General features: G+C 40.6%; 52 protein-coding genes and 2 pseudogenes (1 of these 54 running past the window's edge). 27 read left to right on the top strand and 27 right to left on the bottom strand.

Features of this window, described 5'->3' with window-relative positions; all coding sequences use genetic code 11:
* Positions 1–593, top strand: the 3' portion of a protein-coding gene (locus tag H6A27_RS04500; protein WP_204507846.1) for a hypothetical protein. 469 nt of this gene lie to the left of the window's left edge; 593 of the gene's 1,062 nt are visible here — the last part of the coding sequence; the start codon falls outside the window, past its left edge; the stop codon is at positions 591–593.
* A gap of 163 nt (positions 594–756) precedes the next feature.
* Here the strand turns inward: H6A27_RS04500 and H6A27_RS15110 are convergent, their stop codons facing one another.
* Positions 757–1,530: a sensor histidine kinase gene (locus tag H6A27_RS15110; protein ID WP_239469567.1), complete on the bottom strand. Its 774-nt coding sequence runs from the start codon at positions 1,528–1,530 to the stop codon at positions 757–759.
* 876 nt (positions 1,531–2,406) lie between these two features.
* Here H6A27_RS15110 and H6A27_RS04490 point away from each other — a divergent pair.
* The 4 genes from H6A27_RS04490 to H6A27_RS04475 all read left to right on the top strand — a co-directional run bounded on the left by H6A27_RS04490 (position 2,407) and on the right by H6A27_RS04475 (position 3,411).
* Entirely contained in the window at positions 2,407–2,667 is a 261-nt protein-coding gene (locus H6A27_RS04490) for a DUF3836 domain-containing protein (protein ID WP_204402782.1), read from the top strand.
* 140 nt (positions 2,668–2,807) lie between these two features.
* A complete protein-coding gene (locus H6A27_RS04485) occupies positions 2,808–3,065 on the top strand; it encodes a DUF3791 domain-containing protein (RefSeq protein WP_204394732.1) in 258 nt (85 codons plus the stop codon).
* 1 nt (position 3,066) lies between these two features.
* Positions 3,067–3,186 (top strand): DUF3990 domain-containing protein, encoded by a 120-nt coding sequence (locus H6A27_RS04480; RefSeq protein WP_204507844.1) that lies wholly within the window; start codon positions 3,067–3,069, stop codon positions 3,184–3,186.
* 12 nt (positions 3,187–3,198) lie between these two features.
* Entirely contained in the window at positions 3,199–3,411 is a 213-nt protein-coding gene (locus tag H6A27_RS04475) for a DUF3791 domain-containing protein (protein WP_204394730.1), read from the top strand.
* A gap of 142 nt (positions 3,412–3,553) precedes the next feature.
* On the opposite strand, the gene H6A27_RS04470 is transcribed toward H6A27_RS04475, so the two are convergent.
* Positions 3,554–4,405, bottom strand: coding sequence for a sensor histidine kinase (locus H6A27_RS04470; RefSeq protein ID WP_204507843.1), 852 nt, complete (start codon positions 4,403–4,405; stop codon positions 3,554–3,556).
* 376 nt (positions 4,406–4,781) lie between these two features.
* Here H6A27_RS04470 and H6A27_RS04465 point away from each other — a divergent pair, with 376 nt between their 5' ends.
* The 8 genes from H6A27_RS04465 to tpx all read left to right on the top strand — a co-directional run bounded on the left by H6A27_RS04465 (position 4,782) and on the right by tpx (position 12,011).
* Complete coding sequence (locus tag H6A27_RS04465) at positions 4,782–5,666, top strand: TraB/GumN family protein (protein WP_204507842.1); 885 nt, start codon at positions 4,782–4,784, stop codon at positions 5,664–5,666.
* Positions 5,667–6,156: 490 nt separating this feature from the next.
* Complete coding sequence (locus H6A27_RS04460) at positions 6,157–6,762, top strand: DUF2975 domain-containing protein (protein WP_204507841.1); 606 nt, start codon at positions 6,157–6,159, stop codon at positions 6,760–6,762.
* A gap of 15 nt (positions 6,763–6,777) precedes the next feature.
* Entirely contained in the window at positions 6,778–7,218 is a 441-nt protein-coding gene (locus H6A27_RS04455) for a DUF2975 domain-containing protein (RefSeq protein ID WP_204507840.1), read from the top strand.
* A gap of 27 nt (positions 7,219–7,245) precedes the next feature.
* A complete protein-coding gene (locus H6A27_RS04450; RefSeq protein ID WP_204402771.1) occupies positions 7,246–7,698 on the top strand; it encodes a DUF2975 domain-containing protein in 453 nt (150 codons plus the stop codon).
* A 13-nt stretch (positions 7,699–7,711) separates the two neighbouring features.
* Complete coding sequence (locus tag H6A27_RS04445) at positions 7,712–8,167, top strand: DUF2975 domain-containing protein (RefSeq protein ID WP_204507839.1); 456 nt, start codon at positions 7,712–7,714, stop codon at positions 8,165–8,167.
* Between the two features lie 21 nt (positions 8,168–8,188).
* Positions 8,189–8,395, top strand: coding sequence for a helix-turn-helix domain-containing protein (locus H6A27_RS04440; RefSeq protein WP_204390448.1), 207 nt, complete (start codon positions 8,189–8,191; stop codon positions 8,393–8,395).
* A 100-nt stretch (positions 8,396–8,495) separates the two neighbouring features.
* Positions 8,496–11,315 (top strand): M16 family metallopeptidase, encoded by a 2,820-nt coding sequence (locus tag H6A27_RS04435; RefSeq protein ID WP_204507838.1) that lies wholly within the window; start codon positions 8,496–8,498, stop codon positions 11,313–11,315.
* A gap of 129 nt (positions 11,316–11,444) precedes the next feature.
* The gene (tpx, locus tag H6A27_RS04430) at positions 11,445–12,011 is read left to right on the top strand and encodes a thiol peroxidase (protein WP_204507837.1); all 567 of its coding nucleotides are present in this window, start codon (positions 11,445–11,447) and stop codon (positions 12,009–12,011) included.
* A gap of 93 nt (positions 12,012–12,104) precedes the next feature.
* On the opposite strand, the gene H6A27_RS04425 is transcribed toward tpx, so the two are convergent.
* Positions 12,105–13,247: an iron-containing alcohol dehydrogenase gene (locus H6A27_RS04425; protein ID WP_204507880.1), complete on the bottom strand. Its 1,143-nt coding sequence runs from the start codon at positions 13,245–13,247 to the stop codon at positions 12,105–12,107.
* Positions 13,248–13,461: 214 nt separating this feature from the next.
* On the opposite strand from H6A27_RS04425, the gene H6A27_RS04420 reads away from it, so the two are divergent.
* On the top strand, positions 13,462–14,964 hold the full coding sequence (locus tag H6A27_RS04420; protein WP_204507836.1) for a glycoside hydrolase family 10-like protein: 1,503 nt from the start codon (positions 13,462–13,464) through the stop codon (positions 14,962–14,964).
* Positions 14,965–15,068: 104 nt separating this feature from the next.
* Here H6A27_RS04420 and H6A27_RS04415 read toward each other — a convergent pair whose 3' ends face one another.
* Complete coding sequence (locus tag H6A27_RS04415; RefSeq protein WP_204507835.1) at positions 15,069–16,358, bottom strand: O-acetylhomoserine aminocarboxypropyltransferase/cysteine synthase family protein; 1,290 nt, start codon at positions 16,356–16,358, stop codon at positions 15,069–15,071.
* 161 nt (positions 16,359–16,519) lie between these two features.
* Between H6A27_RS04415 and H6A27_RS04410 the strand changes: the two genes are divergently transcribed.
* Positions 16,520–16,990 (top strand): Lrp/AsnC family transcriptional regulator, encoded by a 471-nt coding sequence (locus H6A27_RS04410; RefSeq protein ID WP_204507834.1) that lies wholly within the window; start codon positions 16,520–16,522, stop codon positions 16,988–16,990.
* A 62-nt stretch (positions 16,991–17,052) separates the two neighbouring features.
* On the opposite strand, the gene rpsA is transcribed toward H6A27_RS04410, so the two are convergent.
* The 6 genes from rpsA to H6A27_RS04380 form a co-directional block, all read right to left on the bottom strand.
* Complete coding sequence (gene rpsA / locus H6A27_RS04405) at positions 17,053–18,837, bottom strand: 30S ribosomal protein S1 (RefSeq protein WP_204402766.1); 1,785 nt, start codon at positions 18,835–18,837, stop codon at positions 17,053–17,055.
* Positions 18,838–19,030: 193 nt separating this feature from the next.
* Positions 19,031–19,732, bottom strand: a complete 702-nt coding sequence (locus H6A27_RS04400; protein WP_204507833.1) for an SIMPL domain-containing protein — start codon at positions 19,730–19,732, stop codon at positions 19,031–19,033.
* Between the two features lie 12 nt (positions 19,733–19,744).
* A complete protein-coding gene (locus H6A27_RS04395; protein WP_204507832.1) occupies positions 19,745–20,575 on the bottom strand; it encodes an ATPase in 831 nt (276 codons plus the stop codon).
* Between the two features lie 85 nt (positions 20,576–20,660).
* On the bottom strand, positions 20,661–21,971 hold the full coding sequence (locus tag H6A27_RS04390) for a histidine-type phosphatase (protein ID WP_204507831.1): 1,311 nt from the start codon (positions 21,969–21,971) through the stop codon (positions 20,661–20,663).
* Positions 21,972–22,169: 198 nt separating this feature from the next.
* Positions 22,170–25,082, bottom strand: coding sequence for a M16 family metallopeptidase (locus H6A27_RS04385; RefSeq protein ID WP_204507830.1), 2,913 nt, complete (start codon positions 25,080–25,082; stop codon positions 22,170–22,172).
* 185 nt (positions 25,083–25,267) lie between these two features.
* The gene (locus H6A27_RS04380) at positions 25,268–25,840 is read right to left on the bottom strand and encodes an FKBP-type peptidyl-prolyl cis-trans isomerase (protein ID WP_204402760.1); all 573 of its coding nucleotides are present in this window, start codon (positions 25,838–25,840) and stop codon (positions 25,268–25,270) included.
* A 207-nt stretch (positions 25,841–26,047) separates the two neighbouring features.
* Between H6A27_RS04380 and H6A27_RS04375 the strand changes: the two genes are divergently transcribed.
* Genes H6A27_RS04375 through H6A27_RS04360 form a run of 4 tightly spaced genes read left to right on the top strand, consistent with a single transcriptional unit; the run spans position 26,048 to position 27,990 of the window.
* The gene (locus H6A27_RS04375; protein ID WP_204507829.1) at positions 26,048–26,530 is read left to right on the top strand and encodes a DUF4252 domain-containing protein; all 483 of its coding nucleotides are present in this window, start codon (positions 26,048–26,050) and stop codon (positions 26,528–26,530) included.
* Positions 26,517–27,023 carry an RNA polymerase sigma factor gene (locus tag H6A27_RS04370; protein ID WP_204507828.1) on the top strand — a complete coding sequence of 169 codons (507 nt, stop codon included), beginning with the start codon at positions 26,517–26,519 and terminating at the stop codon, positions 27,021–27,023. Before H6A27_RS04375 ends, H6A27_RS04370 begins: the two co-directional genes overlap by 14 nt.
* Complete coding sequence (locus H6A27_RS04365; RefSeq protein WP_204507827.1) at positions 27,020–27,544, top strand: hypothetical protein; 525 nt, start codon at positions 27,020–27,022, stop codon at positions 27,542–27,544. Before H6A27_RS04370 ends, H6A27_RS04365 begins: the two co-directional genes overlap by 4 nt.
* Positions 27,541–27,990: a DUF4252 domain-containing protein gene (locus H6A27_RS04360; RefSeq protein WP_204507826.1), complete on the top strand. Its 450-nt coding sequence runs from the start codon at positions 27,541–27,543 to the stop codon at positions 27,988–27,990. The genes H6A27_RS04365 and H6A27_RS04360 overlap by 4 nt, the downstream gene beginning before the upstream one ends.
* Before the next feature lie 108 nt (positions 27,991–28,098).
* Here the strand turns inward: H6A27_RS04360 and H6A27_RS04355 are convergent, their stop codons facing one another.
* The gene (locus tag H6A27_RS04355) at positions 28,099–29,388 is read right to left on the bottom strand and encodes a cytidylate kinase family protein (protein WP_204507825.1); all 1,290 of its coding nucleotides are present in this window, start codon (positions 29,386–29,388) and stop codon (positions 28,099–28,101) included.
* Between the two features lie 126 nt (positions 29,389–29,514).
* On the opposite strand from H6A27_RS04355, the gene H6A27_RS04350 reads away from it, so the two are divergent.
* Positions 29,515–30,396 (top strand): helix-turn-helix domain-containing protein, encoded by an 882-nt coding sequence (locus H6A27_RS04350; RefSeq protein ID WP_204507824.1) that lies wholly within the window; start codon positions 29,515–29,517, stop codon positions 30,394–30,396.
* A gap of 7 nt (positions 30,397–30,403) precedes the next feature.
* Here H6A27_RS04350 and H6A27_RS04345 read toward each other — a convergent pair whose 3' ends face one another.
* Complete coding sequence (locus H6A27_RS04345; protein ID WP_204507823.1) at positions 30,404–30,946, bottom strand: cyclophilin-like fold protein; 543 nt, start codon at positions 30,944–30,946, stop codon at positions 30,404–30,406.
* A 145-nt stretch (positions 30,947–31,091) separates the two neighbouring features.
* On the opposite strand from H6A27_RS04345, the gene H6A27_RS04340 reads away from it, so the two are divergent.
* Entirely contained in the window at positions 31,092–31,547 is a 456-nt protein-coding gene (locus tag H6A27_RS04340) for a GNAT family N-acetyltransferase (RefSeq protein ID WP_204507822.1), read from the top strand.
* Positions 31,548–31,602: 55 nt separating this feature from the next.
* Here the strand turns inward: H6A27_RS04340 and H6A27_RS04335 are convergent, their stop codons facing one another.
* The 9 genes and pseudogenes from H6A27_RS04335 to H6A27_RS04300 all read right to left on the bottom strand — a co-directional run.
* Positions 31,603–32,085, bottom strand: a complete 483-nt coding sequence (locus H6A27_RS04335; protein WP_204507821.1) for a GNAT family N-acetyltransferase — start codon at positions 32,083–32,085, stop codon at positions 31,603–31,605.
* Between the two features lie 4 nt (positions 32,086–32,089).
* A complete protein-coding gene (locus tag H6A27_RS04330) occupies positions 32,090–32,623 on the bottom strand; it encodes a GNAT family N-acetyltransferase (protein ID WP_204507879.1) in 534 nt (177 codons plus the stop codon).
* 41 nt (positions 32,624–32,664) lie between these two features.
* Positions 32,665–33,183: a PH domain-containing protein gene (locus H6A27_RS04325; protein WP_204507820.1), complete on the bottom strand. Its 519-nt coding sequence runs from the start codon at positions 33,181–33,183 to the stop codon at positions 32,665–32,667.
* Between the two features lie 112 nt (positions 33,184–33,295).
* Complete coding sequence (locus H6A27_RS04320) at positions 33,296–33,964, bottom strand: nucleotidyltransferase domain-containing protein (protein WP_204507819.1); 669 nt, start codon at positions 33,962–33,964, stop codon at positions 33,296–33,298.
* Entirely contained in the window at positions 33,957–34,352 is a 396-nt protein-coding gene (locus H6A27_RS04315) for a hypothetical protein (protein ID WP_204404997.1), read from the bottom strand. The genes H6A27_RS04320 and H6A27_RS04315 overlap by 8 nt, the downstream gene beginning before the upstream one ends.
* A gap of 80 nt (positions 34,353–34,432) precedes the next feature.
* Positions 34,433–37,966: a DEAD/DEAH box helicase gene (locus H6A27_RS04310; protein ID WP_204507818.1), complete on the bottom strand. Its 3,534-nt coding sequence runs from the start codon at positions 37,964–37,966 to the stop codon at positions 34,433–34,435.
* 101 nt (positions 37,967–38,067) lie between these two features.
* Entirely contained in the window at positions 38,068–38,829 is a 762-nt protein-coding gene (locus H6A27_RS04305; RefSeq protein WP_204507817.1) for an SDR family NAD(P)-dependent oxidoreductase, read from the bottom strand.
* Between the two features lie 28 nt (positions 38,830–38,857).
* Positions 38,858–39,052: pseudogene (locus H6A27_RS15565) on the bottom strand (ion transporter); the annotation flags it as partial.
* Position 39,053: 1 nt separating this feature from the next.
* A pseudogene (locus tag H6A27_RS04300) lies at positions 39,054–39,182 on the bottom strand (ion transporter); the annotation flags it as partial.
* A 572-nt stretch (positions 39,183–39,754) separates the two neighbouring features.
* Here H6A27_RS04300 and ilvD point away from each other — a divergent pair.
* The 6 genes from ilvD (at position 39,755) to H6A27_RS04270 (ending at position 46,486) form a co-directional block, all read left to right on the top strand.
* Positions 39,755–41,557, top strand: coding sequence for a dihydroxy-acid dehydratase (gene ilvD / locus H6A27_RS04295; RefSeq protein ID WP_204507816.1), 1,803 nt, complete (start codon positions 39,755–39,757; stop codon positions 41,555–41,557).
* A 13-nt stretch (positions 41,558–41,570) separates the two neighbouring features.
* On the top strand, positions 41,571–43,271 hold the full coding sequence (gene ilvB, locus H6A27_RS04290) for a biosynthetic-type acetolactate synthase large subunit (RefSeq protein WP_204507815.1): 1,701 nt from the start codon (positions 41,571–41,573) through the stop codon (positions 43,269–43,271).
* A gap of 18 nt (positions 43,272–43,289) precedes the next feature.
* The gene (gene ilvN / locus H6A27_RS04285) at positions 43,290–43,841 is read left to right on the top strand and encodes an acetolactate synthase small subunit (RefSeq protein WP_204507814.1); all 552 of its coding nucleotides are present in this window, start codon (positions 43,290–43,292) and stop codon (positions 43,839–43,841) included.
* Positions 43,842–43,853: 12 nt separating this feature from the next.
* Positions 43,854–44,597, top strand: coding sequence for an acyl-[acyl-carrier-protein] thioesterase (locus H6A27_RS04280; RefSeq protein WP_204507813.1), 744 nt, complete (start codon positions 43,854–43,856; stop codon positions 44,595–44,597).
* A 155-nt stretch (positions 44,598–44,752) separates the two neighbouring features.
* Positions 44,753–45,796 (top strand): ketol-acid reductoisomerase, encoded by a 1,044-nt coding sequence (gene ilvC / locus H6A27_RS04275; protein ID WP_204405005.1) that lies wholly within the window; start codon positions 44,753–44,755, stop codon positions 45,794–45,796.
* 165 nt (positions 45,797–45,961) lie between these two features.
* On the top strand, positions 45,962–46,486 hold the full coding sequence (locus H6A27_RS04270; RefSeq protein WP_204507812.1) for a nitroreductase family protein: 525 nt from the start codon (positions 45,962–45,964) through the stop codon (positions 46,484–46,486).
* 266 nt (positions 46,487–46,752) lie between these two features.
* Here H6A27_RS04270 and H6A27_RS04265 read toward each other — a convergent pair whose 3' ends face one another.
* The 6 genes from H6A27_RS04265 to H6A27_RS04240 form a co-directional block, all read right to left on the bottom strand.
* Positions 46,753–49,626 (bottom strand): PD-(D/E)XK nuclease family protein, encoded by a 2,874-nt coding sequence (locus H6A27_RS04265; RefSeq protein ID WP_204507811.1) that lies wholly within the window; start codon positions 49,624–49,626, stop codon positions 46,753–46,755.
* An 18-nt stretch (positions 49,627–49,644) separates the two neighbouring features.
* Positions 49,645–52,896: a UvrD-helicase domain-containing protein gene (locus H6A27_RS04260; RefSeq protein ID WP_204507810.1), complete on the bottom strand. Its 3,252-nt coding sequence runs from the start codon at positions 52,894–52,896 to the stop codon at positions 49,645–49,647.
* A 12-nt stretch (positions 52,897–52,908) separates the two neighbouring features.
* Positions 52,909–54,048 (bottom strand): serine hydrolase domain-containing protein, encoded by a 1,140-nt coding sequence (locus H6A27_RS04255; protein WP_204507809.1) that lies wholly within the window; start codon positions 54,046–54,048, stop codon positions 52,909–52,911.
* Positions 54,049–54,227: 179 nt separating this feature from the next.
* Positions 54,228–54,869, bottom strand: coding sequence for a leucyl/phenylalanyl-tRNA--protein transferase (gene aat / locus H6A27_RS04250; RefSeq protein ID WP_204404942.1), 642 nt, complete (start codon positions 54,867–54,869; stop codon positions 54,228–54,230).
* On the bottom strand, positions 54,850–57,096 hold the full coding sequence (locus H6A27_RS04245) for an AAA family ATPase (protein WP_204507808.1): 2,247 nt from the start codon (positions 57,094–57,096) through the stop codon (positions 54,850–54,852). Before H6A27_RS04245 ends, aat begins: the two co-directional genes overlap by 20 nt.
* 15 nt (positions 57,097–57,111) lie before the next feature.
* A complete protein-coding gene (locus H6A27_RS04240) occupies positions 57,112–57,426 on the bottom strand; it encodes an ATP-dependent Clp protease adaptor ClpS (RefSeq protein ID WP_204507807.1) in 315 nt (104 codons plus the stop codon).
* Between the last annotated feature and the right edge of the window lie 245 nt (positions 57,427–57,671).

Genomic DNA, 57,671 nt, shown 5'->3' with positions numbered 1-57,671 from the left:
CGCTTATTGATAAGGACAAAGAAAGGGCAAACACTCTTGTGGATAAATACATTTATACTCCAAATCTGGACGGACTCACTTTAATGGAAACACTGAAAAAAGAAGGCTGGAAATATAATACTGATAGTATAAACAGCCGACTTCTGTTAAATGAAACAGTTGGAGGTGCAATAAGGATAGATACTATACAGAAAGTATTACGAGTGGAATATGATGTTCTTGCAACAAAAGGGAAAAAGCCTAAAACACTTTTTGGTTACACAACACGCCTCGAAAACTTTTATCAGACGGAGAATTACATCTATAATTCAGAATATCAGTCCTATATGGATTTAATAAACAGAAAGAGCTATAGAAAGTTATTCTTTAGCCACAAGAAAGATTCCAAAGAACAGATGATTGAAATCTTTGATGAACTGTATGTTCTGGAACACAATTATATTACAAAAGACGAAATGAAACAGTACAAAAAAGCATTGAAGTCAAAATCAAACAAACCTCTGGTTGAGTGGAATATGGATAATACAATAATAACACCATTAGCACCACAATTGGAGCGAATATTAAATGAAGATCTCTCTCAGGTTAAATAATCGAAGGAGGATATCAAGAGCCTTCAATTCTCTCTTAAAAGTTTAACTCTATAATCTCTGATATTCTGCATGGTTTGTACTGGATATCAGAGATTTTTATGGATATACATGGCACTTTTGATATATATGATATTATTGCCATAATAATAAGCAGCCTTGTGTTTTACCGATTATGTCTGTTATTTGGAGTATCAAGCGGCAGATAGATAGTAAATTCCGTAAATTCTCCTTCTGTGCTGTTGACGAATATTCGTCCCTCATGCGCCTTAATCACCTGGTCAACAAAGTTCAGGCCCAGACCGAAGCCTGAAGCTCCGTTCTTGCGGCTGCGCTTTGCTGCCGCTGCGCGTTCATACTTCTGGAAAATGACTTTCTGATCGGCTTCTGATATGCCCATCCCATTGTCGCGTACTTTCAGGATGGTGTAGCGTTCGCTCTCTTCAGCCGTGATATTTATTTCCACACTCTCCTTTGAGTATTTGATGGCATTGTCAATCAGATTGCTTAATACTTCACCCAGATAATCGTTGTCGGCATAAGCTGTTTTAGCCTGCAAGCTGATTATAAAGTTTACAGGTTTCTGTGCTTTGGCCTTGAATTTTTCTGTCAGTTTCTCTATTATTGGAGTAAGCTCAACTTCTGTTTTATTCATCTCCAGTTTATGGTTCTCCAGCTTTGAGATGGTAAGTATCTTGTTGGTGAGAGCAAACAGATGATCTGTCTCGCTTTTTGCTATGTTCATGTATTTGTTTTTTATTTCCGGTTTGCCTTCCAGTCTTCCGCTTTTCAGCATATCCTGCACCATCATAATAGTACTTAGAGGTGTTTTCATGTCATGTACCATAGCGTATGAGAAGTCTTCACGGATTTGGGAGATCTTATTGTTTTTTGATATTATTCTTACTTGGTACATAATACTTCCAATAACAAAAATCATAAAAAAGATAGTTGAAATAAGAAGGATATCCATTCGTTCAAAAATAGAGATTTGTGGATTTTCAAGAACAAGTTGTATTCCTTTTGATAAATCAGCTTTTATAGGAATGGCTTTGGATTCTATTGAAAACAAAGAACTTCTCAGATTGTATTTATTGTAACTATCGTAAATCTCTTTATTCTTAGGATTTATAATTCTAATATAAAAACTATTATTAATGTTTTTCTCTTTTAATAATATGTTCGTGATAGAATCTATTCTTTGGAGTGATAATTCATATCCTAATTTTGATATTCCTTCATAAAGATAAGTTGATTGTGGAATAGAATCAGTATTTGCGCCACCAATTATTCGTGTTCCTTCTGGAAGTTGTTTTGCAATAATACTTGTTTCTTTATTTAATGCTTCTTCTATTATATTATTGCATTCAATGAAAATATTATTTCTAATGAGAATATAGGTGTTGTGAAGCCATACATATTGTAAAGATAATATGGATATAATACCTAGGAGTGTAAAGTATAATATAAAATTATGGTATTTCATTTTTTAATGCAAAAATAATAAATAACATTTAGATAACATAGAAATAGCATCAAATGAATAGATCGAAATTAATAGCATGCAACAAAAAATATGACTATGAAATATATAAAATAGTAATAATGGAATGTGAGAGACTTATGATAAATGAATTTCCTCTAACTGTGAATGGATATATTCAGATGTAACATTATGGAAAGGAGATTGAATATTTTTTTTGAAGGTTGTATTAACCTAAAGATAACGTATTGATAACATAAACTCTTGTTCTTTGCGCATACCTTTGCAGCATAAGAAATAACAAATGAAGTCTAACTTAAAAATTAAATTATTATGATAACAGAATTAATCATTTCAGCAGTCGCGTCAGTGTCTTTGTCAACTCCTAAAGTAGTTTATAATGTAGCCTCAGAAGATAAGAAAGTTACAAATATTGAGGCCTATTCTGTAAGTGAAGGTAAATATCTTAAACGTATGTATAAGATAAACTTTATCTATAATGCAGATGGTGAAGTTACCGATAAGAATACTTATCAGTGGGATGAAAGAAATTCCGGTTATATATTGAAGGAGACTGAGAAGTTTACCAAATAAAATCCTTCAAATTCTCTCTTAAAAGTTTAACTTGATAATCCCTGATATTCTGTACGTGTGTTTGCAGGATGTCAGGGATTTTTGTTTTTGAATTTTATTTTTTATTTTTGTGTTGAATAGTTCCTAAAAGAGTTGTATTTATGAGTTTGAGAATTAGTTCGGATGAAGAATTGAAGACCATTTTTGTTTCTTCTTGTATTGAGACTGTAGCTAATCACTTGGAATGTTCTGCAAGTGATGTATATCTTCGTATGCAAAGAGTAGGGTTTATTGAAGGGTATATCTGGAAATATTATGATACATTGCATACCCAAAGTAGGGAGTATGTGCTTGATGATGTTCTTGAAGCTTTGAATAATTGGGAGAAAGTTAAAATCACTAATAATAAAGATACTTAATATGAAAGTATATCATGGCTCTGTATATACAATAGAACAGCCCTTGGCAAATATTGGTAGAAAGAATCTTGATTTCGGAGAGGGATTTTATGTTACAGATATAAAGTCTCGGAACCTATAATAGAATAATATTATGCTTTCACCTGTTTTAATGTGGAATAAAATTGGACGTATTGTGATTAAATTATCCAAACGCTTAAATGTTACACCTTTAAGGGCATTAAATATTTTTTATACATCTGAAGTGTGTGATAGAATGCATGATGAAAAAGAAGAATTATATACATTTAGTGATGACTACATTGTTGATGAAATTATGATTGAACTACATGGAAAGTATATATGATAGTTAAAGAAACATTTAAAAGTTTAACTCGATAATCTCTGATATTCTGTATGTTTTATACCGGATATCAGAGATTTTTATGGATATACATGGTGCATTAGACGTATATGATATCATCGCTGTGATAAAACAGCATTGTGCTTTACAGATTATGCTTGTCGTTTGGAGTTTCAAGCGGCAGATAGATGGTAAATTCTGTAAATTCTCCTTCTGTGCTGTTTACGAATATTCTTCCCTCATGCGCCTTTATCACCTGGTCAACAAAGTTCAGGCCCAGTCCGAATCCTGAAGCTCCGTTTCTGCGACTGCGCTTTGCCGCCGCTGCGCGTTCGTATTTATGGAAAATGATTTTCTGGTCGGCTTCGGATATACCCAGCCCATTGTCACGTACTTTCAGTATGGTGTAGCGTTCGCTTTCTTCAGCCGTGATGTTTATTTCCACACTCTCTTTTGAGTATTTAATGGCATTGTCAATCAGATTACTTATTACTTCACCCAGATAATCGTTGTCTGCATAAGCTGTTTTGGCCTGCAAGCTGATGATAAAGTTTACAGGTTTCTGTGCTTTGGCCTTGAATTTTTCAGTCAGTTTCTCTATTATCGGTGTAAGCTCGACTTCTGTTTTATTCATCTCCAGTTTATGGTTTTCCAGTTTGGAGATGGTAAGTATCTTGTTTGTGAGAGCAAACAAGTGGTCTGTTTCGCTTTCCGCTATGTTCATGTATTTGTTCTTTATCTCCGGTTTTCCTTCCAGTCTTCCGCTTCTCAGCATATCCTGCACCATCATAATAGTACTTAGAGGTGTTTTCATGTCATGTACCATAGCGTATGAGAAGTCCTCACGAATTTGGGAGATTTTGTTTAATTTGAAGATATATTTAATCTGATAGACAGTGCAGACTATTGTTAGAATAGTCATTATGATTGTTGTTATGAATATAATCCACATCTTATTGAATATATTCCAATATGGATTAATCAGAACTAGTTGCATGCCAATGGATTTATCTAATTTTATGGGAATAACCTCAGTCTTGATGATTCCTAGCTTGGGAATTGTTATCTTTTTACTTGTTTGTATAGTTTTGCTGGAATCAATTACGCAGACTATGAATTCAGAGTTGATATTTTTTTTACTTAGTTGCAGAAGATGGAGATTAACCCTAAAATTGTTATTATATGAATGTATTTCTGTTTAGACATTTTTTTATTTGCAGAGTTAATAACATTATGCAGATATATAACTAAGCTTTTGCAGAAAACATTTTAACCTAAAGATAACGTATTGATAACATAAACTTTTGTTCTTTACACATACATTTGCAACATAAGAAATAACAAATGAAGTATAACTTAAAAAAATGAACACAATGAAAAAGACACTATTATTCGCGTTGCTGTTCTGCATCACGCTTGGTGCTAAGGCGCAACTGTTATGGAAAATATCAGGTAACGGACTTGACAGACCATCATACGTTATAGGAACGCATCACCTTGCACCGCTCAGTATCAAGGACAGTATAGCCAGTCTGCAACAGGTTATTGACCAAACAGAACAGGTGTATGGTGAACTTGTGATGGAGGATGCTACAAATCCTGAATCTGTTATGAAGATGCAACAGGCTATGGTACTGCCGGCTGATACTACACTGAAAAGCTTTTACACAAAAGTACAATATGATACCATAGCAGCTGTGGTAAAGACTTATATAGGAGTAGATCTTGCCTTGTTCGACAAGCTGAAACCTGCAGCTGTGACTACACAACTGGCATTGGCTTTGGCTATGAAATCGCTGAAAGGATTTAATCCGCAGGAACAGCTTGACACTTGGTTCCAGACTCAGGCACGACAGGCTGGAAAGAAGGTAGGAAGTCTGGAAACCATTGATGAACAAGTAAATGTTCTTTACAATTCGCAAACTCTGGCACGTCAGGCACTTCTGCTGCACTGCGCCGCTACGCATATTGAGCAGGGTATTGACCAGACATTACGTATGACTAATGCTTACATGAAACAGGATTTGGATGGACTGCTTTCTATCATTGAAGAAAAGATGAACAATTCCTGCGACAGTACTCCAGAAGAGCAGGAAGCGCTGATATACGGACGTAACGCAAACTGGGCCCGTCTGTTACCGGACATTATGAAGCAGGCCCCAACTTTGTTCGTAGTTGGTGCCGGACATTTGCCTGGTCCGCAAGGTTTGCTAAAGTTGATTCAGGAACAGGGATATAGGGTAGAGGCTATGAAATAGACCATGAATATATAAATATAAGGAATCTGATTATATATTATTATGACTGTATTTCTGTTGGAATTTATAGTGCCGTTTAGGCGTACGCACATTCGAGTTTAAATGTGCGCACATTCGATCTTAAACGTGGGCACGTTTTACCTGAAATACGGGCACGTTTTTTCCGGAACACAAGGAAGGAAAAATCCGTACAAAAACGGTCAGTGAAGTTTACCAAATAGAATCCTTCAGATTTTCTCTCTTAAAAGTTTAACGATGTAATCCCTGATATTCTGTACGGCTGTTTGCAGAATGTCAGGGATTTTTTATTCTTCATAATAGCTTATTTATTGCATTAGATTAAAAATATATCGTTTTTCGATAAATTTTTCTTGTTTTTCTTTTGTATTTCAAAAATAGTATATACATTTGCATATCGAAAAACGATAAATAATTATTGAAAACAAGTAAGAGAATATAAGGATAATAGTAACAGATAAACATTGAGATTATGAAAACAGTACGTATTTTAGGATTTGTGGTAATAGCGATAATCGTATTTTTCGCTTTTACTGACGGGCTCAGAAAGTTTGGTGAAATAGATGATTCTATTCCTCGAACATATGTTGGAATGAATCCGGTATTGGTTTCTGTAATACAGGATAAAACATTGGTTCCGGATAGTCTGTATAATTCTGCAGAGAACAGGAAAGTGCCATATAAGCTGGATACTATATCTACGTATGTTACTTTTGATAGTTTTTATACTGATTATTTTATAATACTGACAGTCCCTTTTCTGTTATTTTTCTTATATGGCTTCGTGTCTCTTGTAGGTCTTCTGCTGGATATTTGCCGTAATAAGGTGCTTACTAAAAAGAATGTTCGCCGTATGCGTATGTTTGTTTATTCTTTTGTATTGTTTTCAGCAATAAAAGAATTAGGAGAATATATAGAGTATTCTCAGGTTGTGAACGAAATAACTTTACCGGCAGGTTATACGATTGACACTTTCGGACTGAAATATCCTTGGATATTGTTTATGTTGTTGGTATTGTTTGTCGAAATATTTGCCAAAGCGGAGAAAATTAAGGAAGAAAATGATTTGACCATTTAAAAATAGATAAAGATTATGAAAAACAAAGTTTCTCAGAAAAAACAATTGACAATGTTCTGTAGCCTTACGGTTGCATATACAAGTTTGCTTGTCGGAATACTGCGTTTCGGTCTTGAAATTGCTGATGTAATTTTTATGGATACAGTATTCAATTATGAGACCTGTACAAGATTGGTAATATATACATGTATAATCCTGTCGGCAATATCCATAGTGTGTTTTCTTAAAAACGTAGATAAAGGATTTGTTTTCGATAAAAAGAATATATATCCTTTGCGATTCTTTGCGTGGACTGTTACCTTGACAGGGATAATCCTGACAGTGATAAACTCAATCAATGACTCCGATAGTCAGACATATATGTTTTTCCTATTAATAGGAATCTTCATAAACATACTCTCAGAAGTGTTCAATCTGGGAGTGAAGATGAAAGAAGAACAGGAACTTACTATTTGAATCATAAAATAATGAAAGGGAATAACAATGAAGACGATATGGAAAATACTCAAACAGCGCTATAAAGATATGGGTAATCTTCTATTTGCTGTTCTGGTTGGAATGATAAGTGTAATGATGTATTTTGGTCCTACTATTGTAAGACTTTTGCTGGCTGGCACTTCTGAACGGATGCTGGGCGGAGTGTATGCATGTAATTTATTGGTCATTCTTGTGTTTTGCTTTTGTATAATCAGGATTGACTGCCGAAAACTGATTAGTAATAAGACTGCTGGTATTCTGGAGAGTATTGGCTCTTTTACGGTTCTTTTTATGTTGATTCGTAACTCTTTTGCAAAGAGAGCAGGTGATTTGGGGGATGAATTTTTATATTCATTGGATTGGTTCACTATTATGTTATTTGGAATTATGATGGCATTTATAGGAAAGATAGTGCGCCGTGCGGTAAAAATTAAGGAAGAAAATGATTTGACCATTTAATAGGAATAGAACTATGAGCGAGATTAAGCCTGATAAAAAACTTGTAAGATATTGCGAGGTTATTTCTGTGATAACAATAATAGCCGCAGCTATGTACGGATTTCCTAATATACTGGACCTTTGTTATGAAATGGGAAAGGATGATAGCGATACATTTATATGGTACGCCTTAGTAGTAGGCATAGAGAGTTACGCCATAATGTTTGTAGGAGTTCTGTCGTATGTGATGGTTCGTAATGTGAAGCGGGGAAATATCTTCAGCCGTGTGAACAAACGTATCCTGAATGCCATAGGTGTTTCAACTACTTTGTCCGGAATACTTATAAATTTGATAATTCGTTTAAGTCCTCTTGAAATGCCGACTGAGGTTTGTGTGTTATTTATAATCTTGGGAATGATGTTTGTATTGACTGCCTGTATTTTTGAGATAGGAATACGAATGAAAGAAGAACAGGATTTGACAATTTGATAGATTAAAAAACTGACATATATGCCTATAATAGTAAACTTGGACGTAATGATGGCGAAACGGAAAATTTCGCTTGGTGAACTGGCAGAACGCATAGACCTTACTCCAGCAAACCTTTCTATACTTAAAACGGGAAAGGCTAAAGCTATACGTTTCTCTACTTTGGAGGCTATCTGTAAGGAACTGGACTGCCAGCCGGGAGATATTCTGGAATATAGGGACGAATGATGTATTAACATAAAGATAACAAAGCGATAACATAAACTAATCTTCTTTGCGCATACCTTTGCGGCATAAGAACAACTAAACAATATAAAATATAAAAGTTATGAGAAGAATGATTAAACTGGCTTTTGTAGCCATAGCAGGTTTTGCCTGCATGCCGGTAGCTGTCAGGGCACAGCAGATGCCTCCGGTGCCTGTGGATAAGGAAGTGAGAATAGGTAAACTGGATAACGGACTTACATACTATATCCGTCATAATGAATACCCGAAGAACCAGGTGGACTTCTATATCGCCCAAAAAGTGGGTAGTATCCTTGAAGAAGACAATCAGCGTGGATTGGCTCATTTCCTTGAACACATGTGTTTCAACGGAACAAAAAACTTCCCGGGAAACTCAATGATAAAATGGCTGGAGTCTGTAGGTGTGAAGTACGGTTATAATCTTAATGCCTATACCAGCATTGATGAAACTGTTTATCGTATCTCCAGTGTACCTACTGAACGTATCGGGGTACAGGACTCATGTCTGATGATTCTGTCCGACTGGGCTGACGGCCTTTTGCTTGAAGGTAAGGAGATAGACGAGGAGCGTTCCGTTATACATGAGGAATGGAGAAGCCAGCTGCCTCCAAATATGAGAATAATGGAGAAACTGCTTCCGGTGATATATCCTGACAGCAGATACGGACACCGTCTTCCTATAGGAACCATGGAAGTGGTGGACAATTTCCCGCATCAGGCTTTGCGCGACTATTATGAAAAGTGGTACCGTCCTGACCTTCAGGGTATAGTAGTGGTGGGCGATATTGATGTGGACCGCATAGAAGGCAAGATAAAGGAATTGTTCTCAAAGATAGAGAAGCCAGTAAATCCGGCAGAAAGGGTTTACTACCCTGTGGCCGACAATGAAAAGCCTATTATCGCTTTCGGCTCGGATAAGGAACAGAGCAATTATGTGGCTCAGATTATGTTCAAGTATGATGCTCTGCCTGATTCGTTGAAAGGTACAATGGCTGATGTTACAACCGCTTATCTGCTCGATATGGCTCAGATGATGCTTCAGATAAGACTGAACGAACAGGGTCAGAAGGCGGATGCTCCGTTTGCACTTGCAGAAACAATTCATGGAGAGTTTCTTATGTCGAAGACAAAACAGGCTTTCCTATTGGCTATGATTCCAAAGGGCAACAGTTTCGACGAAGGACTGAAGGCTGTATATCGTGAGGCTCTCCGTGCCAAGAGGGGAGGATTTACCGCCACTGAATATGCGCGTTGCCGCACGGAATATCTTTCTCAGCTTGAAAAGGCTTACAACAACCGCAACCAGCAGGAAAACAAGACTCTTGCAGAATCGTATGTACGCAACTTTATCGACAAGAAGCCTATACCGGGTATAGAAACAGAATATCAGATGATGAGCATGATTGTGAACCAGATACCTGTGGAAGCCGTTAATCAGGTGTTCTCGCAGATTGTTTCGGACAAAAATCTGGTTGTTCTCGGTATGATGCCTGCACGCGAAGGGGAGTCATGTCCTAAGGATGAAGATATACTAGCATTGCTTTCTCAGGTGGAGGCCGAAAACATTGCTCCTTACGTGGACAATGTGAAGGATGAACCTCTGGTAAGCGAATTGCCTGCAGCCGGAAAGGTGGTGAAGGAAAACATGCTTTCTGATTTCGGTGCCAAGGAATGGATTCTTTCAAATGGTGCCAAAGTGGTATTGAAGAAGACTGACTTCAAGGCTGATGAGATTTATATGATGGCTGTGGCAAAAGGCGGTACTTCGGTTTATGGAAATGACAAGGCGGCGGACTTGATGTTCATGCCTGCCGTACTGGAACAGCACGGTTTGGGTAATTTCACCAATTCTGATCTGACCAAGCTGATGGCCGGCAAGCAGGTTTCCCTGAAAGTTGCTTTCGAGGACTATGTACGTAGTCTTTACGGAAATACCACTCCGAAGGATCTGAAGACTTATATGGAGATGATATACATGACTTTCACAGGACTGACAGTAACAGAGGATGAATTTGCTGCAATGCAGAATCTGTATAAGGGATTGATCCAGAATCAGGAGCAGAATCCTAGTTTTGTCTTCCAGAAGAAGGTTCAGGAATTCCTTTATACTTCGCCTAACAAGCAGGTGTTCGGTATAAGTGATATTGAGAAGGCAAACCGTGAGAATATTCTTTCTATTATCAATGAGCAGCTTGCCAATGCAGCGGACTTTACATTTGTATTCAGTGGTAACTTTGATGAAACAGATTTGAAGACACTTGTTGAACAGTATATCGCTTCACTGCCTTCTGTGAAAGGGAAAAAACAGGAATTGAAATATAACAGTGCGGTAGAAATCAAGTCCGGTAGCGAAGAAAAGGATTTCACAATGAAGATGGAAGTGCCTCAGGGTAGTGCTGCTGTCATCATCAGTGGAAAGATGCCTTACTCATTCAAGAACAGACTGATGGCTTCAATGTCGGCACAGATAATCTCTACACGTCTATTGAATGAAGTACGCGAGAAGGAAGGCGCTGTCTATAGCATATTTACACAGGGCTCGCAGGACAGACTTTCTGAAGTGTCGGTTGCATATCAGACTATATTCCAGGTTAAGCCTGAAAAGAAAGACCGTGCTCTTGAAATAATCCGCAGCGAGTTTGAGAAACTGGCGAAGGAAACTCCTGTGGAGGAACTTGACAAAGTGAAGGAATTCATGGTTAAGCAGTATGCCGAGAATGAACATACAAACAGCTATTGGTGCTCAATGATGGCAGGCAACGAACTTAAACCGTCTGAAGTATTTGCCCAGGCTGAAAAGGTAATCTTGTCTGTAACTCCGGAAGAACTTTCGGAATATGTCGGCAAAGTTATGGAACAGAACAACTACAGGGTATTGGTAATGATGCCTGAAAACAAGTGATAAATTGTAGTTCAATCTATAACAGACAAAATGCTAAAAAGAGCAAAGAATATGGAATGATGGTATAATAATTGTAATCATTATAAAATAAGAATTATATTTGTGGCTGAACCAATTAAATTATACAGTATGAGAAAAGTTACTTTATTATTCTTGTCCGTTTTTAGCATTTTGTTTTTTTATGTCGCATCAGCTCAGGAAAAGGTTATAGCCCGGGGAGTGGAGGTATCTACCAACGGTTATATGCCGGAAGTAGGAGTGATGGCTCCGGACTTTTACGCTACGGACAAGGGTATGAACGAGGTTTCCCTTTCATCATTTAGAGGAAAAAAAGTGATATTGAATATTTTCCCTAGTCTGGATACACCGACATGTGCCCTTTCTGTAAGACATTTTAATGCTGATGCGGCTTCTCTTGAAAATACCGTGGTGCTTTGCGTTTCGAAGGATTTGCCTTTCGCTCAATCAAGATTTTGCTCTACGGAAGGATTGGACAGGGTAATACCGCTATCGGTTTTCCGTAGTGAGGATTTTGAAAAGAATTATGGTTTGGTTATAACTGAAGGCCCTATGAGAGGATTGACTACAAGAGCTGTAATAGTTATTGATGAAACAGGAAAGATTATTTACCGCCAGCTTGTGAAGAATGTTTCGGAAGAACCTGATTATCAGAAAGCTCTCGAACGGTTGAAATAAAATTTTTGATATCTGACAGAAAAATCCTCTTATCATGGCAAATAGCTCTGATAAGAGGATTCTTTACTTTTCTATTTATCTTGAAAAATAGAATTAATATACCTTGTTGAGGATTTCTTTTGCAACTGTACCGGTTACCAGTCCGTCCTCACCAAAATGTACGTCTCTTTCATTGAAACGACGTTCTATTTCGTCTATCACTTCTCTGCCAATATTGTTTTCTGAAAGAGATGTTGTGAGACCAAGAGAATTGAAGAATTCACGAGTCTTGCGTATAGTTTCGTTTATACGGAAATCGTGTGTTCCTGAACTTACTCCGAACACTCTTGCGCCTACCTGCATGATTTTCTCACTCTTCTGCTGGCGGAGTACGTCCATTGTACCCGGAAGAATTATCGCGAGTGTATGTCCGTGAGTAAGTCCTGTAAGAGCTGTCACTTCATGACCAATCATGTGTGTAGCCCAGTCCTGTGAAACTCCCAAAGCAATGAATCCGTTAAGAGCCATTGTAGCACACATCATGAAGTCTGCCATATTCTGGTAGTCCTGCTTGTTTTCCTTGATTTTCGGAGCAATCTCAACCAGTGTCTGAAGGATACTTTCAGCCCAGCGGTCCATTAATCTTGATTCGCCGGTCTTAGTGAGATACTGTTCCATTACGTGTACGAATGTATCTGCAATACCGCATGCTATCTGATAGTCCGGTAATGAGAAAGTTACTTCAGGATCAAGGATTGAGAATTTAGGGAAGTTTGAGAAGAAAGCGTACTTCTCTTTAGTTTCCTTACAAGAAATGACTGCACCGTCGTTCATTTCCGAACCTGTTGCAGGTATAGTCAGAACTGTTCCCAGAGGAAGGGTCTTGTCAGCTTTTCCTTTTTTCACCAAGTCCCATGCGTCACCATCGTAAAGCAAACCTGCCGAGATGAGCTTTGTTCCGTCGATTACAGAACCGCCGCCAACGGCCAGAAGGAAATCCACTTTTTCTGCTTTTCCCAGTGCGATAGCCTCACGCAGTGTTTCTATGGCCGGGTTTGGCTCAATGCCCCAGAATTCAACTGTATTGTGATTTTTCAGGGCTTCCTTTACCTGCTCATAGACTCCGTTTTTCTTTACGCTACCACCGCCGAAAGTAATCATGACTTTTTTGTCGGCAGGTATTTCTTTGCTTAACTGGGCAATCATGCCTTTGCCCATAATCAGTTTTGTAGGATTCTGAAAACAAAAATTGTTCAACATGTTATTATGTATTTATGGTTTTAAACTGTATGCAAATGTACATATTTATACTGAGAGTTCAAACTTTATATTTTTAACGTATATGTGTCCGTTTTTGTTTATCTTTTAATAAGATAGGCTACACCTCGGAATTAAAAGTTGAAAACACTGTTTTCACTTTGTACTTCATTCGGTTTGCACTATCTTTGTACCCTCGAAAACTTTATAGATAATGAATAGAATTAAAACTTTGATTGTTCTTGCTGCTATGTTGCTGAATACTTCAGTTTTCAGTGCTCAGACAGCATCTCCTAAACGTGAGTTTCGCGGGGCATGGATACAGTTTGTAAACGGACAGTTTCAGGGTATGCCTGCAGAAACTATGAAACAGACTCTTCTGGAACAGCTTGATGATTTGCAGGGAGCAGGTATTAATGCCATAATTTTTCAGGTTAGGGCAGAGGCTGATGCATTATATAAGTCATCGTACGAGCCTTGGAGCCGTTTTTTGACAGGTATTCAGGGAGTTCAGCCTTCACCCACATGGGATCCGCTGCAGTTTATGATTGAAGAGTGCCACAAGCGTGGTATGGAATTACATGCATGGATTAATCCTTATAGGGCATGCACCAAAGGAACAACACAATTGTCGCCTCTGCACCCTTACAACAAACATCCCGAACTTTTTGTGAAGTATGCCGGACAGCTTTATTTTGATCCGGGATTTCCAGAGAATAGAAAGTATATCTGCAAGATAGTACGCGACATTGTAAGCCGATATGACGTAGATGCCATTCACATGGACGATTATTTCTATCCTTATCCCAATCCGGGGGAGAATTTTCCTGACGATGTAAGTTTTGCCGCTTACGGTCGTGGATTTACAGACAGAGACCAGTGGAGAAGAGATAATGTAAATGTTCTTATCAAGGAACTTCATGAGACAATCCGTGAATGTAAGCCTTGGGTGAAATTCGGTATTTCGCCTTTCGGAATATATCGTAACAAACGTACTTCACCTGAAGGCAGTGAGACTCGCGGACTCCAGAATTATGATGACCTGTATGCCGATGTTCTGCTTTGGGTGAACAAAGGGTGGATAGACTATAACATTCCGCAGGTATATTGGGAGATAGGTCATCCGGCTGCAGATTATGAAACTTTGGTTAAGTGGTGGGCGGAGAAATCAAGTGCACGTCCTCTGTATATAGGGCAGGATGTGTATAGAACAGTGAAGAAACCGGACCTGAAGAATCCTTCAGTACACCAGATGACGGCAAAATATGATTTGCAACGTTCGTTGCCAGCCGTGCAGGGTAGCTGTCAATGGTATTCTGCAGCTGTGGTGGAGAACCCAGGTAATTATAGAACTATATTGTCAAAGAACTATCATAAATATCCGGCTCTGCAGCCGTTGTATCCGTTTATTGACGACAAGATTCCATTGAAAGTTAGAAAACTTAAAGATGTTTGGACAGAATATGGATACATTCTTTTCTGGACTGCTCCTAAAGCAAAACACGTGATGGATGAGGCTGTTCAGTATGTTGTCTATAGGTTTGAGAACAAGGAAAAGGTAAATATAGAGGATGCATCGAAGATTGTTGCCATAACAAGAGATACTTTCTATAAGTTGCCATACGAGAATGGAAAGACCAAATACCGCTATGTGGTAACAGCTCTTGACAGACTGAATAATGAATCAAAACCTGTGTCTGAGAAGGTTAAATTATGATTGTAGTTTTTAGAATATATAGCGCGGCCCAAGTTTAATGAAAAACTTGAGCCGCAATTGTTTTAGGGGGATAAAACAGTGCTTAAACACTGTTTAAATACTATTTAAATGCTGTTTAATGTTTGTTCCAAATCATTTTTCAAATCTTCAATATGTTCCAGACCTATAGATAGTCTGATAGTTCCCTGATATATGTCCTGTTCCAGGAGTTCACTTTCAGTCAGCTGTGAATGTGTAGTGCTGGCAGGATGTATCACCAGCGATTTTGCATCTGCTACATTGGCAAGCAATGAGAATATTTTCAGATTGTCAATAAATTTATGTGCTTCTTCCTTGCCGCCTTTAATCTCGAATGTGAATATTGAGCCTCCACCTTTGGAAAAGTACTTATTATAAAGCTCATGATTTGGATGGGAGGTGAGCGAAGGGTGATTCACTTTCTTTACTTTTGGATGTGAAGCAAGGTAGGAAACTATTTTAAGTGTGTTCTCTACGTGGCGTTCAACTCTCAATGACAGAGTTTCAAGGCCTTGCAGAAGCATAAAGGCATTGAACGGGCTTATAGCTGCTCCTGTATCTCTGAGCAGTGTGGTTCTTATTCTTGTCACAAAAGCAGTGCTAGGATCGATATCGGTAAATATTATTCCGTGATATGATGCGTCAGGCTCTGTCAGTTGCGGAAATTTCCCGGAAGCTTTCCAGTCAAATTTTCCTGAATCCACAATAACTCCGCCAAGAGATGTTCCGTGTCCGCCGATGAATTTTGTGGCAGAATGTACCACTATATCTGCGCCATGTTCTATCGGACGGATAAGATACGCGGTTCCGAACGTATTGTCTATTATCAGAGGTATTTTGTTTCTGTGGGCTATATCGGCAACGGCCTGTATGTCTATTATATTTGAATTTGGATTGCCAAGTGTTTCTATAAATATGGCTTTTGTATTTTCCTGAATAGCCTTTTCGAAATTCTCAATGTTGTCCGGATCTACAAAAGTTGTACTGATTCCGTAAGTAGGGAAAGTGTGTGCCAGAAGGTTATAACTTCCACCGTAGATAGTCTTTGCTGCTACAATGTGGTCGCCCTGCTTTGCGATATTTAGAAATGAATATGTAATTGCCGCCGCTCCTGATGCTACTGCAAGTGCCGCCTTCCCACCTTCCAGTGCCGCTATTCTTTGCTCGAAAATCCCTTGTGTAGGATTTCCCAGTCGTCCGTATATTTCTCCGCTTTCCTGAAGCCCGAACAGTGCCTCGGCATATGCTGAATTATTGAATACGTATGAAGTGGTCTGATATATAGGTACAGCCCTTGCGCCTGTTGCCTTATCGGCATTTTCCTGTCCTACGTGTAGCTGTAATGTCTCGAAATGTAGTTTCTTTGTATCTGTCATAATCTTTATAGCTTTATTGTTACATCTGCAAAGATATACTCCATGGTGATACAGTCCAATATTTGTGTAAAATATAGAAAATATCACTATTATATGGTTGTTTTCTATGATTTAATTCTTATTTTAGTATCGAAAATTAAATAAAACAGAATATTAGTCCTATGAACAATGTAGAGAAATTGGATAAGGTGGATTTGCAGATACTCCGTACTTTGCAGGAGAATGCCAGACTGACAACAAAAGAGCTTGCCGCTAAAGTGAGTCTGTCGTCAACTCCGGTTTTTGAACGTCTGAAACGTCTTGAATCAGGTGGGTATATCAAGAAATATATTGCGGTGCTTGATGCGGAGAAACTTAATCAGGGTTTTATGGTTTTCTGTAAGGTGAAGATGCAGCATCTCAATTATGATATAGCACGTAGTTTTTCAGAAGTTATAGCAGGGATACCGGAAGTGACAGAGTGTTATAATATTTCAGGCAGTTTTGATTATCTCCTCAAGATTCATGCTCCGGATATGAAGTATTATCAGGGATTTATACTGAATGTGCTTGGCAGGATTGACACTTTGGCATCATTGGAGAGCGTATTTGTGATGGATGTGATAAAGCACGATTATGGAATACATATATAAAAGAATAAGGCTGAACCCCGTTGAGGATTCAGCCTTATAGATTTTATTGCAGTAGGCAAAAATTATTTCTTACCTTCCAACTGTTCTTTCAATGCAGCAAGAGCATCGATGTCACCAAGAGTTGTAGAAGCAGCCTGGTTCTGGATCATTGGAGCTTCTTCTTTCTTAGATGATTTCTTTGCAGCTTTCTTTTCTGCTTTTTCTTCAGCCTTAGCAGCATCTTCGAATACACGGCTGTGAGACAAGATGATACGTTTAGCTTCCTTGTTGAATTCGATTACTTTGAACTGAAGCTTTTCGTCAAGCTGAGCCTGAGAACCGTCTTCTTTTACAAGGTGTTTTGGAGTAGCGAAGCCTTCAACACCGTAAGGCAATGAAACTACTGCACCTTTGTCCAAAAGTTCGATGATTGTACCTTCGTGGATAGAACCTACAGTGAATACAGTTTCGAATACATCCCATGGATTTTCTTCCAACTGTTTGTGACCAAGGCTCAAGCGACGGTTTTCTTTGTCGATTTCCAATACCTGAACTTCGATTTCAGCACCAATCTGAGTGAATTCTGATGGGTGTTTGATTTTCTTAGTCCAAGAAAGGTCTGAGATGTGAATCAATCCGTCAACACCTTCCTCGATTTCAACGAATACACCGAAGTTAGTGAAGTTACGTACTTTTGCAGTGTGCTTAGTACCTACAGCATATTTTTCTTCGATGTTTTCCCATGGATCAGCTTTCAACTGCTTGATACCAAGTGACATCTTACGTTCTTCGCGGTCAAGAGTCAAGATAACAGCTTCAACTTCGTCACCAACTTTCATGAAGTCTTGAGCTGAACGCAAGTGCTGTGACCAAGACATTTCAGAAACGTGGATCAAACCTTCTACGCCTGGAGCGATTTCGATGAATGCTCCGTAGTCAGCCATAACAACTACTTTACCCTTAACGTGATCACCAACTTTCAAGTTTGGATCAAGAGCATCCCATGGATGTGGAGTAAGCTGTTTCAAACCAAGAGCGATACGTTTCTTGTCATCATCGAAGTCAAGGATAACAACGTTCAACTTCTGATCCAAAGAAACAACTTCGCGTGGATCGCTTACGCGGCCCCAAGACAAGTCTGTGATGTGAATCAAACCATCTACGCCACCCAAGTCGATGAATACACCGTAAGATGTGATATTTTTAACAGTACCTTCAAGTACCTGACCTTTTTCAAGTTTACCGATGATTTCTTTCTTCTGCTGTTCGAGTTCAGCTTCGATAAGAGCTTTGTGAGATACAACTACGTTCTTGAATTCCTGGTTGATCTTAACAACTTTGAATTCCATAGTCTTACCTACAAATACGTCATAGTCGCGGATAGGTTTAACGTCAATCTGAGAACCTGGCAAGAATGCTTCGATTCCGAATACGTCAACAATCATACCACCCTTAGTGCGGCACTTAACGTAACCCTTAATGATTTCTTCGTTTTCAAGAGCAGCGTTAACACGATCCCAAGAACGAGTAGCACGTGCTTTCTTGTGAGACAAAATCAACTGACCTTTTTTGTCTTCCTGATTTTCGATATATACTTCTACAGTATCACCTACTTTCAGGTCTGGATTGTAACGGAATTCACTCAATGGAATGATACCGTCTGATTTGTAGCCAATGTTAACTACAACTTCGCGTTTGTTCATTGCGATTACAGTACCATCAACAACCTCACGGTCATTTACTTTGTTAAGAGTACTGTCGTAAGCCTTTTCAAGTTCTTCTTTGCTTACATTTGTTAGTGTGTCACCACTTTCATACGCATCCCAGTTGAAATCTTCAATAGGAGCAATGTTCTTTAAGTTTTCCATTAAAATAAAAAATTGTTTTTAAATAATTAATTGTGTTAGACTTTATATTGTTTATCTAAATCGGGCGCAAAGATATTAACTTCCATCCATATATGCAACTTTTTGTCCGCTTTTATGCTGAAAAATAGAAGATTATATAAAAGAACAGGAGGCATGTGTCGTTATGCCTCCTGTAATATTTTGTATCGCTGTATCAGTCTTCAAGCGAATAGTCAATAGTTGTTACTACTCTTACCTTCTTAATGTATGGTGTGTTTGCGTCACGGTCTGTTATGCTGAATTGTCCCTGGTTTGCTTTTCTTATTTTACCAAGCTTGCTGTCCGAATCTTCAGCGAATTTTTCAGCTGCCTGACGTGCGTTCTTGGTAGCCTCTTCAATCATCTGTGGCTTGATTTTGTTCAGACCGGTATATTCGTATTGAACGTTATATCGGTAGTCGCCTGATGTGATTGCCACACCTTGCTTCAGAAGTTCTCCCTGGCTGCTGATGAGTTTACGTATCAGATCCACTTTGTCTGACGTAACAGTAATAACTGATGTCACGTTATATCTGTATGTGCTTTCCTGGCTACTGTACCGTTCAGCCTTCATATCAATAATCTCAGGCGCATTGACGCTGATTTCTTTTTCATCTATGCCTTTGCTGATTAGGAATTGTGTGATGGTTTTGTTTGATTTGTTTATTTGGTCGTACAGTCCGCCCAAATCATTTCCGATACTTTTGTAAACCAGTGGCCATGTAACTTTATCAGCCGGGACTTCCATTTCTGCAAGCCCTTTGACGTTTACGCTACGGTCCTTGTCGGCAAAACTGCTGATTCCATGTTCGATGAACATACCAAGTAAAAGCAATCCTATTGCAATTACAACGGCTTCAAATCTTAAATTCTTCATAACTTTGTTAGTTTATAGGTTTTTGTGATATTCTTTTAGCCCCCAAATAGGTTCTTTTATGAATTTTCCGGTTTTCAGATTGAGCTGTTCTGCCGCTTCCTTTATTTCTTCCTGAAAGTACCATGCCACGGATCCTGTAAATGATATTTCCAGTGTAGTGTCATATCCCATAATATTTCTTATAAAGAAATCGGTGAAACATTCACATAGGAAATTTTTTACCTGTGCTTCATGCTTTATATTATATATATAAGGTGTTAATGATGCCAGAAAACGGTTTGCCTGTGGCTCTCTGTAAACTTTCCGCAATATGTCTTCTACCGTTAAACCGCAATTGCTCAAAAAGTCATTTTTAATATTTTCCGGAAGTTGTCCTTTAAGGCAGTCTGCTATAAATTTTTTTCCGAGATATGCTCCGCTTCCTTCATCTCCCAATATATATCCCAATGGGGAAACATTCCTTGTTATCTCTTTCCCGTCATACATACATGAATTTGAGCCGGTACCAAGAATACAAGCTATTCCCGGCTTTTTCCCACATAATGCCCTTGCCGCTCCCATCAGGTCGGTATATGCATGGACTTTGGTTCCGGTGAAAAAATCCTGTAAAATATTTATGATTTTTTCAGCCGGTTCAGGCAGGCATCCTGCACCGTAAAAATAGATCTCTGAAATATTTTCTTTTTCTATTTGTGGCAATAAATCTGTTTCTATAATTTTTCTAATGTAGTTCTCATCCTGATGAAAAGGATTTATGCCTTCGGTCTTGAGTATCTCTGATTTATTTGTATCGCTGATTAGCCAATCGGTTTTTGTCGCTCCACTGTCTGCTATTAGTATCATGTCTTTTTTACTTTATCACAAATGTAACTCTTTATTAATGAATAACCAATAGAGACTTTGCTTTTTGTGTAAAAAATATGATATGCTAGTCTGTTTCATATTCTTCAGGCAATTCCGGGAGATAAATTTTTTCTGTAAGTTCTATCCATGTTTTTCTGAGATCTTTCCAGTGATAGAAAGGGAAACAGTCTGTTTTTATTCCTGTCAGATGTATCTCACGTTCGTTGAGCAATGGTTTGACCAGAATGTCTTTGCTGTCCTTCTTGCGGAAGAATATAAGTTGCAGGTTTCCGCACATCGGAATCATACGGTATGTCTGATAATATTGAGGGATAGAGTCCCAGTTGGCTGTAGAATGGTTGAACCCGTCAATATTCATCAGAGCCACCAATGGAGCAAGGTTTGTATCATGACCGAAACGAAGAGTTGCGCAAGGCTTTTTTGATACAAGGGCTGTGTCGGCAGCCTCTACGATATTTCTCAGCAGATTTCGTGCCAGATTGGGCATCTTGCCACCGCTCAGAGGTGATGGTCCCTGTTCGTAGTACCATTCGAAATTGTTCAGTTGCCACAAGTCGAAAAGTTCTTTTCCGTTGAAAAGGAATGAAAGGTCTGGCATATTGTCCGAACTCTGGCTTATACCATGATATTCGAAAAGGTCGCATTCCAGCTTTCCCGGATTCTTGACTTTTGAAATATATTCCGGTTTAAAAAGCACTTTCATGATACGTTCCGGATGAACGAAACGCTTTTCTGCTTCTGCAAATACCGAATCGGCGTTGTGCTGGCAGCTGTCCGAATATATCGGATTCTTGTATTTTATGAAATATTCATCATGCTGGCTTGCATCTGTTGTGATATTCAGTTTCGGGTTCAGGCCTTTCAACTCCACACAGGCTGCTGCCATCGAAAGGAAAGCACGAGTCTTATATGTAGAGCGGGCATCAATATGTGCTCCGTCTGTAAATATTTCAGGATAATTTTCAAACATTCTTTTTGCAAGTTCCTGATGTTGTCTGGCTCCTTTTGGAGTAAGCTCTCCGTAGCGGTTTTCGGCTGCTTCTGCAAGCTGTCTCAGGATTTTCAGTGTCTTTTTTCCGTCATCGGTCAGTCCGTTGTCTTTCTCTGCTTCCTCCATTATTGTCAGAGCCGGTTCGTACTTGTCTATTCCTGTCAGATAGCGTGAGCCGTGTCTGGCATATGTACTTATATAGCATGGCACATATCCTTCCGGAGCCGGTGTCAATGGGGTAGTTGGTGCCTCGTATGCCAAATACTTCCCCGTTGCCAATTTGGGATTTTCTCTGATTTCCAGTTCTGCACGTGTCTGTGCATCGATACTCTGCATTCCCACAGCTGCAATGCAGATGCAAAACAAACTTTTTACCTTATTCATATAAATGTCAATTTTGTTACGGCACAAAATTAATATATAGATATGTGTCAGTGTATGCAGTTGGATATTGATATAATCAGACAAAGTGAAATGTAACATATATGTAATGTTTCTGTAATAGTTTCAGTTAGTCTAATAAAAACGAAAGAGACCCGCACTCCTTAGTACAGGTCTCTTTACACTATAAATTATATAAGATTAATATCCGAAAATATCCTTCTGTGATAATTTTGTAATCTTACCGTATTTTTCCAGCGATTTCATGTCAAGGTCTTTTTCGTTACCAAGAACGCAATAAGTATATTTGCGGTCTTTAACCCATTTCTGCTGGAAGTCTTTCACATCTTTCAGGGTCATTGTCTGTGCCTGTTCGAACAAAGCTTTTCTTGGATCTCCATCTATACCTTTGTCCTGAAGGTCAAGATACTCCCACAAAATGTCCATACCGGTGATTCTGTCAGTACGCAAGCGGCTGATAGTTCCTTCCTGGGCCAGCTTGAATGCTTTTTCAGATTCTGGCATATTATTGATTATCTCATCGAAAGCCTTCATGGCGTCTATCATCTTGTCGTTCTGCGTAGCGATGAACGAACGGAAGATGTATGGATATTCCTTTTTAGAAGGAGAAGCGATGAAAGCGTATGATGAATATGCAAGACTTCTCGCTTCACGCATTTCCTGGAATACTATTGAGTTCATGCCACCGCTGAAGTATTCGTTGTACATGCTCAAAGTAGGCTGGATTGCAGCATCATATTGTTTTTCGAAGTTTGAAATACCTGTGAAATAGATTTGTTTTGCATCGTATTCGGCAAAATAAACCTTGTTTTCAGTAGTAGGCTGATACTTGTAGTCGTATGCAGGTGCAGGTACATCCTGAAGCTGGGCAGGTACGTTATGATACTGGTCGATTAAAGAAGTAAGTTCTTTTTCGTCGGCAGGACCATAGTACATTATGCGGTGCTTGTAGCTGTTGAACTTATGTATGCGATCTACAAGTTCCTGAGGATTCATTCCTGTAAGTTCTTTTTCAGACAGAATGTTCTTCGAAGGTGAGTGTTCGCCCCACATAGCGTAAGAAAGCAGTTGTGAGAAGTTTGCAGACTGGTTGAGTTTCGCGTCCGCACGTTTCTTCAATATATCGGCTGCATAGTTCTTATATGCGTTTTCGTCAACCTGTGCATCAGCAAGAATCTCTTCGAACAGTTGCATTGCCTGAGGCATGTTTTCCTGAAGACCTGAAAGCACTACGTATGTGCGGTCCAATCCCGGATGTACGCTGAACGAACATGCCAGACGATAGAATTCCTTGTTGATTTCGGCAAGCGATTTCTTTGATGTTCCGAGGTATTCCATGTATGAGAATGCTGTACCCAAAGCTTTGTCGTTCTGGCTGCCCATATCGAATACATAAATCATCTGGAACAGATCGTTCATATCGTTTTTCTTGTAAAGCACTTCGATGTCTGATTTAGCAGTGAATTTCTGCATGTCTTTCTCGAAGTCGAGGAATACAGGTTCGATAGGAGCAACCTTGCTTGCCTGAATTTCTTTCAGGAATGAGCTTACGCTGTCACGGTTCATAACGATAGGAGTGATAGACGGTTTATCCATCTTCTTTTCGTTAGGGTCTTTACCCATGCGTTTGTAAACCAAAGCGTAGTTGTCGGCAAAATATTTGTTTGCGAAATCAACAACCTGCTGTTTGTTCACCTTGCTCATCTTGTCGATGAAGTTTACTACATCGCTCCACTGGTCGCCGTCAACGAATGCCGAAACAAACATGTCTGCTCTGCTTTGGTTGCTTTCAAGCTGTTTCATGTAGTAAAGCTTGTAGTTGTTGATTGTAGCCTGAAGCAGTTCTTCGTCGAATTCACCCTTGCGCAGTTTTTCAACTTCAGCCAGCATAAGGTCCTTTACTTCGTCCAAAGTCTGTCCCTGTTTTGGCTGACCGCTTATCATATATGTATAGTAGTCCGACAAACCGAGTGAGCCTGCGAAGCATCCCAATACTTTCTGCTGCTGGTTCAGGTTAACGTCAAGCAGACCTGCCTGTCCGTTGTAAAGAATAGAGCTGATGAGTGCAGAGATGACATCATCGTCAACTGTAGTAGGCATTCTCCATGCCAGTGCTACGCTTTCTGCGTCAAGTCCCATAACTTCCTTCACAACAGGTTCCTTGATAGGCGATTCCTTTGGCTGAGGACGTTCAGGCAAATTAGGATTAGCCTTCATCTCACCGAAATACTTGTTGATTATTTCGATAGTTTCATCCGGATTCATGTCACCTGACATACAGATGGCCATATTGTTAGGCACATACCATGTCTTGAAATAATTCTTGATATTTGTGATAGAAGGATTCTTCAGATGTTCCTGCGAACCGAGTACAGTCTGGGTTCCGTATGGATAATCAGGATAAAGAGCGTTCAACAAAGTTTCATATACCTTTCTGAAATCCTTTGTAAGCGACATGTTCTTTTCTTCGTAAACAGTTTCCAGCTCAGTGTGGAATCCTCTGATTGTAGCATTCTGGAATCTGTCTGCCTGAATCTTGGCCCAGTTGTCAATTTCGTTAGACGGTATGTCTTCCACATACACAGTCTGGTCGTAGCTGGTGTAGGCATTTGTACCGTTTGCGCCAATGGCAGCCATCAGCTTGTCGTATTCATTCGGGATGGCGATTTTTGAAGCTTCGTATGACACACTGTCTATCTGGTGATAGATAGCTTTTCTCTCGGCTTCGTCAGTGGTTTTTCTGTAAACCTCAAACAGGCGTTCTATTTCGTCCAGCATAGGTTTTTCCTTGCTGAAGTCTGTAGTACCGAATTTCTCTGTTCCCTTGAACATCAGGTGTTCGAAATAGTGTGCAAGACCGGTAGTCTCTGCAGGGTCGTTCTTTCCGCCCACTCTTACTGCGATGTAAGTCTGGATACGTGGAGTTTCCTTGTTTACTGTCAGGTAAACCTTCAATCCGTTGTCAAGTGTGTAGATGCGTGTCTGCATCGGGTCGTTAGGTACGGTTTCGTACTTAAACTTCGAACCGTTTCCGCATGCTGTCATCAATGCCAGCAGTACGGCTGCTCCGATAAATTTCTTTGATTTGTTCATACTTCTGTTATTTGTAATATAATGCGAAGATACACAATGTTTTTCTAAAAATATGTCATATAACAGTTCTTTTTATCTTTATGTATATATATTTTTGCTTATACAATGAAAAACGGCATAAAAAAAGTGTAAACTACAATAAAATGTAATTTACACTTATGCTAAATCAGTCTTTTCGTATGTAATCAATGACATCCGCAGCAACCGCCACCACAGTCGTCATCGTGATCGCCGCATCCGCCGCCACAACCGCTGCATCCGCCACCGCATCCGCTCATTGAGTTAACGATGTCCTGAACTTCCTTGTTTGTAGCTTCACGCATTTCCAGAATTGAACCTTCGAAAATCAGGTCCTTGCCTGCGTGAGGATGGTTAAGGTCGATAGTTACAGTGCTGTCAGTGATTTCACCAACGTTTGCATAGAACTGGTTTCCTTCGCCATCGTTCAGCATAATGATGTTTCCTTCGAACACGTTGTCCTCGTCAAACTTGCCGTCAGGACCGCAGAATGCTGATTTTGGAAGAGTCTTTATTCCTTCAGGATCTACTTCGCCGTATGCTTCCGCACATGGGATAGTAAAGTTGAAGTTGTCTCCCTTAGCAAGTGCTGTTATTTCTTTTTCAAATCTTTCAAGTGTATATCCTATACCTGTGATGAACTGGAAAGGATGTTCTGCAGGAGCTTCTTCTATCAATTCTTTTTCGCCGTCTATCATAGCATAAAGTTTGTATGCTACGGTGATGTACTTATTTTCCATAATCTAAAAATGTATGTTTTAAAAATCCGGACACAAAGGTAGTAAAAAAGCTTTTAATTTTAGGCAGATATGTACTTTGGTTTTTCAGATATTCATATTTTTGTAAAAAAACTTATTTTCTGATGCAACATTTCACCGGGAAGTTCCGTCTTTCACATAGAATGCGCATCAAAGATTATGTATAACATTAAAAAAAATGAGTCAGTCATGAAAAAATATTTCTTTATAGCTATGTTGTTTTCAGCCCAGATGCTATGTGCGGTAAATGTAAATTCTATTATCAACGAGTTTAAGGATGCCGATAGGGCAGAGTATGTAAGTGTTCCGTGGATATTGATGAAAATGGGACACATGTTTATGGATGAAGAAGACAAGGATGATATCTCCGCACGTATTAACAGTGTCAGAGTTCTCGACCTGGAAGAATGCAGTGAACGTGTGAAAGCCAGATTTACAAAAAGAGTAGCTTCGCTGAATGGACACGGATATGAGACAATGGTCAGAGCCAAGGATCAGGATGGAAGCGTGCAGATACTTGTCAAGGAAAAGAAAGATATAATTAAGGAACTTCTTATAGTATGTGGAGGAAAAGACGATTGTGCTCTGATACTGCTCAAAGGAAATATAAGACAGGAGGATATAGACAAACTAGTGCAACAGGAAACAGATAAACGCAATGGACGCAAATGAATTTAAGTCACTCTTCATTCCGTACCATGCAAAACTCTACAGGACAGCTTATTCCATACTCAGGAATGTTCAGGATGCCGAAGATATTGTTCAGGATGCTTATCTGAAATTATGGAACAGACGCGATGAGCTTGATGCGGCGGTTTGCCGTGAAGCATATTGTGTTACTCTGGTGAAGAACCTGTGTATGGATTTCATAAGAAGCAGTCATAGTAATTATGAGGACGTGATAGATGAAGAACGGGTTGGCTTGGCAGACGATGATATTGGTGAAAGGCTGGAAAAGAAAGAAGAAAATGTCAGGTTAAGAAAGATGATAGGCGGACTGCCAGACATACAGAAAAAAGTAATGTGGTTAAGGGATGTAAACGAATGTTCGTTTGATGAAATAGGAAAAGCTACGGGGCTGAACCAGGTGAACATACGTGCCACACTCTCGAAAGCCAGAAAAAAGATAAGGGAACAGTTTATTAATTTAAAGGACAAGATATGAAGGAAGATACAATCAGACATTTGCTTGAAAAATATTACAGCGGTGAGACCGATGTCAACGAAGAGAAAATTCTGGAAGACTATTTCATGCATGATGAAGTATCAGCCGAGTTCTCTGTTGACAAAGAGGTGTTCTGTCATCTGGCAGAAATGAAAGAAAATGATGAAATCACAGTTCCTGTAGGAATGGAGAAACGTATTTCCGACAACATAGATATGTGGGAAAAACAAAGCAAGGCAGGTAAGCCACGATATTATACACTATATAAATATGTGTCGGGAATAGCGGCAGCTGCAGTGATACTGATAGGTATAAGTGTATTTATGTCGAAGAATCACGATGACAGTGCGGTGATAAAAGATACATTCGACAATCCTCAGGAAGCATATATGGCAACCGAAAATGCCCTGCAGCTTTTTGCCGAAGCTTTCAATAAAGGCGATGCCCAGATAGAGAAAGCAAGAAGCGTGACAAAAAGTGTAAAAGAAAAAATTGACAATATTAAAAACTTCAGAAAATGAAAGCAAGATTATTTATTATAGTAAGCGTTATGCTGGCAGCATTGTCTGTCAACGCACAGAATCGTTTTGAGAAAATAGCAGAAATGGAAGGCGTGACCTCCGTTTATGTATCCCCGAAAATGTTCAGTATGATGAGTGGTTCAAATACCGGTGATATAAATATAGATAAAGTGGCAAAGAAACTTACCGGATTGCAAATTCTCTCGTCCGAAAATCAGGAAACTTCGGATTTGTTGCGTAAAGAAACGGCATTTATCAATACCAAAAACGGATATGAAGAATTATTGCGTGTAAAGGACAGCGGAGAACGGGTGTTCATTTATACGAAAGAGAATAAGGACGCAAACGAATATGTTCTGCTGGTTGATGAAGGTAAGGAATTTACGGTAATAATTCTTGAAGGAAAACTCACAGTAGATGAAGTTCGCGGTATTGTAAACCAGTAGTGCTGAAATTACCGTTGATACGTTTAAAACAAAATGAACTGTCGTTCGAAACAAAATGAACTGTCATTTAAGTGCGAATGACAGTTCATTTTTTTATGTGAGTTTTTATCACATATTTCCGTAAATATCTTTTATCAGCTTGCATGCCGTTTCAAGGCTTATACTGCCAGTGTTGAGCATAAGATTATAATGGTGGGGTTCTCCCCATTTACGATCGGTATAATATTCATAATGATGAATACGGTTGCGATTGATACGGCGTATTTCAGCTTCGGCATCTTCTTTTCTGATGCCATATTCTTCCGTACATCTTTCGATGGCAGAACCCATGTCGGAATAGCAGAAAATCTTCAGAACCTTAGGGTAGTCTTTCAGTATGAAGTCGGCACATCTTCCCACGATGATACACGGCTCTTTCTCTGCCAGTTCCTGAATAATCTTGCTCTCTGCCACAAACAGAACATCGTCCGATGAAATGCTTCCTTCTATCGGTTGTTCGCTGTTTTTCGACATGATACATTTCAGCCAGAATGATGGAATGGACTGTTCGTTTCTGGCAATGAAACTTTCGTCCATACCGCTACGTTTGGCTGCCATTCCGATAAATTCTTTATCATACAGCTTTATTCCAAGCTCTTTCGAAAGCATCTCACCGAGCAGATGACCGCCGCTGCCATATTCACGGGCAATGGTGATAATGACATTTTTGTTGTCTTTCACATCTGCAGTCTTTTCATTGCTGTCAGGAGTAATACATTTGTCGAGAAACCTGTAATACGGACTTACGAAATGAACTATCGGACCTACTATCAGCGCTGCAACTACCGTACCTTCGCGCACTCCGTACACTCCAGACATGAATATCAGCGACAGCAGGCATGCCAAGGCTACCAAAGTAACATCAAATCCGAGTTTTATATATCCGAACTCACCCCGGAAACGCTTTGTTATGACCTTCACAAAATATTCGCCGGACATCATGGCTGCATTGGCCTTTACTTCGAGTGCGATACCCACAGCCAATATCACGCAACCTATCAGCAGAGCTATAATCATACTTGGATATGTGGCGGGATTGAGCCAGAACAGAATGTAGTGCATACATATGTCTATGAATATTCCAAAACAGAAAGAGATTGGAATCTGAAGCAGATACATCCTTAAATCGTCTTTCAGGTCCTGGCGCGTCATCATGAAAGGTTCGAGAACGACGAACAGTATGTTCAGCATGATAGTCCATTCGCCGATAGTGAAAGGAGTGAACATGCTCAGTACATATGTAACGCTGGTAATGGGTGATGTACCCAAAGCAGCTCTGGTGATAAATGCTATTCCTAATGCATTGACAAACAATGCCACGCAGAACAGGAGATAGCGTCTGAATAGAAATTTGCTCATATTGTATTTGTCATTTGTAAAACAGTTGCAAAGTTCACCCTAAAATCTATAATGACAGATATAAAAGAACAACTTATTTTGGTTTAAAACGAAACAAAAGGTATCTTTGTAGTAAAAAAACGGATTATGGATATCTCTGTGTATGAAGTAATGAAATCAGGTGGCATGACGGCAGGAAGTACGTGTTACTTTGATTTCGACCGTAGTTCCGGCGGTTATAGCGGAATTATGTTTGAAAAGGGATTTTTCTTTCTTCTCGTCATAAACGGAACAGCAAGGCTTTCCGATATTTATGGCAATTATGACCTTTGCCGTGGAAAACTTGTTGTTCTGACACCGAGTACGACAAGCTCAATCGAAGACTTCGATGCAGATTTTTCGCTGAAAATCGTATATATCGTACCTTCGTATTTTGACAGTCTTCCTGACGGGCAGCCGCTGTATAATCAGGTGGCAAGGTATCTCGGCAATTACAGGCTTCCCGTGTTTGATATTGAAAGTGGGAGGTTCTCTTATCTGAAACAAACAATGTCGCTTTTTGGTGACCGGCTTAATGCTATGAATGTATATCACGATGGAATAATACGAAACCTATGTAATTTCTTCCTTTTACAGATAGCGGATGCCTTGTGTACGGAAAACAACGATACTACTGTGTATGTGAAGCGTGAAAACGAGATATTCCGGAATTTCAAGAAATTGCTTGTAGAGAATTATCGCAAACATCATTCAATAGGTTTTTATGCTGACAGTCTGAACATTACGACTACCTATCTGTCGCGAGTGGTCAAGAGTGTCACAGGCAGTACTGTCTGTTTTCATATATCGAAGATGCTTTGCTCTGACGCACGCCGTATGCTTGAGTGTACTGATATGGACATTAAGGAAATTTCTGATATGCTTGGCTTTTCCGACCAGTCCGTATTTGGAAAGTTCTTTATGCGTAAGACAGGAGTATCGCCTCTGAAATTCCGTATGAAGAACGATTTGCAGAGGCGGGATAATTAATGGCTTGTTATTCGCTTAATGAGATTGTAACCGTTACATCGCCGTTTCCAAGAATTCTAATCAGTTCATCGCCTGAAGTATTGTCTATTTTCCCAAGTGGAGTCAGCGAGTATGTGTTCGGAGCATAATAAATCACGAAATACTGCCCCAGGTATAGAATCAGGTCACCAGGTTGTGTGGTAATCCTTTCGTTGCATTGCGGCAGGGTGGTTCCTATAGGACCCACTTTCTCCATTCCGGCATAGTCATTCATATTTATGGTTAGAGGCCCTTCTTTGAGCAGATTTACTAAAGCTCTTGTTGATACGTTGTCTTTTAGTGTGGCTGTAAGTGTTGTTCCGTTAACTGAGATTTTAATTGTTGAGTTGCTCATATTTTCTTCATTGTTATTCTGGTTATCGTTGTTTGTATTTTCTTCGTCTTGGTTGTTGTTCCCATTTGAAATTTCAGTTTCTGAATTATTGCCGGATAGTATTTCCGGTTCCGGACTGCACGCCATTGCAAACATGGAGTAGATGAAAATAAAAAAGAGTAATCTTGCTTTTCCCATAATCATAGTCTTTATCTTTTTATACTGATACAAAGGTATTGACTTTGCGATTAAGGTTTGATATACAGATTACTGATGATTGTACCAGAATTACGTTTTCTTTTTTGTTTGCTTACATATAATCATTTAGTATCTTTGTAACATCATGGAAATACGTAAAATAGAAACAAATAAGAAGAAATATTTAAATTTGCTGTTATTGGCTGATGAACAGGAGTCGATGATTGACCGCTATTTGGAGCGAGGTGATATGTTTGTTATGTTTAATACAAATTTAGAACCTGTTTCTTCCGCAGTTGTGACAGATGAAGGTGATAATGTCTGTGAACTTAAAAGTTTGGCAGTTTCTCCACAATATCAACGAAAAGGTTACGGAAAGCAAATGGTAGATTTCTTATGTAAACGTTATGCAGACAAATTCAAATATATGATAGTCGGTACAGGAGAGAGTGCAGAAACTATGTCTTTTTATAAGAAGTGTGGGTTCAAGTATTCTCATATTGTCCCTGATTTCTTTACTGCCAATTATGATCATCCTATTATAGAAAACGGTATGATATTAAAGGATATGGTATATTTCAGAAAAGAATTGTCTGTATAAAAGTCTGATATTGATGAACAGGGAAATTCTTTTCTAATAAATATTGCATAGAAGTTCATAAAACTTTCTTCATCTTGTAGTTCGTCAGTTTCAAACGGTTTGCCTGCTGTTTTTGTTCGTATTCCACAACATAGCCTTTTTGTTCAAAGAATGGACGTGCAGTTTTGCTTACTTCCGATGTAATCTCTTTTACTTCATATTCTCTTGCAATTTTTTCAACTTCAGAAAGAAGCAGAGCCGCTATACCTTTACCTTGCCAGTCTGGATGTACAAACATGGAATGCATATAACCTCTCTTGTTCATTGAAGAATATCCAATCAGGTTGTCCTGTTTGTCGAACGCTCCTATAAATTGATTATTAAATAGGATTTCCTTCCAGTGTTCCATGTCGTTACCGCATGAAGCCCAGTCTTCCACTTCTTCCTTTGTATAGTCTTTAATATTGACGTTTAATACTGTGGAACGAAATAGGTTCTGCATATCATAGAGGTCTTTTTCTTCAAGTGGACGAATATTATAGTTTATTTGTTTATTCATGGTTTTACTTTTTATTATAATCATCTTTGGTAAGTAATGTAAAATGTTCGGTATGCTCGTCACCTAAAGGAGAAATTTTCCCTTCTTCTGTATGGTGATATTTGAAGCCGCATTTATCCATAACTCTGCGTGATTTTAAATTTCCGTCATAATATCCGCACCATACTCTTTTTGTATCAAGTTCATCAAAACAACGTTTCAGAAGGCGGTTTACTGCTTCCGGTATAAGTCCTTGTCCCCAGTAGGGAACACCAATCCAATAACCTATTTCCGCATCACCTTCTTTCATATCCGCACTATGTACGCCGTTACCGAACATAATGCCTACACTGCCTATTGGCTCGTTTGTTTCTTTCAATACTACAGCGTATGTTTCAGGAGCAGATAAGATGTTTCGTATTACATCTTTGCTGTTTTCAACAGATGTATGTGGTGGCCATCCTGCAATTGGTCCGATAGCTGGATCTTTGGCATATTTGTAGAGCGATTCGGCATCGGATTCATTCCACGGACGGAGAATAAGCCTTTGAGTTTCCATGAAATATTTTGTCATATATTTTTCTTATTTAAAAAGATATATTATTGATTCTCATTATTTTTGAGTTTGACAGACTCAATAAATTCATCCCTGTTCTTGCAGCTGAATACATATTTCTTACTGTTCGTACGGATGAGTACTAATTCGTTCAGATTAGTTGCATACATAGTATAGCTGCCTAACTTAGGATTTTTGAATTTTCCTAGATATCCAAATAGGCCACCGCTGCCGAATATTCGAATAGAAAAAGCTGTTTCTGAGTTTGGAATGGCTTTTATTTCTATAATATTCTTTATAGGTATATTAATAGCGCCAAACAGTCTGTGTAAAATTATTTTATCATTTCCAATAGTTAACCGTATCGGCATATAGCCTAATCCACCTATAATAGTAGCTATAAAAACAACTATGAGCGTGTATTTGAGCCAAAGCATTGATGACGGAAAATCGTCTGTCCAGATAAAATATGTAGATGCAACCAGAATAATAACTGTTATGGCTGTTATGACCGTAACTCCCATACTCCATGTACATGGGAAAGAAATTTTGTCGTTTTTCATAATGATATGTATTGGAAATATTATTGTTTATAATCTAATGAACCAAAACAAATATAACTAAAACAGTTGTAATTATTATAATCAGTAATAGATTTTTTATGAAATAAAGAATTTATCCGTGATATTCGGTTATTATTTCACTAGCCCATTCAATCAATATGTGGCTTCGTTTGGTAAAGTCGTTTTCTTGAAAATCTGCAGATGCTATATTCAGTATAGTACGGTCTTTATCTGTGACATGTTCTGACAGGAGTTTCATTGAACTGATGTAAGAGCCTGTATCAAGAAAATGTTTCATGCGTACGGTGAAACGTGCAGCTTTATAGAGTCCGACTAAGGTGTTTATATCTTTTGCATGAAGAAAATTATGGGAACAGGCATGATACAGGTTACAGGCTCCGGTCAAAACAGAGCGGCGTATGTCGTCATCACTAAACAGATTTTGTAGATGTTCCAGTGAACCGATTATAGGCTTCGTATCAAGAACCAGTTGAAGGAGATCTGATTTTTCCCAGTTAATCAGTTCTCTTTCTCCAGATACGAATCCGCATATCATGTCATGCTCCTCGGAAGAGTCAAGCATTGACTGATAATTCTGTAAGTCCTTAAAATTTACTTCGTCAAGAATTATTACCACATCTATGTCGCTGTCGGCTGTCTGTTCGCCTCGTCCGTAACTGCCTTGCAGTCCGAAAAACTTAATTCTGTTGCCGAATAGTGAGATAAGTCTCTCTTGAAAAACTTTCAACCAGGATGTTATGTCGAAGTTGTTCTCATTCATATCGTTTGTTTATTCTTGATATTATTGTCGGTGCAAGCATTGTTGTTAGGACTACCAATATCCATAAATTTCCGGATAACGGATTATACGCTGCTATGAGTTCTTTCATAGGTACACCTGTTCCAATGCCTGATGTAAACTCAAAAAGGATAGTGAGTATCATCCATATTATGCCGGTTATATAACTCTCTTTATTATTGAGAGTGACTAACCGGGGTAGGAGCAGCCATGTGATAAGCAATATTAAGATACAGAGCAGGATACCGCTTATGGCTGTAGCTAGTGCGGTATCCAAATATTTGATTAAAACATACTCTCTGAAGCCACCATTAAGTATTGCTGCCGGTATGAAACATAACCATACCAAGAAGGACTTGAGATATTTCATATATTTTTTGCTCTTATGCGACATATTGGCTCTAAATCATGCTAAATGTTTTTCTGGTTGTTATACTTTATTGTTGTTTATCAGCCGAATATCTCGCGTAATTCTTTATTGCTTAGTTTGCCTATCCAGCTTTCGCCGCTCGAAACTGTCATGTCAGCCAGATGCTTTTTCTGTTGTATCATGTCGTTGATACGTTCCTCGAATGTGTCTTTGGTGATAAAGCGGTGAACCATGACATTGCTCTTTTGGCCTATACGGTAGGCACGGTCGGTAGCCTGTGCTTCAACTGCCGGATTCCACCAAAGGTCGTAATGGATTACATGGGTTGCGGCTGTCAGGTTTAGTCCTGTACCTGCGGCTTTTAGCGAAAGTATGAAAATCTTGTCTGTACGGTTGTTCTGGAAGCGGTCAATCATTGCCTGACGTTCTTTAATACTGCATCCACCATGATAGAACAGTGGTTTTTCACCTGTCCTTGCAGTTATGAATTCCACTAACATATCACCCATCTCTCGATATTGCGTAAAGACAAGCACCTTTTCGCCGCCATCGACAATCCCTTCTATTCTGTCGAGCAGCATTTCTGTCTTGCCTGACAATTCAGACCTCCGGTCACCGTTTTTAAGGAATTGTGCCGGATGATTGCATATTTGTTTAAGCGCCATAATCATCTGGAGGATGAGTCCTTGTCGTTTGAACAAAGATTCGTTGTCTGTTGTAGGTATTCCCTCTATTTCGTTCATGGCAGCTTCCAGAGTCTTTTCATACAGAGCAGCCTGTTCCGGTTTGAGCGAAGCATATACATCAAGTTCTATCTTGTCAGGCAGGTCGGAAATGATATTCTTGTCTGTCTTCATTCTTCGCATCATGAACGGGGCTGTCACTTTTCTGAAGCGCTCGGCACAATCGCCGTCATTCCAAAGCTGGATAGGGTTCGCATAGTTTTCCTTGAAGGCTTTAAGCGTATCCAGATAGCCTTTGTTGGCATAATCCATTATGCTCCAGAATTCTGTAAGCCTGTTTTCTACCGGAGTACCACTCAGAGCTATGTGAGTTGTGGCAGGAATTGACTTCACAGCCTTACTCTGTGCCGTATCGTTGTTCTTTATGTTTTGTGCTTCGTCAATTAGCATTATAGTCCATTGTCTTTTTTTAAGTTTGGCATTGTCAGAGCGCAGAACTCCATATGTAGTTAACAGAATATCTGATTTAAAGCTCTTCAAATCTCTGCCAGTACCGTGATAGACGAATGTTGACAACGACGGAGCGAATCGGCTTATCTCCATTTGCCAGTTCGTGAGCAGACCCGTAGGTACAACTATGATGACTTTGCCTTCCTTCAATGCTCCCTCTTCTTTCAGTTTCAGAATAAGAGTTATAGCCTGCAGAGTCTTGCCCAATCCCATGTCGTCGGCAAGAACCGAACCGAATCCTATGCGCATATTTCGGTACATCCACGAGAATCCGCGTTCCTGGTATGGACGCAGTTGTGCGTTAAGTTCCCGTGGAAGGGCAATGTTCTCCTGTTCGGTCAATTCCTTGATAAGTTGTCGCACATCGTCTGTAAGGCGTATAGGTGCAGAGTTGTATTCCTCTGTAAGGGCGGCCTGCAGCAACTGTGCCGGAGTGAGTTTATCCATCTTGTGGAAAGCGTCATGAAGCTTTTCCAGAGTTTCTGCATCGGTATAGATATATTTCTGCTTGAATTTTATCAGTCCTCCGGCATTCTTCTGCAGTTTCATGAACTCTTCCATCGACACTATCTCATTGCCAAGTGCCACTTCCCAGTCGAAGGTGAACAAATCGGCAAGGCTCAGGAAGCCTTTCTCACTTCCGGATTTCTTTTTCAGCAACAATGATGCTTTCGGACGTATGAGTTGCTGAAGCGATTTAGGCATGAAAACCTTGAAATCAAGAATCTTTACAGCAGGTATTATTTCGAGTATTACGGGCAGGAATGTCTTTTCGGTGTAGTGTAAAGCTTGTTTTGCTCCATTAGCAATATATCCGTTGAGGTCTTTCATCATTCCTGCCAGCAGGGTGAAGCTTCTCAGAATGGTGAAGCGTTCGTGCTCATATTCGGGTTGTGAGAGTACATCGGACAGTGCAGTGACTTCCTTTTCCGGTTTGCGTGTGTTTTCCACGCCAACGGTAATGTCGAAACCGCCATCGGTACTTTCTTCTACATAGAGAACAGGTCGGTAGTCTGATTCGGTGAGCGAGTATGATGCTATCCATGATTTTATTCCGCCCGGCGTTTCTTTTTCTCCCACACCGCTGAAGGGAAGGTGTCTCTCCTTGAAGAATAATTCCTCTACAGGCAATTTCAGGCTATCGGCCGTAAGTCTGTTTATGAGTTTTCCTAGGAAGAACGACACAATCCACTCTCCCTTGTTGTAAATAAATTTTCCTGTTTTACGTTCCACCGGTCTGAATTCCAGCAGTTTGTCGGGAATAATATCTTCAAGCATATCCATTAGTTGTCTTACCTGGCTGTCGATATAAGCCGGAATCCACCTGATGGCGTACTCTTTACTTGAAAGCTGAAGTATCTGTGGTGCTACAGCTCCTTTCGACAGCAGATGCAGTGAACATATCAGAGCCTGGTTCAGAGCTATGACCGAAGGATGATAGTCGGGCAGAAAGTCAGGGCTTATATTTAGCAGTGCCAGAGGCAATGAACCGTCGTCAAAAAAGTCCGTTAGCGGTTTCTGTCCCTCATAGCTGATGTTCATTACTTTCCATTTCAGATTGCTGTCAAACTGTAATGAAAATTCTCTATCGGCTTTAATCTCCTTGCCTGAGATGATGTCCGTTTGAGGGAAAAGTCCCGAAGCGTCAAGCCTCCTTGAGAAGAATCGTTGTACATTCTTCTTTGCTCGCATTATTTCAGTAGAGTATTTTTCTTTGAAATCCCCTGTAGTGGAGAAAGGAGGGTTTTCTGCCAGGAGCATGAGCAAGGCTTCCGACTTGTCTGTCAGTTTTGAGAAGTCTATTCTTTTGAACACAGGTTCCCCATGGCTCACTTCCCTAGAGCCTTTTGTTCTTACCACCTCCTTTATGTTCTGTACTGATATATCATTGCTGGTCTCTTCGATAAATATTCCGCGTTTCTTAAGCTCTTCCATAATATCTACATTGTGCATACTGAACACAATGAATGGATTATTGTCAATCTCGCGGCTGAACATGTAGATTACGGCAGCAAGGTGTTTGCATGGCACGGCCCAGTCCGGACAGTTGCATTGCATTTTCAGGTCGGTCCATTTTTCAGGGAAAATCTTGAGTCCGCAGCTTCTGGCTATTGACATGATTTCCGGGGCCATCTCCCTGTTCATCAACCGTGATATAATGCCCGGATACTTGATTAGTTCATTCATCAGCGCGTCAATCTGTTCCGGGAAGAAAGGAGGAATGATGATATTGACCTTATATGGTGTTATCCTGCTTCCTGACACTTTTGCAGTGATGATATTGTCCTTCAGTTTTATGTCTATAACGTTTCCTTTGCGTGCGTATGTAGCTCCGCGAGGAATACGGTTATCATAGTCTATATGAGTAAGCGAGCGGAGCCATTCGCTGCCCCACCATGTTTTTCCGAATTGTTCTGCCATGTTTCTATACTTAATTTGAGTGCTGTTTAAACAGGAGTTAAACGTTGTTTAAACGCTGTTTTGGATTATACTTCTTAGCTTTTATGGTAAGTGTATGCAATTTATTTTTGTCTGTGGCATACAGTTCCTGTAGCCTGATAAGTAGGCATAACCAGAACTTCTGCTATCTGTACATGAGCAGGGGCTGATGCTGCGTAATAAACCACATCGGCTATGTCGTCGCCTGTAAGTGGTTTCAGCCCATCGTAAACGGCATCTGCCTTGTTTTTGTCTCCACGGAAACGGATAACGGAGAAGTTGGTCTCAACCATTCCCGGCTTGATGTTGGTTACTCTTAGCGGAGTGTCAACAAGGTCTATGCGTAGTCCGTCCGACAGGGCTTTTACTGCGGCTTTGGTTGCGCAGTAAACACTGCCGCCCGCGTATGCTGCATCGCCTGCTATGGACCCTATATTAATAATGTGTCCGCATCCGCGTTCCACCATTCCCGGAACAATCATGCGTGTCATTGCCAGTAGTCCTTTGATGTTGGTGTCTATCACTACGTCCCATTCGTCCAATGAACCTTCGTGTTCTTTATCAATGCCCAAAACCAGACCGGCATTGTTTATCAGAACATCTATATTCTTCCATTCTCCTTGCAGAGAGTATATGGCATTACGCATTTCTTCACGGTTTCTAACATCGAATGGAAGTGTTACGACTTCTGTTCCTGTCTTTTCAAGTTCCTGTTTGAGATTTTCAAGCTTTTCAGTATTTCGTCCGTTCAGTATAAGCTTGCTTCCCATTGCCGCGAATTTTCTTGCGCAGCCTTCACCTATGCCGCTTGTGGCACCGGTGATTAAGATTGTTTTTCCTTTCATTATTATATTATGTTTGAATTGTTGTCTTTTAGAATCTCTCATCATTCGGCCTCTCGTTCACAAACTCCCGGGGCTTCTCCGTTTTCAGTTTCGCGCCACAGTATTTGCAGTATAAGGCCTCGAAATCGTGCCCGTCGCGGTTGCAGCGTGGGCATTTCCGCTTTTCCAGTTTTTTATGTTCGCTCACCATTGTGGCTGAAACTATACCTGTAGGCACTGCTATTGAGGATTATGTCGAACAGCTTTCCTTTTTTCGTATCCGATTCAAACACAATAGAATATATCTTTTCTTTCAGTTCATCGTTATGAAGGAAGTCATGCCAACGCTGATGTATTCTTGAAATGAATTTCATGCTTATATTTATATTTTTTAGTAAGGAACAAAGTTAATAATAAATCATAATGTTTTTGTGATAATATATCAGAAATATAATGTTTTGATATAATTACCGTAACACGTTCGTGTCACGCTCGTCGCACGTTCGTGTTACTCTCGTCGCACGACTGTGTTACATGCGTTGCACGAACGTGTTACGCTATCTATGTCAGGACGGCGATATTTTAATCTCATCATTTTTATGAGAGGGAATTTAGATTGTGACTTGCGCTCTTTATGTAATAATATGTAGCAAATTTACCGTTTTCTCTGATAAATGATATTTTTCTTCAAAAAAAACTATCATTTTATTTGTTTGTTCCGAAAATCCCTTTACCTTTGCAATCGTAATAACAAAAATAACAGAAAAAGTATGAAAGCAACTAACATTATCATTAACCTGGCAGTCCTGCATATTATTCGCGTCGTGGTCCTGGAACCAAGAGGTGAGGAAGGTTCATGTATGTAGTTGCATATATATGATATTGATGAAAGCCTTTCTCACATGTGTATGAGAAAGGCTTTTTGATTAAATAAGGAGAGATAAAAATGAAAAATGAGTTACGCAGTTCGATGAGTACACAAGGCCGACGTATGGCCGGTGCAAGAGCATTATGGGTGGCAAATGGAATGAAAAAGGAAATGATGGGCAAGCCTATTATAGCTATCGTGAATTCATTTACACAATTTGTTCCGGGACATACACATTTACACGAGATTGGTCAGCAAGTAAAACAGGAAATTGAAAAACTCGGTTGTTTCGCTGCCGAGTTCAATACTATAGCTATTGATGACGGTATAGCAATGGGACACGACGGAATGTTGTATTCATTGCCTTCGAGAGATATTATTGCCGACAGTGTGGAATATATGGTGAACGCTCATAAGGCTGATGCTATGGTCTGCATTTCAAACTGCGACAAGATCACTCCGGGTATGCTTATGGCTTCCATGCGACTGAATATTCCTACGGTGTTCGTATCAGGTGGTCCGATGGAAGCAGGAGAGTGGGGCGGACAGCATCTTGACTTGATAGATGCGATGATTAAGTCGGCCGACCCGACAGTGAGCGACGAGGATGTAGATCAGATAGAAAGACATGCGTGTCCGGGATGCGGATGTTGCTCAGGTATGTTTACAGCAAACTCAATGAACTGTTTGAATGAGGCTATCGGACTTGCTCTTCCTGGCAATGGAACAATAGTCGCGACTCACGAAAACCGTAAGCAGTTGTTCAAGGATGCTGCGGCTCTCATCGTAAAAAATGCTTATAAATATTATCAGGACGGTGACGATAGCGTATTGCCGAGAAGCATCGCTACACGTCAGGCTTTCCTTAACGCAATGACACTTGATATCGCTATGGGTGGTTCTACAAACACTGTTCTTCACCTGCTCGCAATAGCACATGAGGCAGAAGTGGATTTCACTATGGACGATATCGACATGTTGTCACGCCGTGTGCCTTGTCTTTGCAAGGTGGCTCCTAACACTCAGAAATACCACATTCAGGATGTGAACAGAGCGGGAGGTATCATGAATATCCTCGCACAGCTGAACAAGGGAGGTCTGCTCGATACATCGGTTTCGCGTGTGGACGGTATGACACTGGCTGAGGCTATTGCAAAATATGATATTTCGGCTGAAAGTGTTGATGCTGAGGCAAAAAGAATTTATACAAGTGCTCCGGGCGGAAAGTTCTCTATCAAACTTGGCTCGCAGGGCAATTATTATAAGGAACTCGATACAGACCGCGCTACAGGATGTATCCGCGATTTGGAACATGCCTACAGCAAGGACGGCGGACTGGCAGTACTGAAAGGTAACATCGCGCAGGACGGATGTGTGGTAAAGACAGCCGGAGTGGACGAAAGTATCTGGAAGTTCTCAGGACCTGCAAAGGTGTTCGATTCTCAGGAAGCGGCTTGCGAAGGTATCCTCGGCGGAAAGGTTGTAAGCGGCGATGTTGTGGTCATCACTCACGAAGGCCCTAAGGGTGGTCCGGGTATGCAGGAGATGCTTTATCCTACATCGTATATCAAATCAAAACATCTCGGTAAGGAATGTGCGCTGATTACTGACGGACGTTTCAGTGGCGGTACATCTGGACTTAGTATAGGACATATATCTCCAGAGGCTGCCGCAGGTGGAAATATCGGTAAGATTGTGGATGGTGATATTATAGAGATAGATATTCCTAATCGTAGTATAAACGTGAAACTTTCAGATGAAGAGCTTGCCGCACGTCCGATGACTCCTGTCACTCGCGACCGCAAGGTGTCTAAGGCACTCAAGGCTTACGCAAGCATGGTAAGTTCGGCTGATAAGGGTGGAGTAAGAATTGTTGACTAAAAAATACATACGTATGAAAGAGAAAATAACAGGTGGTGAAGCATTGATGCGCTCGCTTGAGCATCAGGGAGTAAAGACTATCTTCGGTTATCCGGGAGGTGCGATAATGCCTGTGTTCGATGCTTTATATGATCATAGAGATAAACTTAACCATATATTGGTACGTCACGAACAGGGGGCGGCACATGCCGCTCAAGGCTTTGCGAGAGTATCGGGCGAGGTGGGAGTCTGTCTTGTGACAAGCGGTCCGGGGGCTACAAATACTATTACCGGTATTGCGGATGCGATGATTGACAGTACGCCGATTGTGGTTATCGCTGGACAGGTGGGAGCCGGTCTTTTAGGTACTGACGCATTTCAGGAAGTTGACCTTGTCGGTATTACCCAGCCTATCTCGAAATGGAGCTACCAGATAAGACGTGCCGAGGATGTTGCTTGGGCTGTCGCAAGAGCATTTTATATAGCTCGTTCGGGACGTCCCGGTCCTGTGGTACTTGACTTTGCCAAGAATGCTCAGATAGATATGACGGATTACGAACCGGTTGATTTGGATTTCATCCGCAGCTATGATCCTGATCCTGAAACAGACCCTAAGGCCTTGGCTGAGGCTGTAAGACTTATAAATGAGTCTGAAAAGCCGTTGGTGCTGGTCGGTCAGGGGGTTGAGCTTGGAAATGCTCAGGAAGAGTTGCTCAAGTTTGTCGAGAAAGCTGATATACCTTGCGGATGCACATTGTTGGGACTCTCGGCTATGCCTACCGAACATCCGCTGAACAAAGGTATGTTGGGAATGCACGGTAACCTCGGACCTAACGTCAAGACTAACGAATGTGATGTGCTTATCGCAGTAGGTATGCGCTTCGATGACCGTGTGACAGGTAAACTTGAAACATACGCCAAGCAGGCAAAGGTAATACATCTTGACGTTGATCCATCGGAGATTGGCAAGAACGTACCTGTACATGTTCCGGTGCTTGGTAACTGTAAACGTACTTTAGGTCTGCTTACCGAACTTATCCAGCCTAACAAGCACACTGCTTGGATAGACAGTTTCAGCCAGTATGAACAGCAGGAATTCGAAAAGGTTATCAAACGCGAAGTATATCCGGAAAATGGCCCGATAAATATGGGTGAAGTGGTAAATGCAGTGAGCGAGGCTACCAACCATGAGGCGGTACTGGTAACAGACGTAGGTCAGAATCAGATGATGTCATGCCGATACTTCAAGTTTACGAAGAACAGAAGTGTAGTAACATCAGGCGGTATGGGAACTATGGGATTCTGTATCCCGGCTGCAATAGGAGCCACATTCGGTAGTCCGGAACGTACGGTATGTGCTATAATGGGTGATGGTGGTCTTCAGATGACAATGCAGGAACTTGGTACTATCATGGAACAGAAAGCTCCGGTAAAGATGATTCTGATGAACAATAACTATCTTGGAAATGTACGTCAGTGGCAGGCGATGTTCTTCAACAGAAGATATTCGTTCACTCCGATGATGAATCCTGACTATATGCAGATAGCATCGGCGTATGGCATTCCTTCGCGTAGGGTAATCGAACGCGAGGAACTTAAAGACGGAATAAAGGAAATGCTCGCTACAGACGGTCCATTCCTTCTTGAAGTATGTGTGGTGGAAGAAGGTAATGTATTGCCGATGACTCCTCCGGGAAGCTCGGTCAACTATATGATGATGGATTTGGATTGCTAACGAGTAGGAGGGTTAAACATGGAAAATAAGACATTATATACTATCATAGTTCATTCGGAAAACATAGCCGGTTTGCTTAATCAGGTGACAGCCGTTTTTACACGTCGCCAGATTAATATAGAAAGCCTTAACGTGTCGGCATCTTCAATAGCCGGAGTACACAAATATACCATTACGTGCTGGACAACTGCTGATATAGTGGATAAGGTGGTTCGTCAGATAGAAAAGAAAATGGATGTCATCCAGGCTCATTATTTTACAGACAAGGAGATATTCCAGCGCGAGGTGGCAATGTATAAAGTCTCTACACCGGAATTTCAGAATAATCCTGAAGCATCGAAGGTGGTCAGACGCTCTAATGCGCATATCGTAGAGGTAAATCCTGTGTTCTCTATTATAGAGATGGTTGGTATGAGCGATGAGATAACTTTCCTTTACGAGGATTTGAAAAGACTTAAATGCGTGCTCCAGTTCGTACGTTCGGGAAGAATAGCTGTATCTACAAGCTGTTTTGAACGTGTGAACGAGTATTTGGCGCATCGTGAGGAGAGATATAAAAACGGATTGTAAACTTATTTTGATATGGGAAATAACAAAGTCGGTACATATAATTTTGTAGCAGAACCTTTCCATGTTGACTTTACAGGAAAACTCACGATGGGGGTATTGGGAAACCATTTGCTGAATTGTGCTGGTTTTCATGCCACAGAAAGAGGATTTGGTATAGCCGAGCTTAACGAGAGTCATTACACATGGGTCTTGTCGCGCTTAGCTATCGAGATGGAAGAATTTCCTATGCAGTATGAGAAATTCAGCGTACAGACATGGGTGGAGAATGTTTACCGCCTGTTTACCGACCGTAATTTCTCTATCCTTGATAAAGATGGCAATCCGATAGGCTATGCACGTTCGATATGGGCTATGATAGACATGAGCTCACGTAAACCTGCCGATTTGCTGACTCTGCATGGCGGAAGTATTGTAGATTATATTTGCCAAAAAGATTGCCCTATCGCAAAACCGGGAAGAATTAAAGTAGGAACGGTTGAGCCGGCAGGAGAGTATGTGGCAAAATACAGCGACATTGACTGTAACGGACATGTGAACAGTATAAAATATATTGAACATATACTTGACTTGTTTGATATTGATACATTCCGTGAAAAGATGATACATCGTTTTGAAATGGCGTATGTGGCGGAAAGCTATTATGGCGACAAGCTGACTTTCTACCGCGAACAGATTTCGGAAAATGAATTCGATGTTGAAGTCAAGAAGAACGATAGTGAGGTCGTAGTAAGAAGCAAAGTGATATTTAAGAATTAAGAATTAAAAATTAATAATTAAGAATGAGTTGATGGTTGTTAGTTATTGGAAACTGACCGGATGGAAACCTGGTCAACTTGTCAACTCGTAACTAACCTATAAACTTACAAACTTAAGAACTTATAAACTTATAAACTTAAAAACTTATAAAAAACATGGCACAATTAAATTTTGGCGGTGTGATGGAAAATGTAATCACCCGCGATGAATTTCCATTGGAAAAAGCACGTGAGATCTTGAAAGATGAAACAATTGCAGTTATAGGATATGGCGTACAGGGACCTGGTCAGTCTTTGAACCTTCGCGATAACGGATTCAATGTTATCGTTGGTCAGCGTCCTGGAAAGACTTTCGAAAAAGCTATCTCTGACGGCTGGGTACCAGGAGAAACATTGTTCGGTATCGAGGAAGCTTGTCAGAAGGCTACTATCGTAATGTGTCTTTTGTCTGATGCGGCTGTAATGTCTGTATGGCCTAAAATCAAACAATATCTTACTCCTGGCAAGGCATTGTATTTCTCACACGGTTTCGCTATCACTTGGAACGACCGTACAGGCGTAGTTCCTCCAGCTGATATCGACGTTATCATGGTTGCTCCTAAAGGATCAGGTACTTCATTGCGTACAATGTTCCTCGAAGGCCGCGGCTTGAACTCATCATACGCTATTTATCAGGATGTAACAGGTAAGGCATTCGACAGAACTATCGCTCTTGGTATCGGTATCGGTTCAGGATATTTGTTCGAAACTACATTCCAGCGTGAAGCTACTTCTGACCTTACAGGTGAACGTGGTTCATTGATGGGTGCTATCCAGGGATTGCTTCTTGCACAGTACGAAGTATTGCGTGAAAACGGACATACTCCTTCTGAAGCATTCAACGAAACTGTAGAAGAGCTTACTCAGTCATTGATGCCTCTTTTCGCTAAGAACGGTATGGACTGGATGTACGCTAACTGTTCTACAACAGCTCAGCGTGGTGCTCTTGACTGGATGGGCCCATTCCATGATGCTATCAAACCTGTAGTTCAGAAATTGTATCAGAGTGTTAAGAGCGGTAACGAAGCTCAGATTTCTATCGACTCTAACTCTAAGCCAGATTATCGCGAAAAACTGGAAGCTGAATTGAAGGCTTTGCGTGAAAGCGAAATGTGGCAGACAGCTGTTACAGTACGTAAACTTCGTCCTGAAAACAACTAATAAATAATTAAGAGAATTTTTCTTCCCTCTTTTTGGCGATTTCATATTGTCGAAGAGAGGGATTTTTTTGTATGTAGCTTCAGAAAATTTTCTTTGAAAGGTATAATATGTCGTGCTTTTGACTAATTTTGTTGACGATGATATAACATAAAAAAATATACAGATATGAATAACGAATTTTTGGAGATTATAAAGACTCGTCGCAGTTGCCGTCAGTATAAGGCAGAGCAGATTACTGACGAAGAATTGAAAGCAGTGTTGGAAGCCGGTACATACGCGCCTACATCAAGAGGCATGCAGTCGCCATATATCGTTGCAGTGCAGAATGAAGAAGTACGCAAGAAACTGGCAGAAATGAATGCACGTGTAATGGGAGTTACTTCCAATCCGTATTATGACGCGCCAACATACGTCCTGGTATTTACTCCGGCTGATGCCAATAACCCTATACAGGACGGAAGCTGCGTATTGGAAAACATGATGCTTGCCGCTCATGCAATAGGACTTGCAAGTTGTTGGATTCACAGGGAAAGAGAAATGTTCTCTACTGATGAAGGAAAGAAACTGATGGAAAGTTTCGGATTGCCTGAAGGACTTGTTGGTATTGGCGCTATATCCTTGGGATATCCCGCAAAGGCATCTGATGCTCCGAAACCGCGTAAGATAGATTATTATAGAGTGATAAAATAAGAAACGGTGGTTTGTCCGCCGTATGAATATTACAAATATAGGAAAAAGTTATATTAACAAAAAAAGAGACTGCCGGGGAAGTGCAGTCTCTTGTTCTTTAGGGACAAACTCTTTTGTCTCTCTGACTTACTCGCTTTCACAAGCTTGAAGTCAGGATATATAAATCTATTACTATGAAAAACATGCGAATGTAACCATTTTTCGTGATATATGCAATATAATATGCATGAAAAAAGCCTTTGATTAACAGTATTTATATCAAAATGCTACTTTTTACACAAATCTTTATAATCACAGTATTGACATTTGTCCTCTATCACGGTTTGAGAGAAAATGATGTCTGGATTAAAAATTTCTTCAAGAAGTGTGTTTAGATTTTCGCGGAATTCTTCTTCATGGATGCTAAAATCATTTATGTCTTCCTTCTTTCTCGCTTCGCCCATCTGTATTACAGGCGAGTAATTTTCGGATGCCGCCTTGTGGATATAAAGCAAGGATGGAGCCACCTTAAGAAGGCTGTTCTTCTCTCTTAATTTTTTGCATACAATTGATGCGTACATGAAAGTCTGGAAGATATAGTTAGACCTTTTCTTGTCCTGTACGAACAGTGACTTTACGTCTGGCGGACACTGTGCATCACCGCCTGTCTTATAATCCACTATACGCAGTGTGTTGTCTTTCGTGTCCATTCGGTCTATTATACCGCCAATTCTTGATTTGATTACACCTTTCGGAGTATTTATATCAATATCTTCTTCCACAAACTGTTCTGAAGCAGTGAATATGAACGGAGCATATCTCAGGTCATTTTTTAACAGCTGTTTTATGTATCTCAGAATGACTGCAGAGTTTATGAGCTGCAATCCGTTGTATTCCGGACGTTCGGTCAGGGGTATATTGAAGAACAGTTCCTTGAAACCGTTGTCAACATATTCCTGTAGTCTTACATCATTTTGCAAAAGCTTTTCAAGAGAGTTGCAATCTATCGTTTTTCCGTGTGCTGTGAGGCCTTTGTAGATGTGTTCGGCTGCGTAGTGGAATATACTTCCGAACTTCGCTGAGTCTATCTCCGCGCTAACCTCATCAGGTGCTGTCAGCAAGGCTACATATTTGTAATAAAATTTCAGATTACAGTCTATATATGTGTTGAGTGCAGAAGGTGACAGAAGAGCCTTTTTATTTGCTCTGATATCAAAATTGCTCTGCATGCGTTTCATTATTTCCGGAGTCTTCTTTATCTCAATTTTCTCAGTACCCTGTGGCGATTGTGCGGCTTCCAGTCTTTCACGTTTGATGTCGAATCCCCATTCAATTAGGAACTGAAGCATGAAGCGTGACATCTCTCCTCGGTTTATTCCGTCGCTTGAAGTGTTGAAAAGAAGAGTCACTTTTTCAGCTCTTTGCAGCAGTCTGTAGAAGTAATATGCAAAAACGGCTATCTTATGGTCTATAGTAGTCATACCGAAAGCCTTTCTGATATTGTATGGGATGAACGAGGCATCGCTTCCGCTTTTAGGCAGTTGTCCTTCGTTCACCGAAAGCATTACTACGTTTTTGAAGTCAAGATTTCGTGTTTCAAGTACTCCCATAACCTGCATACCGATTGCCGGCTCGCCGTGGAACGGAATGTTGGCTGACTGTATGACGCGTGAGAGCAGTCGCTTAAATGTACTTTGGTTCACATCAAGGTCGCCTTCTTCTATAAGAGAGTTAAAACGGTTTACCATGGTATATGCTTTGAACAACGCTTCACGATACAGTTGGTCAAGAGCTGTATCCATAGTAGCTGATTTCTTCTGATATACGGCTGCTACCTGTTTCAGTACTGTAGAAATCATCTGACAGATAGCATGGTTGCTGTTGCAAGGCGTGAATATGGTTTCCGTAGTTTCGTCCTTTTTCAGTTCCGAAGGGAGAGGGTAGAAGCGGTTGTCGTGGATAAGAGATTTCTCCAGTTTCTCAGCCTCCTCGCTCAGAAGTTGCGTGTATGGATGTTTAAGCACACTCAAAACCTCCGCAAACAGGAATCTGCCGTTTGATGGATTGTAGCCTGAAGTGTGAAGTTCTATAAGCGAGTTGATAAAGCTGCACGCAGGAGTCTGCGACAATGGAAATCCCATCGTTATATTGATATGATGTATATTCTCGGGCAGAGAATGCAGTACAGGTTGTAGTAAAGATTCGTTACATAATACTACGGCTGTTTCCTTTTCTTCCTCTGTCAGGTTTGTTCTTATCCATTGCGGAAGATACCTTGCCTGACCGTTTTCTGTAGGCGATTCAATATATGTAATATCTTTCGGGGAGTTCAGATTGTTGAATACAGATGGTGGAAGTTCCGATGGGAAATCCCTTAGGTTGCGCTTTATGAATTCGCCTGCCTCGTGAGGATGCTTGTTGAGATAGAAATTGTCGTAGTCCCAATAGAACATAGCCTTTCCGGCCTTATCCAGTTTCTTGAACAGAGTATGTTCCACCTTATTAAGCACATTGAATCCAACGAAGACATATCTATCGTAAGGAAGTTTGTCAATATCCATAGACTCCGTAACTTCCCTGTACATCATACCTTCGTAAGCTATACCCTGTTCGCGTAATACGGCTCTGAATTCAGTATATATTTCTCCCAGTACGTCCCAGATATTAATGAATCGTTGTTTCAGTTCGGTAACCTTGTCGATGGAGAAATTCTTGAAGAACTGGCTTAATGCTTCTTTCTGTCCTTCTTCCAGAAATTCGTATCCGTTGTCGTTAAGTTCGTTCAGGTCCTTGATATTGCGGAACATGGCTTCTGTGTCCACCATATTCTTGTCCGCATCGTCAAAGTCGCTTATAAGAAGTTCACCCCAGAAGTAGAAGTCGTCGAGCGATTCCTTGCTGCCGGTTATGTTTACAAATACCTTATAGAGTTCGCAAACCAGTTTCACAGGGTCACCAATCTGTAAGTTTGAAACCTTGCGGAACAGTTCGCCTATACTTATGTATGCGGGCGACCATATCGGTCTGTCCGTTTCCGATGCCAGATATTCATTAAAGAACAGTCCTGCTCTCTTGTTTGGGAAGACAATCGCCGTACGGGCAAAGTCACCGTTTGTCTTCGTATATAAATCGTGAGCTACAAGCTTTAGAAAAGTTTCCATTTCTTTTTTAATAAATCGTTACACATTCTCCAGTTCGCCGGAGTAAACATACCATATATAGCCTTTAATGTCGGTATATCCCATTTCCGATAGCAGGGACATATACTCCCTGACCTGAGTGGAGTATTCCGGTTTCTTTTTCCCGAACTTGAAATCAACCACAACAACTTCGTTTCCCTTCATCATCACTCGGTCCGGACGTCTGGTCTGCATCTTTCCCTGTTCGTCGTTATAGATTATTGAGCATTCGTTATACAGTGTCCATTCTCCACTATACCAGTCCTTTACTTCATCAAGGTTCAAGGCTCTTTCTGCAACTTTCCTTATTTCTTCTGCTTTTTCTGCAGATTCTATCACACCTTCGAACAATAGTCTTTCAATAGCTGACGGTAAATCCTCTTTTGTGTCGATTGATGCAAAGAGTGTATGGAGCAGCTGACCTTGCCGGATATATTGCGAGCGAAGATTTTCTTCCTCATCCTCGTCTCCTCTTATGAAGTCGGCAGAACGGTTGGACTGTTTGAAGTCAATCTCCGTTTCGAGTGATTCAATCTTTACGTTTACGGCTTCAGGTATGGCTACAAGTCTGTTAGTTGAATCAGATTTCTTCTTTTCACTGCTTATGCAGATTTCTCCGTATTCATATACAATAGGTTCGTCGTTTTCTTCTGTATTCGCCTCTTCATCCTTCTCGTCAGGTTCAGGCATGTTGCATGTCATTTTTATTTCTTTCATGCAGTCTATCGATTCTCTCAGCAGTCGTGATACGGTGTCCTTCTGCTCGTCCTTGCACCATACTATCAGGTTTCTGCATGCTCTGGTGAATGCCACATATAGTAGATTCAGATTGTCCACCCAAAGCTGCAGGCGTTCTTCCCTATAGCTATCGCTGAAATAAGATTCTGCCATGGCTGATGAGTAGTTCACAGGAGTTAGGTCAAGTTCGCAGAACGGTTCCTTGTCGGCATCCGCTTCGTTTATCTTGCACCATATCGTATGGTTGAAAGTTTCATTCTCCATCTTCCAGTCGCAGAACGGCAACAGCACGGTGTGATACTCCAGACCTTTCGATTTGTGTATTGAGAGGATTCTGATACCGGATATTTCGCCCGACGGGATAGTCTTGGCATAAAGAGTCTCGTTCCAGTATGTCAGGAATGAAGTCAGTTCCGAAGAGTTGTTCTGCATATATTCAGTCACCGCATCATAGAATGCACAGAGATAAGCATCCTGCTCTTCAATCATATCCATGCGGAAAATCACGAAAAGTTTCTCAAGCAGCTCGTATAGTGGCATAAGACTCATTTCCGGCAGCATTAGCCGGAACTCGGCAGGAAGATAATCCTCAACGCTGTTCAGCAGAACGGTGTTATAATCCACGTCCTTTTTGAGGATTTCCTTCTGGTAGGCCACTGCCAGTCTTGCGCAAGCTATTTTGTCTGTAGGCTCGGAGATGTATTTTAATCCGTCTATGAGCATACATACTGCCAAAGACGCGTCAAGGCGGAAAGCTTCGTCCGAAACAACCCTGTAAGGAGTATTCTTGTCGAAGAAATCCGCTATGGCAGGAATATTTTTATTCTTTCTCACAAGTATGGCTATATCGTTCACCTTAATCCCATTCTTTACCAGTGAATCCACTTCCCGTGCAAGAAACTCCATAGTAGTGTCAGCGTAAGGATGTTCATCGCTGTTTTTCAGGAAAGAGAGCTTGATGTATCCTTCCTTGGTATTCTTGGATGTTTTCTGACAAACATCGCTGTATGCGTCGAGCAACTGCGTGCAGTCTTCTCCCTCATCAGCCTTGTATCTTTCGTTCAGAACCCTGCATGCCGATGTAAATATATCATTGTTGAAGGCTATGATATTAGCCTCGCTTCGCCAGTTTGTATCAAGAGTCTTGGAGTTCAGGCGGAAACTCCTGTCCTTGTCCAGTTCGGCAAGAATCTTCCAGTCGCCGTTCCTCCATCTGTAGATACTCTGTTTGATGTCGCCCACTATCATGCTGCCTTCCTTCTGCGCAAGGCTTTCCTCAAGCAGTAGGTGAAAGTTCTCCCATTGCATACGCGATGTGTCCTGAAACTCGTCTATCATCACTGTGTCGATGGTAGTACCAATCTTCTCATATACGAAGGATGCGTCGCCCTCCCTGATGATGCTGTGCAACAGAGCGTTGGTATCCGAAAGCAGGAAACGGTTATGATTAAGGTTCTGTTCCCTTACCTCGCTGTCTATGCGCATAAGTAATTGCAGATTGTTGAGATATCGGAGTGACATGTCGCACGAGTTCAGAACCTTGTTGCTTGCCATTCTCGTGCTCTCCGTATCATTAAGCACTTGTATCAGTACCTGGTCTGCAAGTGATATAATAGTACTTTTATATGGAGAGGTCTTTGTTGTCCAGTTTTCCGCACCTTCCAGGCATTTCTCAACAGTGGTATTTCTTACGTCATCGCTCAGTTTTCCCGAAGCAATTTTATTGAAATAGCTTGCTATGCCTCTGGCACCGTTCTTTAAATCAGTAGGGTTTAGTCCGTTTGCTTTCAGAATCTCCTGGAAATGTTCGTTGAATCCTTTCATAGTGTCAAGTATGGATTCACGTTTCTCCTGGAGTTTTTTTCTGTATTGCGGGATAAACTTGGAGTCCTTAAGTTTTTCGCGTAAAGCTACGCCTTTTTCTATGTAAGCCTCGTCGAAAATATTGCGTCCGAAACTTTTAATTTCGGAAGATACATTCCATCTTTTGTCGTCTGCTATTCTTTCTTCTATATATTCAAGCAGCCAATAGAGTGTGGGAGACATGCGGTCCAGTTTCTCAATCATACTGTCCACTGCATCACTTAATACATCGGTATTGTTCAGCTCGATTGTCATATTTGCGCCAAGTTCAAGCTCTCGGGCAAGATTCCTCATCACCGACTGGAAGAACGAGTCAATAGTCTCTATTCTGAAACGGCTGTAGTCGTGGATTATATTCTTTAGTGCAGTGTCAGCTGCTTTTCTTATTTCGTCAACACTTTTATCGGAAGTCTTCATTATCTCTTTCAGATAACCGTCCGACGATTTCAGCGAAGTGGCGATACCGTACAGCTGACTCAGGATTCTTTCTTTCATTTCCGTAGTAGCCTTGTTGGTGAAGGTAACTGCCAGAATACGTCTGTACGAGTAAGGGTCTTCTATCAGTTGTCTGATATATTGCACTGCCAGGGTAAAAGTCTTTCCCGAGCCTGCCGAAGCCTTATATACTAATAATCTTGGGTCCTGTTCCATATAGAGTGGTTATTATTGTAAAATTTTTTCAGCTATTTCCATATATCTTATTATGTCCGTAGTGAGTTCCCTGACATACTCCTTCGAGCGTTTATGCCCAAGGCGCACCACTATGGCATTCTTCGAAGGTATAGCTATGATATATTGTCCCAGCATACCTCTGAAGTACGGACATTTCTCTCCTTTATAGTCCATAATCCATGTCTGGTAGCCATAATATGAGAGCGGGTCTTTGCCCCACTGGTCTTTCAGATATGATGCCGGTGTCATGGCCTCTTCAATGTATTCCTTGCTGACTAATTGCCTTCCGTTCCAGTTGCCTTTGTTCAGCATCAGACGTCCGAATCTTGCGGCATCCCTTGCCGTGGTGTGGAAGCAGCAAAACGATTTCTCGTCGCCATTCTTCTTGTCGAGAAGCCAGAAAGCATCCTGTCCCGCCATCATCGGTTGCCAAAGTCTCTTCTCTGCATAGCGGCTGATGGTTTCGCCTGTTGCCGCTTCAAGTACAAATGACAGCAGCTGTGTCTCGCCACTTCTGTAGGAATACTGCACTCCCGGAGTATCTACTATATCAAGGCTCATGATTAGTTCGTAGAGGTCATTGCCGTAATATCCGTGCGTGGTTACAGAGAAAAGAGAAGCGTAGGCTTCGTCCCAGTCCATTCCGGCACTCATGGTAAGCAGGTTCCTGATAGTGATGTCTTTCTGTCTTCCGCGGTTATATTCAGGAATATACTTTACCACCTTATCGTCAACACTTCCTATCTTTCCTTCGTCTATGGCTATTCCCACCAGCAGTCCCACTATACTTTTAGTGGCTGAAAACAGATTTGAGGTAAGAGTGTCATTCCATCCTCCACGATAGGTCTCATACAGTATGCTGTCATTTTTTATCACTAAGAAAGACACCGTTTTCATATCGTCTATGTATGCCGAATCCTCCTTTGAAAGTTGGAAAGAATTGTATTTGTCCGAAACAGTCCATTCCCAGCAAGAGTCCGGTGCATGAACAGTGGCATGCTCGAAAATCTCCAGATCATCTATCACAGGAAACCAGTAGATAAGTGCCTTTTTGGCATAGAAAGGCAGGCATAGATATACGATAATTATGGCAACTGGTAACACAAAGAGAATTTTTTTTCCTGTTTTCATAATTTTTTTTCTTTTATGGTCGAACAAAAGATATGGTTCCTCTGTTATATATTTTGAAAGTTATACAAAAGCTTAATATTCTTGTTTGGTTTTATGTTGGAGTTATGTTTTTAATTCCTCATTAATTAAAAGTCCGTCAGTGTTTGTGAAAATGCTGACGGATTTTCTTTTTTATTGCTTTATTCGCGCGATATAATATCCATATACTCCTCGTATGATATATATCTTCCGCCCATTGACTTCAGGTGCGGAGTCTCGAATTGGCAGTCTATCAGCAGGCCGCCTCTCTCTTCAAGGAACCAGGCAAGATGTATAAGCGCAAGTTTGGAAGCACTCGGGACAAGCGAAAACATACTCTCGCCGAAGAAACATCGTCCTATAGCGACTCCGTACAATCCACCTACAAGTTTGTCTTCTTCCCATACTTCAACACTTGCCGCAAACTGCTGTTCGTGCAGTCTGATATATGCTTCAGTCATTTCAGGACCAAGCCATGCCCCTTCCTCGTCCTCGCGAAGCTTACCGCAATGACGGATAACTTCTTCGAAAGCCTGGTTTATGGTTATTCTGTACTTGTCCTTGTTCAATAGTGTACGCATTGAGTGCGATATATGTATCTCCGAAGGGAAGATGACGAACCTTTGCATCGGGCACCACCATTCTATGACTTGTCTCTTGAAGGCATACCACGGGAATATTCCGTATGAGTATGCCAATAGCAGTCTGTCGATGGATAAATCGCCTCCAATGGCAAGCAGTCCGTCTGGTTCACCCAAGTGAGGGTCAGGAAAGGCCAATCTTTTACTTAACTGAAATACCATTCTTTATTTCTTTTTTTAGTGTTATGGCGGGAACGTCATTCTCAATGCCTACTATGGCATGACCTCCGTTTTTAAGCTTTCCGAAAAGCATTTCTTTTACGAACAACGGTTTCAGATAATGACCTATAACCCTGTCCATCTCGCGGGCACCGTATTCCTTGGTTATACTCTTCTTGAGCAGCCATTTCTTGGCGTCGGCCTCAATTTCCATAGTTACTTTGTTCGCTTCAAGTTTGTTGCGGAACTCACGCAGTTTCTTTTCAATGATAAGTTCAGCCATGTTGCTGTCCATATCGTTGAATACCACAGTTGCGGACAGTCTGTTCAGGAATTCCGGTTTGAATGTTTTCTTTACCTGTTTCAGCATGGAGTCGCCGGCAGTTGCCTGTCCCTTGAATCCTATTGAAGCCTGATGAGCATACTGAGCTCCGGCGTTCGAAGTCATAATCAGAATCAGATGACGGCAGTCCGACTTGCGTCCCTTATTGTCGGTAAGCACTGCATAGTCCATAACCTGTAGCAGTATGTTGAATATGTCAGGATGAGCCTTTTCAATTTCGTCAAGCAGCAGAACGCAGTTTGGGGTCTTGCGGATGGCGTCAGTCAGAAGTCCTCCTTCCTCATAACCCACATATCCGGCAGGCGAGCCGATAAGTTTCGCCACCGTATGTTTTTCCGAATACTCGCTCATATCAAAACGTACCAGTCCAATACCAAGTTCGGCAGCAAGAACTTTCGCAATCTCTGTCTTACCCACACCCGTAGGACCCACAAACAGAAGGCTCGCTATAGGCTTGTTGTCGTCGTTCAGTCCGGCTTTCGACATCATTACAGCTTCAGTCACTTGAGTGATGGCCTGATCCTGTCCGTAGATAAGTGCTTTCATCTTTGCGGGCAGATGTTCAAGTTCGGTATTGTCTTCCCTGGCAGTGATGGATTCTATCTTGCACATTCTTGCAAGGATGTCCGAAATAAGTTCCTTTGTAACGATATTTTTATCTTTCCCGTCGTTGTGTATTTCCCTGTATGCACCTGCCTCGTCTATCAGGTCGATAGCTTTATCGGGCAGGAACTTGTCTTTGATATATTTGTCGCTCATGCTTACGGCATACTCTATCACTCCCTTTCTGTATTTCACGTTGTGGAATGTCTCGTATCCCTTAATAAGGCCTTTAATAATCTTTACGGTGTCGTCTGTGCTTGGCTCCAGAATGTCAATCTGCTGGAAACGTCTTACCATTCCCTTACTACCGGCAAAGTATTTGTTGTACTCCTCGTAAGTGGTTGAACCAATGAATTTTATGTTTCCTCCTTCAAGGTATGGTTTAAGCATGTTCGATGCGTCCAACGAGCCGTCGCTGGTTCTTCCGGCACCTATAAGGTTGTGGATCTCATCAATATAGATGATAGCCTTTCCCTCTTTTTCTGCACCAAGCATAATACCTTTCAATCTTTTTTCGAACTCACCTCTGTACTGTGTGCCGGCTATGATACCTCCCAGGTCAAGTTCGTATATCTTGTAGCCTTTCAGCTTCTCCGGTACGTTCCCTTTCTCTATTCTGTCTGCAAGGCCATAGATGAGCGAAGTCTTGCCTACGCCGGATTCACCGATATGCAGAGGATTGTTTTTTTCCTTACGGCACAGAACTCTGATTGTCTTTTCAAGTTCTTCCTCTCTCCCGATAAGCGGATTGTGGCTTTCCAGATTATCGTTGATACAGGTTACGAAACTCTTCCATGTCTCGTTCTTGTCGTAACCGTGTTCATGTTCAACATCATCATAGTCGTAGCTGTACTCGTCTATCAGCATACTTGTGAATTCTGCAATATCATCTTTCAAGGTGTTTTTCAGAATATATGCTGCCCACGAATCAGTCAGTTCCAACATACCTTGAACTAAATGAGGAACATCTATCTCGTTAGCGCCGGAGAATGTGACAATCATGTGTGCCTTGATGAAAATCTCTGCCATCTGAGTAGAGTTTTCGGGCTCGTATTGTAAGTCATCAGGCAGAACCTCGAATTTTGTATCAAGGACTTCCTTTATTTTCTTCTCCATTTTGCCAATATTGCAGGCCATATCCTCGAGGGCATATATAAATTCATCCTGTTGGATAAGCGCGAACAGCAGATGTTCGGGAGTAACAAATTCATGTCTCCTGAGTTTGGCCTCCGTATGGGCTACTTCCAATGCCTTATTTACGTGTTTAGTATATTTCAAGTCCATATTTTGTCGTGATTTTTAAGCCTGTTTGTCCTCAGGCAATACTGTAAGTTTAAGTGGAAATCCTTCCTGGCGTGCCATGTCTGTAGCTTTTCTCACTTTCGACAAAGCAATGTCGTAACTGTAAATGCCTACAACCGCCGAACCGCTTTTGTGAACACTCATCATCAGCGTCTCAGCTTCATTTTTCGATTTGAAGAATACTGTAGTCAGAATTTTTACCACGAAATCCATTGTGGTGAAATCGTCGTTATAGATAACGACTTTATAACGTCTCGGCTCTTTCAGGCTGACACGTCCTTTTTCCTTTATGTTTGTTTGTTGTTGTCCCATAATGAGAACAAAAATAATGAAAAAATATGTATTACTCAAGTTTGCAAACTCCAAAAATGATATATCGGTGTATGGGTATAAAATGTTTTTCAAGGTAAATAATTCTTATAACCGGTTTGAAATATTCTGTAAATATAGTTATGTAGGTCGGCGGCATTGCTGCCGCTTTCCCCATTAAGAACTGTACGTGCGACTTTCACCGCATACAGCTCCGATAATTCTAAATTTAATTCTCATAAAATTAA

The organism is Bacteroides caecigallinarum (assembly GCF_016902295.1).
Lineage (GTDB): Bacteria > Bacteroidota > Bacteroidia > Bacteroidales > Bacteroidaceae > Phocaeicola > Phocaeicola caecigallinarum_A.
The sequence above is the reverse complement of the archived record's forward strand: the minus strand, read 5'-3'. Positions and strand labels throughout refer to the sequence as shown.

Coding starts and splice junctions, on each gene's coding strand:
- H6A27_RS04340 (WP_204507822.1), top strand. CDS start 31,092: ATGGAAATACGTAAAATAGAAACAAATAAGAAGAAATATTTAAATTTG.
- H6A27_RS04270 (WP_204507812.1), top strand. CDS start 45,962: ATGAATAACGAATTTTTGGAGATTATAAAGACTCGTCGCAGTTGCCGT.
- H6A27_RS04460 (WP_204507841.1), top strand. CDS start 6,157: ATGAAAACAGTACGTATTTTAGGATTTGTGGTAATAGCGATAATCGTA.
- H6A27_RS04255 (WP_204507809.1), bottom strand. CDS start 54,048: ATGAAAACAGGAAAAAAAATTCTCTTTGTGTTACCAGTTGCCATAATT.
- H6A27_RS04265 (WP_204507811.1), bottom strand. CDS start 49,626: ATGGAAACTTTTCTAAAGCTTGTAGCTCACGATTTATATACGAAGACA.
- H6A27_RS04370 (WP_204507828.1), top strand. CDS start 26,517: ATGGACGCAAATGAATTTAAGTCACTCTTCATTCCGTACCATGCAAAA.
- H6A27_RS04490 (WP_204402782.1), top strand. CDS start 2,407: ATGATAACAGAATTAATCATTTCAGCAGTCGCGTCAGTGTCTTTGTCA.
- ilvN (WP_204507814.1), top strand. CDS start 43,290: ATGGAAAATAAGACATTATATACTATCATAGTTCATTCGGAAAACATA.
- tpx (WP_204507837.1), top strand. CDS start 11,445: ATGAGAAAAGTTACTTTATTATTCTTGTCCGTTTTTAGCATTTTGTTT.
- H6A27_RS04470 (WP_204507843.1), bottom strand. CDS start 4,405: ATGCAACTAGTTCTGATTAATCCATATTGGAATATATTCAATAAGATG.
- H6A27_RS04335 (WP_204507821.1), bottom strand. CDS start 32,085: ATGAATAAACAAATAAACTATAATATTCGTCCACTTGAAGAAAAAGAC.
- H6A27_RS04415 (WP_204507835.1), bottom strand. CDS start 16,358: ATGACAGATACAAAGAAACTACATTTCGAGACATTACAGCTACACGTA.
- H6A27_RS04385 (WP_204507830.1), bottom strand. CDS start 25,082: ATGAACAAATCAAAGAAATTTATCGGAGCAGCCGTACTGCTGGCATTG.
- H6A27_RS04390 (WP_204507831.1), bottom strand. CDS start 21,971: ATGAATAAGGTAAAAAGTTTGTTTTGCATCTGCATTGCAGCTGTGGGA.
- H6A27_RS04485 (WP_204394732.1), top strand. CDS start 2,808: ATGAGTTTGAGAATTAGTTCGGATGAAGAATTGAAGACCATTTTTGTT.
- ilvB (WP_204507815.1), top strand. CDS start 41,571: ATGAAAGAGAAAATAACAGGTGGTGAAGCATTGATGCGCTCGCTTGAG.
- H6A27_RS04360 (WP_204507826.1), top strand. CDS start 27,541: ATGAAAGCAAGATTATTTATTATAGTAAGCGTTATGCTGGCAGCATTG.
- H6A27_RS04310 (WP_204507818.1), bottom strand. CDS start 37,966: ATGGCAGAACAATTCGGAAAAACATGGTGGGGCAGCGAATGGCTCCGC.
- H6A27_RS04455 (WP_204507840.1), top strand. CDS start 6,778: ATGAAAAACAAAGTTTCTCAGAAAAAACAATTGACAATGTTCTGTAGC.
- H6A27_RS15110 (WP_239469567.1), bottom strand. CDS start 1,530: ATGATTTTTGTTATTGGAAGTATTATGTACCAAGTAAGAATAATATCA.
- ilvD (WP_204507816.1), top strand. CDS start 39,755: ATGAAAAATGAGTTACGCAGTTCGATGAGTACACAAGGCCGACGTATG.
- H6A27_RS04315 (WP_204404997.1), bottom strand. CDS start 34,352: ATGAAATATCTCAAGTCCTTCTTGGTATGGTTATGTTTCATACCGGCA.
- H6A27_RS04345 (WP_204507823.1), bottom strand. CDS start 30,946: ATGGGAAAAGCAAGATTACTCTTTTTTATTTTCATCTACTCCATGTTT.
- H6A27_RS04305 (WP_204507817.1), bottom strand. CDS start 38,829: ATGAAAGGAAAAACAATCTTAATCACCGGTGCCACAAGCGGCATAGGT.
- H6A27_RS04465 (WP_204507842.1), top strand. CDS start 4,782: ATGAAAAAGACACTATTATTCGCGTTGCTGTTCTGCATCACGCTTGGT.
- H6A27_RS04380 (WP_204402760.1), bottom strand. CDS start 25,840: ATGGAAAATAAGTACATCACCGTAGCATACAAACTTTATGCTATGATA.
- H6A27_RS04400 (WP_204507833.1), bottom strand. CDS start 19,732: ATGAAGAATTTAAGATTTGAAGCCGTTGTAATTGCAATAGGATTGCTT.
- H6A27_RS04435 (WP_204507838.1), top strand. CDS start 8,496: ATGAGAAGAATGATTAAACTGGCTTTTGTAGCCATAGCAGGTTTTGCC.
- H6A27_RS04240 (WP_204507807.1), bottom strand. CDS start 57,426: ATGGGACAACAACAAACAAACATAAAGGAAAAAGGACGTGTCAGCCTG.
- H6A27_RS04320 (WP_204507819.1), bottom strand. CDS start 33,964: ATGAATGAGAACAACTTCGACATAACATCCTGGTTGAAAGTTTTTCAA.
- H6A27_RS04395 (WP_204507832.1), bottom strand. CDS start 20,575: ATGATACTAATAGCAGACAGTGGAGCGACAAAAACCGATTGGCTAATC.
- H6A27_RS04440 (WP_204390448.1), top strand. CDS start 8,189: ATGCCTATAATAGTAAACTTGGACGTAATGATGGCGAAACGGAAAATT.
- H6A27_RS04450 (WP_204402771.1), top strand. CDS start 7,246: ATGAAGACGATATGGAAAATACTCAAACAGCGCTATAAAGATATGGGT.
- H6A27_RS04325 (WP_204507820.1), bottom strand. CDS start 33,183: ATGAAAAACGACAAAATTTCTTTCCCATGTACATGGAGTATGGGAGTT.
- H6A27_RS04365 (WP_204507827.1), top strand. CDS start 27,020: ATGAAGGAAGATACAATCAGACATTTGCTTGAAAAATATTACAGCGGT.
- H6A27_RS04355 (WP_204507825.1), bottom strand. CDS start 29,388: ATGAGCAAATTTCTATTCAGACGCTATCTCCTGTTCTGCGTGGCATTG.
- H6A27_RS04330 (WP_204507879.1), bottom strand. CDS start 32,623: ATGGAAACTCAAAGGCTTATTCTCCGTCCGTGGAATGAATCCGATGCC.
- rpsA (WP_204402766.1), bottom strand. CDS start 18,837: ATGGAAAACTTAAAGAACATTGCTCCTATTGAAGATTTCAACTGGGAT.
- H6A27_RS04420 (WP_204507836.1), top strand. CDS start 13,462: ATGAATAGAATTAAAACTTTGATTGTTCTTGCTGCTATGTTGCTGAAT.
- H6A27_RS04410 (WP_204507834.1), top strand. CDS start 16,520: ATGAACAATGTAGAGAAATTGGATAAGGTGGATTTGCAGATACTCCGT.
- H6A27_RS04480 (WP_204507844.1), top strand. CDS start 3,067: ATGAAAGTATATCATGGCTCTGTATATACAATAGAACAGCCCTTGGCA.
- ilvC (WP_204405005.1), top strand. CDS start 44,753: ATGGCACAATTAAATTTTGGCGGTGTGATGGAAAATGTAATCACCCGC.
- H6A27_RS04375 (WP_204507829.1), top strand. CDS start 26,048: ATGAAAAAATATTTCTTTATAGCTATGTTGTTTTCAGCCCAGATGCTA.
- H6A27_RS04260 (WP_204507810.1), bottom strand. CDS start 52,896: ATGGAACAGGACCCAAGATTATTAGTATATAAGGCTTCGGCAGGCTCG.
- H6A27_RS04445 (WP_204507839.1), top strand. CDS start 7,712: ATGAGCGAGATTAAGCCTGATAAAAAACTTGTAAGATATTGCGAGGTT.
- H6A27_RS04475 (WP_204394730.1), top strand. CDS start 3,199: ATGCTTTCACCTGTTTTAATGTGGAATAAAATTGGACGTATTGTGATT.
- H6A27_RS04245 (WP_204507808.1), bottom strand. CDS start 57,096: ATGGACTTGAAATATACTAAACACGTAAATAAGGCATTGGAAGTAGCC.
- aat (WP_204404942.1), bottom strand. CDS start 54,869: ATGGTATTTCAGTTAAGTAAAAGATTGGCCTTTCCTGACCCTCACTTG.
- H6A27_RS04350 (WP_204507824.1), top strand. CDS start 29,515: ATGGATATCTCTGTGTATGAAGTAATGAAATCAGGTGGCATGACGGCA.
- H6A27_RS04280 (WP_204507813.1), top strand. CDS start 43,854: ATGGGAAATAACAAAGTCGGTACATATAATTTTGTAGCAGAACCTTTC.